General features: G+C 72.4%; 58 protein-coding genes and 2 pseudogenes (1 of these 60 only partly in view). 26 read left to right on the top strand and 34 right to left on the bottom strand.

Annotated elements, in window-relative coordinates:
* Window positions 1-81: 81 nt before the first annotated feature.
* From ACSNOG_RS03155 to ACSNOG_RS03175, 5 genes are all read right to left on the bottom strand, one after another.
* The gene (locus ACSNOG_RS03155) at window positions 82-789 is read right to left on the bottom strand and encodes a LysE family translocator (protein ID WP_436750954.1); all 708 of its coding nucleotides are present in this window, start codon (window positions 787-789) and stop codon (window positions 82-84) included.
* 89 nt (window positions 790-878) lie between these two features.
* Window positions 879-1,076 carry a DUF1272 domain-containing protein gene (locus ACSNOG_RS03160; RefSeq protein ID WP_436750955.1) on the bottom strand — a complete coding sequence of 66 codons (198 nt, stop codon included), beginning with the start codon at window positions 1,074-1,076 and terminating at the stop codon, window positions 879-881.
* A 171-nt stretch (window positions 1,077-1,247) separates the two neighbouring features.
* Window positions 1,248-1,580 (bottom strand): antibiotic biosynthesis monooxygenase family protein, encoded by a 333-nt coding sequence (locus ACSNOG_RS03165; protein WP_436750956.1) that lies wholly within the window; start codon window positions 1,578-1,580, stop codon window positions 1,248-1,250.
* Between the two features lie 33 nt (window positions 1,581-1,613).
* Complete coding sequence (locus tag ACSNOG_RS03170; protein WP_436750957.1) at window positions 1,614-2,885, bottom strand: outer membrane protein assembly factor BamB family protein; 1,272 nt, start codon at window positions 2,883-2,885, stop codon at window positions 1,614-1,616.
* Window positions 2,886-2,989: 104 nt separating this feature from the next.
* Window positions 2,990-3,448, bottom strand: coding sequence for a PaaI family thioesterase (locus tag ACSNOG_RS03175; RefSeq protein WP_436750958.1), 459 nt, complete (start codon window positions 3,446-3,448; stop codon window positions 2,990-2,992).
* Between the two features lie 76 nt (window positions 3,449-3,524).
* On the opposite strand from ACSNOG_RS03175, the gene ACSNOG_RS03180 reads away from it, so the two are divergent.
* Window positions 3,525-4,256 carry a winged helix-turn-helix transcriptional regulator gene (locus ACSNOG_RS03180; RefSeq protein WP_436750959.1) on the top strand — a complete coding sequence of 244 codons (732 nt, stop codon included), beginning with the start codon at window positions 3,525-3,527 and terminating at the stop codon, window positions 4,254-4,256.
* Here ACSNOG_RS03180 and ACSNOG_RS03185 read toward each other — a convergent pair.
* The 4 genes from ACSNOG_RS03185 to ACSNOG_RS03200 all read right to left on the bottom strand — a co-directional run bounded on the left by ACSNOG_RS03185 (window position 4,253) and on the right by ACSNOG_RS03200 (window position 6,130).
* On the bottom strand, window positions 4,253-4,663 hold the full coding sequence (locus tag ACSNOG_RS03185) for a PPOX class F420-dependent oxidoreductase (protein ID WP_436750960.1): 411 nt from the start codon (window positions 4,661-4,663) through the stop codon (window positions 4,253-4,255). The genes ACSNOG_RS03180 and ACSNOG_RS03185 overlap by 4 nt on opposite strands.
* Before the next feature lie 70 nt (window positions 4,664-4,733).
* On the bottom strand, window positions 4,734-5,210 hold the full coding sequence (locus tag ACSNOG_RS03190) for a hypothetical protein (RefSeq protein WP_436750961.1): 477 nt from the start codon (window positions 5,208-5,210) through the stop codon (window positions 4,734-4,736).
* 103 nt (window positions 5,211-5,313) lie between these two features.
* Window positions 5,314-5,472, bottom strand: a complete 159-nt coding sequence (locus tag ACSNOG_RS03195; RefSeq protein ID WP_436750962.1) for a hypothetical protein — start codon at window positions 5,470-5,472, stop codon at window positions 5,314-5,316.
* 55 nt (window positions 5,473-5,527) lie between these two features.
* Window positions 5,528-6,130, bottom strand: coding sequence for a carbonic anhydrase (locus ACSNOG_RS03200; protein ID WP_436750963.1), 603 nt, complete (start codon window positions 6,128-6,130; stop codon window positions 5,528-5,530).
* Between the two features lie 451 nt (window positions 6,131-6,581).
* On the opposite strand from ACSNOG_RS03200, the gene ACSNOG_RS03205 reads away from it, so the two are divergent.
* The 3 genes from ACSNOG_RS03205 (at window position 6,582) to ACSNOG_RS03215 (ending at window position 10,108) form a co-directional block, all read left to right on the top strand.
* On the top strand, window positions 6,582-7,520 hold the full coding sequence (locus ACSNOG_RS03205) for an amidohydrolase family protein (protein WP_436750964.1): 939 nt from the start codon (window positions 6,582-6,584) through the stop codon (window positions 7,518-7,520).
* 295 nt (window positions 7,521-7,815) lie between these two features.
* Window positions 7,816-9,120, top strand: a complete 1,305-nt coding sequence (locus ACSNOG_RS03210) for a family 2 encapsulin nanocompartment cargo protein terpene cyclase (protein ID WP_436750965.1) — start codon at window positions 7,816-7,818, stop codon at window positions 9,118-9,120.
* 133 nt (window positions 9,121-9,253) lie between these two features.
* Window positions 9,254-10,108 (top strand): geranyl diphosphate 2-C-methyltransferase, encoded by an 855-nt coding sequence (locus ACSNOG_RS03215; RefSeq protein ID WP_436750966.1) that lies wholly within the window; start codon window positions 9,254-9,256, stop codon window positions 10,106-10,108.
* 89 nt (window positions 10,109-10,197) lie between these two features.
* Here ACSNOG_RS03215 and ACSNOG_RS03220 read toward each other — a convergent pair whose 3' ends face one another.
* On the bottom strand, window positions 10,198-10,563 hold the full coding sequence (locus ACSNOG_RS03220; protein WP_436750967.1) for a DUF488 domain-containing protein: 366 nt from the start codon (window positions 10,561-10,563) through the stop codon (window positions 10,198-10,200).
* Window positions 10,564-10,765: 202 nt separating this feature from the next.
* Here ACSNOG_RS03220 and ACSNOG_RS03225 point away from each other — a divergent pair, with 202 nt between their 5' ends.
* Complete coding sequence (locus ACSNOG_RS03225; RefSeq protein WP_436750968.1) at window positions 10,766-11,347, top strand: hemerythrin domain-containing protein; 582 nt, start codon at window positions 10,766-10,768, stop codon at window positions 11,345-11,347.
* Window positions 11,348-11,488: 141 nt separating this feature from the next.
* On the top strand, window positions 11,489-12,406 hold the full coding sequence (gene ligD / locus ACSNOG_RS03230) for a non-homologous end-joining DNA ligase (RefSeq protein ID WP_436750969.1): 918 nt from the start codon (window positions 11,489-11,491) through the stop codon (window positions 12,404-12,406).
* Between the two features lie 117 nt (window positions 12,407-12,523).
* Here the strand turns inward: ligD and ACSNOG_RS03235 are convergent, their stop codons facing one another.
* Entirely contained in the window at window positions 12,524-13,204 is a 681-nt protein-coding gene (locus tag ACSNOG_RS03235; RefSeq protein ID WP_436750970.1) for an endonuclease, read from the bottom strand.
* A 466-nt stretch (window positions 13,205-13,670) separates the two neighbouring features.
* On the opposite strand from ACSNOG_RS03235, the gene ACSNOG_RS03240 reads away from it, so the two are divergent.
* The 5 genes from ACSNOG_RS03240 to ACSNOG_RS03260 all read left to right on the top strand — a co-directional run bounded on the left by ACSNOG_RS03240 (window position 13,671) and on the right by ACSNOG_RS03260 (window position 17,844).
* Complete coding sequence (locus tag ACSNOG_RS03240) at window positions 13,671-14,348, top strand: HAD family hydrolase (protein ID WP_436750971.1); 678 nt, start codon at window positions 13,671-13,673, stop codon at window positions 14,346-14,348.
* Between the two features lie 145 nt (window positions 14,349-14,493).
* Window positions 14,494-16,611, top strand: coding sequence for a catalase (locus tag ACSNOG_RS03245; RefSeq protein ID WP_436750972.1), 2,118 nt, complete (start codon window positions 14,494-14,496; stop codon window positions 16,609-16,611).
* Window positions 16,612-16,684: 73 nt separating this feature from the next.
* A complete protein-coding gene (locus ACSNOG_RS03250) occupies window positions 16,685-17,194 on the top strand; it encodes a metallophosphoesterase family protein (RefSeq protein WP_436751026.1) in 510 nt (169 codons plus the stop codon).
* Between the two features lie 123 nt (window positions 17,195-17,317).
* On the top strand, window positions 17,318-17,590 hold the full coding sequence (locus ACSNOG_RS03255) for a hypothetical protein (protein WP_436750973.1): 273 nt from the start codon (window positions 17,318-17,320) through the stop codon (window positions 17,588-17,590).
* Window positions 17,587-17,844, top strand: coding sequence for a hypothetical protein (locus tag ACSNOG_RS03260; protein ID WP_436750974.1), 258 nt, complete (start codon window positions 17,587-17,589; stop codon window positions 17,842-17,844). Before ACSNOG_RS03255 ends, ACSNOG_RS03260 begins: the two co-directional genes overlap by 4 nt.
* Window positions 17,845-17,901: 57 nt before the next feature.
* Here ACSNOG_RS03260 and nadE read toward each other — a convergent pair whose 3' ends face one another.
* Window positions 17,902-18,732, bottom strand: coding sequence for an ammonia-dependent NAD(+) synthetase (nadE, locus tag ACSNOG_RS03265; protein ID WP_436750975.1), 831 nt, complete (start codon window positions 18,730-18,732; stop codon window positions 17,902-17,904).
* A gap of 104 nt (window positions 18,733-18,836) precedes the next feature.
* A complete protein-coding gene (locus tag ACSNOG_RS03270) occupies window positions 18,837-19,460 on the bottom strand; it encodes a TetR/AcrR family transcriptional regulator (RefSeq protein ID WP_436750976.1) in 624 nt (207 codons plus the stop codon).
* 85 nt (window positions 19,461-19,545) lie between these two features.
* Here ACSNOG_RS03270 and ACSNOG_RS03275 point away from each other — a divergent pair, with 85 nt between their 5' ends.
* Window positions 19,546-20,496, top strand: coding sequence for a GNAT family N-acetyltransferase (locus ACSNOG_RS03275; RefSeq protein WP_436750977.1), 951 nt, complete (start codon window positions 19,546-19,548; stop codon window positions 20,494-20,496).
* A gap of 153 nt (window positions 20,497-20,649) precedes the next feature.
* Here the strand turns inward: ACSNOG_RS03275 and ACSNOG_RS03280 are convergent, their stop codons facing one another.
* Genes ACSNOG_RS03280 through ACSNOG_RS03295 form a run of 4 tightly spaced genes read right to left on the bottom strand, consistent with a single transcriptional unit; the run spans window position 20,650 to window position 25,619 of the window.
* Window positions 20,650-21,837 carry an XdhC family protein gene (locus ACSNOG_RS03280; protein ID WP_436750978.1) on the bottom strand — a complete coding sequence of 396 codons (1,188 nt, stop codon included), beginning with the start codon at window positions 21,835-21,837 and terminating at the stop codon, window positions 20,650-20,652.
* Window positions 21,830-23,971, bottom strand: coding sequence for a xanthine dehydrogenase family protein molybdopterin-binding subunit (locus ACSNOG_RS03285; RefSeq protein ID WP_436750979.1), 2,142 nt, complete (start codon window positions 23,969-23,971; stop codon window positions 21,830-21,832). The genes ACSNOG_RS03280 and ACSNOG_RS03285 overlap by 8 nt, the downstream gene beginning before the upstream one ends.
* Window positions 23,968-24,978 carry an FAD binding domain-containing protein gene (locus tag ACSNOG_RS03290; RefSeq protein WP_436750980.1) on the bottom strand — a complete coding sequence of 337 codons (1,011 nt, stop codon included), beginning with the start codon at window positions 24,976-24,978 and terminating at the stop codon, window positions 23,968-23,970. Before ACSNOG_RS03290 ends, ACSNOG_RS03285 begins: the two co-directional genes overlap by 4 nt.
* Window positions 24,975-25,619, bottom strand: coding sequence for a (2Fe-2S)-binding protein (locus ACSNOG_RS03295; protein ID WP_436750981.1), 645 nt, complete (start codon window positions 25,617-25,619; stop codon window positions 24,975-24,977). The genes ACSNOG_RS03290 and ACSNOG_RS03295 overlap by 4 nt, the downstream gene beginning before the upstream one ends.
* A 278-nt stretch (window positions 25,620-25,897) precedes the next feature.
* On the opposite strand from ACSNOG_RS03295, the gene ACSNOG_RS03300 reads away from it, so the two are divergent.
* Window positions 25,898-26,476: a TetR/AcrR family transcriptional regulator gene (locus ACSNOG_RS03300; protein WP_436750982.1), complete on the top strand. Its 579-nt coding sequence runs from the start codon at window positions 25,898-25,900 to the stop codon at window positions 26,474-26,476.
* 79 nt (window positions 26,477-26,555) lie between these two features.
* Window positions 26,556-27,116: an N-acetylmuramoyl-L-alanine amidase gene (locus ACSNOG_RS03305; RefSeq protein WP_436750983.1), complete on the top strand. Its 561-nt coding sequence runs from the start codon at window positions 26,556-26,558 to the stop codon at window positions 27,114-27,116.
* A gap of 59 nt (window positions 27,117-27,175) precedes the next feature.
* Here ACSNOG_RS03305 and ACSNOG_RS03310 read toward each other — a convergent pair whose 3' ends face one another.
* Window positions 27,176-27,346 (bottom strand): hypothetical protein, encoded by a 171-nt coding sequence (locus ACSNOG_RS03310; RefSeq protein WP_436750984.1) that lies wholly within the window; start codon window positions 27,344-27,346, stop codon window positions 27,176-27,178.
* A gap of 121 nt (window positions 27,347-27,467) precedes the next feature.
* A complete protein-coding gene (locus ACSNOG_RS03315; protein WP_436750985.1) occupies window positions 27,468-28,793 on the bottom strand; it encodes a YhgE/Pip domain-containing protein in 1,326 nt (441 codons plus the stop codon).
* Between the two features lie 127 nt (window positions 28,794-28,920).
* Here ACSNOG_RS03315 and ACSNOG_RS03320 point away from each other — a divergent pair, with 127 nt between their 5' ends.
* Both ACSNOG_RS03320 and ACSNOG_RS03325 read left to right on the top strand, forming a co-directional pair.
* Window positions 28,921-29,583, top strand: a complete 663-nt coding sequence (locus ACSNOG_RS03320) for a MerR family transcriptional regulator (RefSeq protein ID WP_436750986.1) — start codon at window positions 28,921-28,923, stop codon at window positions 29,581-29,583.
* A gap of 109 nt (window positions 29,584-29,692) precedes the next feature.
* The gene (locus tag ACSNOG_RS03325) at window positions 29,693-30,625 is read left to right on the top strand and encodes a DUF4232 domain-containing protein (RefSeq protein ID WP_436750987.1); all 933 of its coding nucleotides are present in this window, start codon (window positions 29,693-29,695) and stop codon (window positions 30,623-30,625) included.
* Here ACSNOG_RS03325 and ACSNOG_RS03330 read toward each other — a convergent pair.
* Window positions 30,624-31,496, bottom strand: a pseudogene (locus tag ACSNOG_RS03330) (esterase/lipase family protein); the annotation flags it as partial. The gene ACSNOG_RS03325 and the pseudogene ACSNOG_RS03330 overlap by 2 nt on opposite strands.
* Before the next feature lie 391 nt (window positions 31,497-31,887).
* Here ACSNOG_RS03330 and ACSNOG_RS03335 point away from each other — a divergent pair.
* Together ACSNOG_RS03335 and ACSNOG_RS03340 are read left to right on the top strand one after the other, a co-directional pair.
* Window positions 31,888-31,995 (top strand): hypothetical protein, encoded by a 108-nt coding sequence (locus ACSNOG_RS03335; RefSeq protein WP_436751027.1) that lies wholly within the window; start codon window positions 31,888-31,890, stop codon window positions 31,993-31,995.
* A 7-nt stretch (window positions 31,996-32,002) separates the two neighbouring features.
* A complete protein-coding gene (locus ACSNOG_RS03340; RefSeq protein ID WP_436750988.1) occupies window positions 32,003-32,494 on the top strand; it encodes a DUF899 family protein in 492 nt (163 codons plus the stop codon).
* A 76-nt stretch (window positions 32,495-32,570) separates the two neighbouring features.
* On the opposite strand, the gene ACSNOG_RS03345 is transcribed toward ACSNOG_RS03340, so the two are convergent.
* Complete coding sequence (locus ACSNOG_RS03345) at window positions 32,571-33,527, bottom strand: RNA polymerase sigma-70 factor (protein WP_436750989.1); 957 nt, start codon at window positions 33,525-33,527, stop codon at window positions 32,571-32,573.
* Between the two features lie 178 nt (window positions 33,528-33,705).
* Between ACSNOG_RS03345 and ACSNOG_RS03350 the strand changes: the two genes are divergently transcribed.
* Window positions 33,706-34,191 carry a carboxymuconolactone decarboxylase family protein gene (locus ACSNOG_RS03350; RefSeq protein WP_436750990.1) on the top strand — a complete coding sequence of 162 codons (486 nt, stop codon included), beginning with the start codon at window positions 33,706-33,708 and terminating at the stop codon, window positions 34,189-34,191.
* A gap of 96 nt (window positions 34,192-34,287) precedes the next feature.
* Window positions 34,288-34,719: a GNAT family N-acetyltransferase gene (locus ACSNOG_RS03355; RefSeq protein ID WP_436750991.1), complete on the top strand. Its 432-nt coding sequence runs from the start codon at window positions 34,288-34,290 to the stop codon at window positions 34,717-34,719.
* Between the two features lie 167 nt (window positions 34,720-34,886).
* Here ACSNOG_RS03355 and ACSNOG_RS03360 read toward each other — a convergent pair whose 3' ends face one another.
* The 6 genes and pseudogenes from ACSNOG_RS03360 to ACSNOG_RS03385 all read right to left on the bottom strand — a co-directional run bounded on the left by ACSNOG_RS03360 (window position 34,887) and on the right by ACSNOG_RS03385 (window position 41,946).
* Complete coding sequence (locus tag ACSNOG_RS03360; protein ID WP_436750992.1) at window positions 34,887-35,252, bottom strand: cupin domain-containing protein; 366 nt, start codon at window positions 35,250-35,252, stop codon at window positions 34,887-34,889.
* A gap of 167 nt (window positions 35,253-35,419) precedes the next feature.
* The gene (gene helR / locus ACSNOG_RS03365; RefSeq protein WP_436751028.1) at window positions 35,420-37,609 is read right to left on the bottom strand and encodes an RNA polymerase recycling motor ATPase HelR; all 2,190 of its coding nucleotides are present in this window, start codon (window positions 37,607-37,609) and stop codon (window positions 35,420-35,422) included.
* A gap of 181 nt (window positions 37,610-37,790) precedes the next feature.
* Window positions 37,791-39,086, bottom strand: a complete 1,296-nt coding sequence (locus tag ACSNOG_RS03370; protein WP_436750993.1) for a glycosyltransferase — start codon at window positions 39,084-39,086, stop codon at window positions 37,791-37,793.
* 222 nt (window positions 39,087-39,308) lie between these two features.
* Window positions 39,309-40,067: a hypothetical protein gene (locus tag ACSNOG_RS03375; RefSeq protein WP_436750994.1), complete on the bottom strand. Its 759-nt coding sequence runs from the start codon at window positions 40,065-40,067 to the stop codon at window positions 39,309-39,311.
* Window positions 40,068-40,192: 125 nt separating this feature from the next.
* A complete protein-coding gene (locus tag ACSNOG_RS03380; protein ID WP_436751029.1) occupies window positions 40,193-40,786 on the bottom strand; it encodes an HDIG domain-containing metalloprotein in 594 nt (197 codons plus the stop codon).
* 141 nt (window positions 40,787-40,927) lie between these two features.
* Window positions 40,928-41,946, bottom strand: a pseudogene (locus ACSNOG_RS03385) (alpha/beta hydrolase).
* A gap of 194 nt (window positions 41,947-42,140) precedes the next feature.
* Here ACSNOG_RS03385 and ACSNOG_RS03390 point away from each other — a divergent pair.
* Both ACSNOG_RS03390 and ACSNOG_RS03395 read left to right on the top strand, forming a co-directional pair.
* Window positions 42,141-42,659 (top strand): GNAT family N-acetyltransferase, encoded by a 519-nt coding sequence (locus tag ACSNOG_RS03390; RefSeq protein WP_436750995.1) that lies wholly within the window; start codon window positions 42,141-42,143, stop codon window positions 42,657-42,659.
* 74 nt (window positions 42,660-42,733) lie between these two features.
* Complete coding sequence (locus ACSNOG_RS03395) at window positions 42,734-43,357, top strand: histidine phosphatase family protein (RefSeq protein ID WP_436750996.1); 624 nt, start codon at window positions 42,734-42,736, stop codon at window positions 43,355-43,357.
* 60 nt (window positions 43,358-43,417) lie between these two features.
* On the opposite strand, the gene def is transcribed toward ACSNOG_RS03395, so the two are convergent.
* On the bottom strand, window positions 43,418-44,080 hold the full coding sequence (def, locus tag ACSNOG_RS03400) for a peptide deformylase (RefSeq protein ID WP_436750997.1): 663 nt from the start codon (window positions 44,078-44,080) through the stop codon (window positions 43,418-43,420).
* 73 nt (window positions 44,081-44,153) lie between these two features.
* On the opposite strand from def, the gene ACSNOG_RS03405 reads away from it, so the two are divergent.
* Window positions 44,154-44,738 (top strand): helix-turn-helix domain-containing protein, encoded by a 585-nt coding sequence (locus tag ACSNOG_RS03405; RefSeq protein WP_436750998.1) that lies wholly within the window; start codon window positions 44,154-44,156, stop codon window positions 44,736-44,738.
* A 42-nt stretch (window positions 44,739-44,780) separates the two neighbouring features.
* On the opposite strand, the gene ACSNOG_RS03410 is transcribed toward ACSNOG_RS03405, so the two are convergent.
* Genes ACSNOG_RS03410 through ACSNOG_RS03425 form a run of 4 tightly spaced genes read right to left on the bottom strand, consistent with a single transcriptional unit; the run spans window position 44,781 to window position 49,679 of the window.
* A complete protein-coding gene (locus ACSNOG_RS03410; RefSeq protein ID WP_436750999.1) occupies window positions 44,781-45,833 on the bottom strand; it encodes a 2-hydroxyacid dehydrogenase in 1,053 nt (350 codons plus the stop codon).
* A gap of 48 nt (window positions 45,834-45,881) precedes the next feature.
* Entirely contained in the window at window positions 45,882-46,529 is a 648-nt protein-coding gene (locus ACSNOG_RS03415; protein WP_436751000.1) for a histidine phosphatase family protein, read from the bottom strand.
* A complete protein-coding gene (locus ACSNOG_RS03420) occupies window positions 46,526-48,064 on the bottom strand; it encodes an FGGY-family carbohydrate kinase (RefSeq protein ID WP_436751001.1) in 1,539 nt (512 codons plus the stop codon). Before ACSNOG_RS03420 ends, ACSNOG_RS03415 begins: the two co-directional genes overlap by 4 nt.
* Window positions 48,057-49,679 (bottom strand): FGGY family carbohydrate kinase, encoded by a 1,623-nt coding sequence (locus tag ACSNOG_RS03425; RefSeq protein ID WP_436751002.1) that lies wholly within the window; start codon window positions 49,677-49,679, stop codon window positions 48,057-48,059. Before ACSNOG_RS03425 ends, ACSNOG_RS03420 begins: the two co-directional genes overlap by 8 nt.
* 243 nt (window positions 49,680-49,922) lie before the next feature.
* On the opposite strand from ACSNOG_RS03425, the gene ACSNOG_RS03430 reads away from it, so the two are divergent.
* The 3 genes from ACSNOG_RS03430 (at window position 49,923) to ACSNOG_RS03440 (ending at window position 53,105) form a co-directional block, all read left to right on the top strand.
* Window positions 49,923-50,735, top strand: coding sequence for a DeoR/GlpR family DNA-binding transcription regulator (locus ACSNOG_RS03430; protein WP_436751003.1), 813 nt, complete (start codon window positions 49,923-49,925; stop codon window positions 50,733-50,735).
* A gap of 394 nt (window positions 50,736-51,129) precedes the next feature.
* Entirely contained in the window at window positions 51,130-52,467 is a 1,338-nt protein-coding gene (locus ACSNOG_RS03435) for an MFS transporter (RefSeq protein ID WP_436751004.1), read from the top strand.
* A gap of 101 nt (window positions 52,468-52,568) precedes the next feature.
* Window positions 52,569-53,105 carry a GNAT family N-acetyltransferase gene (locus ACSNOG_RS03440; protein WP_436751005.1) on the top strand — a complete coding sequence of 179 codons (537 nt, stop codon included), beginning with the start codon at window positions 52,569-52,571 and terminating at the stop codon, window positions 53,103-53,105.
* 9 nt (window positions 53,106-53,114) lie between these two features.
* Here ACSNOG_RS03440 and ACSNOG_RS03445 read toward each other — a convergent pair whose 3' ends face one another.
* Both ACSNOG_RS03445 and ACSNOG_RS03450 read right to left on the bottom strand, forming a co-directional pair.
* A complete protein-coding gene (locus tag ACSNOG_RS03445) occupies window positions 53,115-53,582 on the bottom strand; it encodes a cytochrome P450 (RefSeq protein ID WP_436751006.1) in 468 nt (155 codons plus the stop codon).
* On the bottom strand, window positions 53,567-54,162 hold the 3' portion of the coding sequence (locus tag ACSNOG_RS03450; protein WP_436751007.1) for an ABC transporter ATP-binding protein. Its footprint extends 142 nt past the window's final position; only the last 596 of its 738 coding nucleotides appear in the window; its start codon lies beyond the right edge, outside the window; its stop codon occupies window positions 53,567-53,569. Before ACSNOG_RS03450 ends, ACSNOG_RS03445 begins: the two co-directional genes overlap by 16 nt.

Below are 54,162 nucleotides of genomic sequence, written 5' to 3' on the forward strand. Positions count from 1 at the left end.
CGACGCCGCGGACGCGCAGGACGGGCCCGGCACGACGGATACCCGGGACAGTTTCCGCGGTGGCCGGGGCCGGGGCGTTCTTCAGTCGCCGAGGGCGAGACGGACGCCGAAGGCGGCGATGACCGTGCCGCTGACGCGGTCGAGGAGCCGCCGTGCCGAGGGCCGCTGCAGCTTGGTGCGGAGCGCCCGTGCGAAGGCGATCAGTACGCCGGACCAGAGCGTCGCGAGCAGGACGTGCACGCCGGCCAGCATCGTGCCGGACAGGACGTGCGAGGCGCCGGCCGGGATGAACTGCGGCAGGACGGCCACGTAGAAGGCGCCCATCTTGGGGTTGAGCAGATTGGTCACGGTGCCCCGGCGCCAGCCACCGCGGAAACTGTCCCGGGTATCCGTCGTGCCGGGCCCGTCCTGCGCGTCCGCGGCGTCGGCCGGGGAGCCGGGGCCGCCGGATTCGGAACCGGAGCCGGAGCCGGAGCCGGAACTGGAGTCGGCCTGTCGGCGCAAGGCGGGTATGAGGATCCGGCCTCCCATCCACACCAGATACGCGGCTCCCACCCAGCGGAGTACTGCGTAGGCGAGGTCGGAAGCGGTCAGCACGGCGGTGATGCCGAGCGAGCTGAGCACTCCCCACAGGAGGGTCCCCGTCTGAATGCCGAGGACGACACCCCAGACGCGCCTGCGGTGCCCCAGGGCGGCGGTGCGCAGGATGAGGGCGGTGTCGAGGCCGGGGGTGAGGGTGAGGAGTCCGACGATCAGCGCGAAGGACCCCAGTGCGGAGACGGTGATCATGGGTGATCACTGTAATGCCGGAGCTGCCCATTCTGTCATTTCCTGCCCGAAATCGGGCAGGAATGGTCGAATGGAAAGCGTGGTCGGCATCAGTGAGCCGGGCGCGAGGACGGCACGCGCCGGGGACGCGCCACCAGTTCGCCGCCGCAGTTGGGGCAGACGTTCTGCATGGCGTCGCTGCAGGGCACGCAGAAGGTGCACTCGTGCGAGCAGATGCGGGCAGGTGAGTCCTGCGGCAGAACGGCGGTCTCGCAGCGTTCGCAGATGTTGCGCATTTCCAAGGACATGTCTCTCCTGGCAGGCTCGGGCATCCGCCGCTCGGTCGGCGGCGCCGGGTGGATCGGGATTTCCCCCATCCTCGGCGCCGTGATCTTGGCCTGAAAGCATCGACAGGGTCAGCTATGCGCAAGATCGGGCCAGCGGGCCCCAGCCCGCCGGCCCGCTGGGGCCCGCCGAGATCAGGCCTCCTTGGCCTTGGGCGCGGCCTGCTGGACGACCTCGAAGGACCACACCGTCGACCCCGTGGCGGCAGGCTTGTGCTTGGGGGCACCCTCGCCACCGCCCTGGTGCGCGGCCTTCATCGGTCCCTCCATCCACGACCGGAAGTCCTCCTCGCTGCGCCAGCGCGTGTAGACGAGGTAGTTGTCCGTGCCCTCCAGCGGTCGCAGCAGCTCGAACCACTCGAAACCGTCGGCACTCTCCACCGTGCCCGCACGCGACGCGAACCGCTGCTCCAGGACCTCGCGCTGCTCGGCCGGGACGGTGAGGGAATTGATCTTCACAACGCTCATGGCCCCATCCTGCCGCACGCCCGGAAGGCCGGTCTACGACCCCTGGGCCTGGTAGACGTCGATCGCCCGGGCCGCCGAGTCGTAGACCAGGCCGTAGCCGCCGTTGACCAGAGACGGGGAGACGGGGCCGATGTCCGTATGCAGGTCCCTGCCCGTGCGGGCGTCGAGGGTCATGGCCTGACCGGCCTCGGCGTAGACCACCCCGTGCCACGCCGAGGTGACCTCGGGGGCGATACGGCCGGCCGATGCGTCGGGCAGGCGCCACAGGACGCGTGCCGTACGCACGTCCACGGCCCAGGCAGCGCCGCCGCCCGTGCCGTCGGTTCCGGAGCAGACCGTCGTGGACAGGCCGTCGTAGTGGCACCTGTCGAGGGAGGTGTCACCCGAGTCCAGACGGGTCGCGCCGGTTGCGGGGTCGATGAGCAGGGTGCTGCCCGCCTCGACGCCGTCGGCCAGGGTCAGTCCGGGGCCCGGGTCCGAGGTGCGGGCCTCGCCGAGCCGAAGGTCCCGCTGCCACAGCTGGGTGCCGTCCGAGGTGGACTTGCCCACGAAGTCACCGTCACCGCGCACACCGACGGCCGCCGACCGTTCCAGGTCCACTCCCCGGAAGTCGGAGTCGGTCCAGAGGACTCGGCCGGTCCGCGTGTCGAGCAGGGCGGACAGGGGAGGCGTCTGTGCGTAACCCGGCTCGTACGAGGAGACGAGTACGTGCCGGGTGTCGGCGCCGACCACATGGGGAGCGGCCTCGGCCGCCGTGTCCGCGGCAACCGGCATCACGCGCGTCCACAGAGGCCTGCCGGTCCGGGCGTCCAGCGCGATGACGGTGGTGCCCCGCCGGTCGGCCGCCGTACCCCTGCCCGGTTCCGTCGTGGCGAAGGCGCCGATCACCTCGTCGCCGGCCGGACGCGGCGCCTGCGCCACCGCCACGGCGTTCGGTACGGCGGTGTGCCAGGCGACGTCACCGGAATCGAGTCGGTAGGCGGTGACACCCATGTCGTCCTGGTCATAGGCGTAGGCGAGGCGCGCGCCCAGCGACACCATGTCGGCCACGTCGACGGCACCGCTTTCGCCGACGGGGGAGGGCCACGCACCCTGGAACGTGGTGGTGGGGGATGCCGGGAAGGACTCGGCCGGTGCTGTCGGCGTCGTCGGTGCCGTCGCCCGGACGCCCTCGGAGTGCCCACCGCTGCCGCACGCGGCCACGGCCCACAGCAAGCCGACGACGGCCAGGACGGTACGCAGGCGAGGGCGTTCGGGCCTACGCCGGCTCTTACGCCGGTCCCTCCGCCGGTTCGCGGAATCCATGGAGCTCATGGACAACAGAGAGTGGCAGAAGACGGGCCCCGGCGAAGCCGCCTTCCGGGATCGCCCCGTCGGCCCGCCTCCGGGCGTTCACCCGCGAGCCGCTCTCACCGTATGGGGAAGATCGCGCACGTGGTGGTGGCGTGCGCGTACAGCTTCCCGTCGTCGACGCCGGTCACCTGCGCTTCGGCGGTGCCCAGGGTGCGGCCGACGTGGACGGCGGTACCCGTCGCCCGCAGCTTTCCCGTGCGGGCGGTCACCGGCCGGATGAGGTTCACGTTGAGCTGTGCGGTGGTGTATCCCAGGCCGGCGGGCAGGCGGCTGAGGACCGCGGAGCCGAGGGCCGAGTCCAGCAAGGTGGTCAGGTAGCCGCCGTGCACGGTGCCCATCGGGTTGTACAGGTGCTCGCCCGTTTCGCCTTCGAAGACCGCGTTGCCGGGGCCGGCGGCCACGAGCGTGAAGCCGAGCGTGTGGGAGATGGGGGCCTGCGGCGTACGTCCCTCGATGATCGAACGCAGGAAGTCCAGACCCGAAGGGGCGGTCGTTTGATGGTTGTCGCTGCTCATGGCCCCCACGCTAGATCGCTGTCGCGGCGTGGCAAGTACGGATTCCGGACCGCCCCGGGCCGCTACGGTGGGCCCCATGAGCGGATACGGGCAGTTCTGCGCGGTCGCCCGCGCGCTGGAAGTCCTGGGCGAGCGGTGGACGCTGCTGGTCGTGCGGGAGCTGATGATGGGGGAGCGGCACTTCAACGACATCCGCAGGGGGCTGCCGCGCATCTCGCGGACCGTGCTGTCGACGCGCCTCAAGACCCTCGAGAAGGCCGGGATCGTGGCCCGGGAAGACGGCGGGTACCAGCTCACCGAGGCGGGCGAGAACCTGGCGCCGGTGGTGCGGGAACTGGGCGGATGGGCCATGGAATGGGACCGGCGCGGCCTGCGGCCCGAGCACCTCGACCCGGACGCGCTCGTGTGGGACATCCGCCGCCGCACCGTGCCCGAGCGGCTGCCGGCCGAACGCACCGTTGTCGAACTGCGCTTCCGCGGAGCGGACCGCGGGCCGTACTTCCTGCACGTCCGGCGCCCGGACGTCGACCTGTGCACCGACGACGGCGGCTTCGAGGTGGCCCTGCGCGTCGACGCGGACCTGGAAGCCCTCACCGGCTACTGGCTCGGCCACACCCCGTGGGCCCCGCTCCTGCACTCGAAGGCCGTCGTCCTGACCGGCCCGAGCGCTCTACGCCGCGCGTTCCCCACCTGGTTCTCCGGCTACTTGCTCCGCGCCACGCCGCCGACACCGACCACGCCGGCCCCGCCCGCAACGCCCACCAGGCCCACCGTCCCCGCCCGGCAGGGTCCCGCCGGCAACTACTAGCCCGCGGCCCTTCCTCCCCTGAACCCGGTGACCTTCTGCGGCGTCACCCGGACGACCAGCCGGACCACGTCATCCGGCTCGGCCGGCGGGTCCTCGCCGCGGTACTTCTGGGAGAGCCTGCGCGGCAGTTCCTTGTCCGGGTCCTCGATGAGCTCGGCGGTACCGCGGATGTCCACGGAGTGGTACGGATTCTCGGTGTCGAACACGGTGAGGCTGATGCGCGGCTCCCGGGCCAGGTTCCGGGCCTTCAGGCGCCCCGCCGTGGTGGAGAACACCACCGTGTCCCCCTCTCTCCCGATCCAGACCACCGAGGTCTGCGGCCCGCCGTCACGGTTGATGGTGGCGACCGTCGCGTAGTTCTTCCCGTCCAGCAGCTGCCGAGTCTCCTCGGTGAATTCCACGGACACGGCGTCCCCTTCCTGTCGTTCCCCTGTTCACTGCACGCAGGGAACACACGCAGGGGCCGCTGTCTTCCCGTCAGGACCAGCGCTTGGTGATGTGCGGCTCGGCGTACGGCGCGGGCCAGGCCTGGAGTCTGAGGTGTTCGGTGGTCTCGGGCGTGTTGTCCGAGTCGATGTCCGCCTCGACGGCCGCGGCCAGGTTGCGTCGGGAAGCCCGTACGCGGGTCCATCCGGCGGGCATGTCGAAGCGCGCCGCGTCGGGGAAGTAGTCGGTGCAGCCCAGCACGACGAGGCGTCCCGAGGTCAGGTTGAGGCTCGCTTCGACGACGTGGTCGTGGTCGTCGCTGTCGTCGTCCGGCCGGGCCTCGAGTATGTGGACGCTGACGGCCACGTTGACGTTGACGGAGGTGCCGATGGCCAGGGCGTCCTCGGCGACGCCGAGCCCGTCCCGGACGGTCTGCTCGTTCCACACGTCGCTGAGGTCGCCGTCGGACTCGTCGTCCAGGATGTGGATCTGGAAGTAGTCCGCGAAGAGCCTGAGGTTCGTTGCCATGGGGGCATCATCGCTGCTGTCCCCGCAGGCCACGGCGGTGGGGGTGGGCGACCGCCCCGCCCCGACCGCTCACCCTGGCCGGTCGGGGCGGGGGACGTCGCGGTCAGCCGGCCGCAGCCGGTTCCCCGGGTGGGGGCGCCTCGTCCCCCGGGTCCTCGGCCGACGGTCCCCCGCTCTCCCCGCCGCGCTTCAGCCGGGCGAGGTCCGCAGCCAGCCTGTCCGAGAACAGGCGCATGTCTGCCTCTGCCTTGAGGTCGAACACGGTGATCTCCTTCCTGCTCCGCAACGCCCGCCGGGCACCGAGCCGTGCCCGGCGCTCACAGTGGCCGGAACCACTGGTGTCCGTTCGCGTCCGCCCGGTGCGCCCTGACGACGCCGGTGTGCACTTCGTAGTACCAGGCGTGGACGGACAGCGTGCCGTCCCCGATCCGCTCCGCGACGCACGGATGGGCGTGGAGCCGTTCCACCTGGGCCATGGCGTGGCGCTGGACGGCCTCCGCCAGGTCGGGGGAGTCGGGGACCGCCGGCCCGGGCGGCGGCGCGGCCCGTTCCAGCCAGCCGCGCACCGCCGGTGCGCCGGAGAGGTCGTCGCCGCGCACCAGGGCGCTGACGGCGCCGCAGTGGGAGTGCCCGCACACGACGATGTCGCTGACGCCCAGGACACGGACCGCGTACTCGATGGTGGCCGTCTCGCCGGTGGGATGGCCGCTGCGGTACTCGGGCACGATGTTGCCCGCCGTCCGCAGCTCGAACAACTCGCCCGGCCGTGCGCCCGTGATCAGGGCGGGCACGACGCGGGAGTCGGAGCAGGTGATGAACAGCGCCTGCGGGTACTGGCCGGCTTCGAGGGCGCGGAACTCGTCGGCGCGCTCCGCCACGTGCGTACTGAAGGACCGGGCGTTGTCTGCAAGGGACTTCATGGTGGCCTTTCTCCTGCGGCCGCGGGCGTGCCCGGGGCGCGGTGTTCAAGGTCAGCACTGGATGCCGGGTTCGGTGGTGGTGCGTCGGTGGTGGCACGAAGGGGCACGGCGGCCGGCGCGGCGCGCATCGCGGCCGCGCCGGTCCCGGAGCCGGAGAGGGCGGGCCCTTGTGGGGTTGCCGCTCGCGGTGAGAGCACCGGGGAACCGGGGCGTCCACGGCCGGGCCGGGCTCGGCGGGTACAGCCACCCCTTTGCCAACACATTACCTTACGGAGGCGAGTCAAAGGCAGCCCAAGCAATGCCCTTGGATGCGTAATTCAGGTATGGCCGCACGGCGAACTACCAGGGCGTACGCCCCTGGTGGTGGATGACCGGCGTGCGCCCCCTGAAGGCCTCTGAAAGCCGGTGTAGGCCGCAGGGGCAGGGCATTTCGATGAGGTGAGGAAGAGACATGACGGATCCCGTACGCATCGACGTCCACCAGCACCTGATCCCCCCGGAGCAGCAGCGTGCGATCGCCGGCCGCGCCGCCGCCTTCGGCTGGCCCGCGCCGGCCTGGGACGTACAGGGCGCGCTCGCCATGATGGACCGCCGGTCGATCGCCGCCGGCGTGCTGTCGTTCGCCGCCCCGACCGGTGCGCCGGACGACCCCGAAGGGGCCCGCGCCACGGCCCGGAGGGTCAACGAGTACACCGCGGAAGTGGTCAAGGACCGGCCCGACCGGTTCGGGCACTTCGCCGTCCTGCCCCTGCCCGACGTGGACGGTGCGCTCGCCGAGGCGGCGCACGCCCTCGACGAACTGAACGCCGACGGCGTGATGGTGCTCTCCAACGCCCACGGCCGCTACCTCGGCGACCCGCTCTTCGAGCCGCTCTGGGCCGAGCTCGACGCACGCGCCGCGGTCGTCCTCGTCCACCCCACCGCACCGCCCGGCGCCGTCCTGCCCGACCTGCCCGGCCCGCTCGTGGACTTCCCGTACGACACCACACGCACCGCCCTGCACCTGGTCGTCAACGGGGTCCCGCGCCGCCACCCGCGGATCAGGATGATCCTGCCGCACGCCGGCGGCTTCCTGCCGTACGCGGCCCACCGGTTCGCCAGTGCCGGACGGCTGCGCCCCGGCATTACCCCCGAGGACGTCCTGGCCGACCTGCGGCGGTTCTACTTCGACACCGCCTTCGCCGCCGGCCCGGCAACACTGCCCTCGCTCCTGGCCTTCGCGTCCCCCGAACGCATCCTCTACGGCAGCGACTTCCCCATGGTCCCCGAGGAATGGGGCACCGGCTACGACGCGGCACTGGACACCCACCGGCACTGGGCCCCCGGCCAACTCCACGCCGTCAACCGGGGCAACGCCGAAGCCCTCCTGCCCCGCCTCGCCCGAGCCTGACGCCGGGCCGGTTCCCGGCGGAGCCGCCCGGGACCGAAGGCCTTCCGTCGTATCTGTGTCACCAACCGACCGGATAAACATACACAGCTACATACGGATGAACTTGTGCTGCTTCTGCTGTGCGGTTGCCCGACGATCGGCCACTCTGCTGCTTGGCCCGGTCGGGTGGTGGAAGCGGTGACCGGCGGTGCCGGCGGGTACGGCCGTGCCTCGTCGGCCGGTTGCCGTGCCCGAGAACTCCGGTGTCACGAACCGCCGTTCACGATGCCTGCTCGCGTAGCGAAGGGAACCCCGGATGCCCCAGCTTGACGGCGCTTCTCCGCTCAAGGCGGGTGCGCCCAGTGCCCTCCGCCCGCACGATCTCGCGCCCGGTGCCGCGGCACCGGCCGTGGCGGGCGCGCTGCACGGCCTCCTCGCCGGGCCGACGGGGCTGGGTACGTCGGCGGCCCGCGTGTTCCGTACGGGCGTCACGCCGCCGGTGGCCGGCGCAGGGCACGCTTCCGCAGCCCCGGACGCCTCGGTGCTCCCGCACCCGGCACGGTCGGCCCCCTCCCGGTCCGCTGACGCCCAGGCCGGTGGAGCCCGGACCGGTGCAGCCGGTGAAGCCCGAGCAGCCGGCGACGGGGGCTCGGAGGGAGCCTCCGTTCGCGTACCACCGCTCTATTGCCCGGGCGCCGAGCGCGACGACCCCGCCCTCGGCGAAGAGGTGAACAACCGGCTCGTCGAATGGGCGGAGGAGATCGGGATCTTCCAGGGCCGCCTCGAACGGCTGCGGTCCCACAACTTCGGCAGGCTCTTCATGCTCGCCCACCCCGACACCGACGACCCCGAGCGCCTCCTCATCGCCGCCAAGTGCGGCCTCTCCGAATGGGCCGTGGACGACCACTGGGTCGACGAGGGGGAGGACACCACCCCCGAGCTGATCGGCTCACGCCTGGCCATGGCCCACGCCGTCGTCGACCCCGTCCGGCTCCCGGCCCGCTACCTGGCGGAGTTCGAGAACCTCGTCCGGAAGGAGCCGGTGCTGCGCGCCTTCCGCTCCTGTCTCGACCACCTGGCGGAGATCGCGAGTCCCACCCAGGTCGCCCGGCTGCGCCACGAACTGGCCGTGATGTTCGTGGGCTACAACCAGGAGGCGGAGTGGCGCAGTTCCGGACGGACGCCCGCCGTCTGGGAGTACATGCTGCACCGCTACGAGAACGCCTTCTACCCGTGCATGGTCCTGATCGACCCGGTCGGCGGCTACGAACTCCCCGCCGCGGAATTCGCCGACGCGCGCGTGCGCCGCACCTACCTCTACGCCGGTACGGCCAACGTGCTGCTCAACGACCTGTACTCGATGGGCAAGGAAGACCCCACCGACACCAACCTGCCCAACCTCATCGCCGCCGAGGACGACTGCTCGCTGCAGGAGGCCGTCGACCGCGCGGCATGCATCCACGACGAGCTCATGCACACCGTCGAAGCCGAGTGCGCCCTCCTGAGCGCGGCCGGCTCGCCCGAGCTGCGGCGCTACCTGGCCGGGCTGTGGGCCTGGATGGGCGGCAGCAAGGAGTGGCACGCCACCAGCCCCCGGTACCACGGCACAACCGCTCAGTGAACCGGTAACTCAGCGAGCCGGTAACTCGGCGAGCCGGTAACTCAGTGATCGAGCAACCCAGTGAGCCGGTCAGCGGCCCCAATGACCCAGTGAATCCATATCAGTTCATCAGCTATCGGAAAGAGAAGAAACGGTGACCCTTCAGACCCACGCCCCGGTTCTCGCCAGCGCTTATCAGCGTTCCGTCGCCGAGTACTGGAACCGGGAGAAGAACCCGGTCAACCTCCGCCTCGGCGAAGTGGACGGCATCTACCACCACCACTACGGAATCGGTGACGCCGACTGGTCGGTCCTGGAAGGGCCGGAGGAGACCCGCGACGAGCGGATCACCGCCGAACTGCACCGCCTGGAGTGCGCCCAGGCAGACCTGCTGCTGAGCCACCTGGGACCCGTCGGACCCGACGACCACCTGCTGGATTCCGGGTCGGGCCGCGGCGGCAGCAGCCTCGTCGCCAACCAGCGGTTCGGCTGCCACGTCGACGGCGTCTCCATCTCCGAGACCCAGGTGGCGTTCGCCAACGAGCAGGCCGAGAAGCACGGCGTGGCCGGCAAGGTGCGCTTCCACCTCAAGAACATGCTGGACACCGGCTTCGAGACCGGGCGCTTCCGGGCCATCTGGAACAACGAGAGCACCATGTACGTCGACCTCTCCCAGCTGTTCCCCGAGTACGCCCGGATGCTGAGCCACGGCGGCCGGTACGTGACCATCACCGGCTGCTACAACGACGCCTACGGACTGCCGTCCCGGGCCGTCAGCGAGATCAACGCCCACTACATCTGTGACATCCACCCGCGCAGCAGCTACTTCAAGGAGATGGCCAAGAACCGTCTCGTCCCCGCCGCCGTGGTGGACCTGACCGAGGCCACCATCCCGTACTGGGAGCTGCGCGCCCAGTCGCCTCTGGCCACCGGCATCGAGAAGGCCTTCCTCACCGCGTACAAGGACGGCAGCTTCCAGTACCTGCTCATCGCGGCCGACCGGGTCTGACGGACCGGGGCGAGCCCTTGCGGCCCGCTTAAGCTCTCTTCGGCCTCCTGCGGGCCCCGGCGGAAGCCGCCGGGGCCCGCAGGGCTGCCTCAGCCTCGTGTCAGCACTTCCCGAAGGACGGCGGCAGCGCTGATGTCACGGTCCCGGGTCGCGGTGAGAAGGGTCACGGTCCCGTGCCGGGCGAGCTCCTCGATGTGCCGGAGGGCGGTCGCGTGGGCGGGGTCCTCCAGCTCCGCGCGGTAGCGGCGGGTGAACTCCTCGAAGCGGGCCGGGTCGTGCCCGTACCACGTGCGCAGCGCGGTCGAGGGCGCGACGTCTTTGCACCACTCGTCGAGCGCGGCGGCCTCCTTGCTCAGGCCACGCGGCCAGATGCGGTCGACGAGCAACCGGCTCCCGTCGGCCTCCTCGGGCGGGTCGTAGACCCTGCGCATCCGCACCTGCCCTGATCGCTTCATGGGCCCATCGTTCCGCCCGGCCGCGGGGAACGCACCCGGAGCCGAACGCACCCGGAGCGGAGCCCGCCCGGAGCCGGTCGCCGGAGGGCCGGTCCGGCTGCTGCGGCCGGGACAGCGCCTTCCGGTCGTGTCAGGGACGCCTCGCGGGGTAACCGCAGGACCGTGCCGACGCATACGACCGACATCCCCGAGGAGGACACCCATGGGGTACCCGGACACCGCCGGCCAGCGGCCGGAAAGCAATGACGTCGTGGCCCTGCTGACGAGCCAGCACGAGGAGATCCGCACACTGCTCGACCAAGTGCTGGAGCGCACCGGAGAGGAGCGGCGGCACGCCTTCCGGCATCTCGTCCACCTCCTCGCGGTGCACGAAACCGCTGAGGAGGAGGTCGTCCACCCCTACGCCCGGCGGGCCGCGGAGGGCGGCGAGCACGTGGTGGCCGACCGGCTCAAGGAGGAGGAAGCCGCCAAGCGGACGCTGAAGCGGCTGGAGAGCCTGGACCCCGACGGGCCCGCCTTCGTCGAGGAGTTCACTTCCCTGCGCGAATCCGTGCGCGCCCACGCACGCGCCGAGGAGACGTACGAGTTCACCCGGCTGCTGGAGGCCGGCGACCCCGCCCGGCTGCAGGCCCTCGCCAAGGCCGTGCGCGCCGCGGAGGCCTTCGCGCCGACGCACCCGCACCCGGGGACGGAGTCCGCCGCCAAGAACGCCCTGCTCGGCCCGGCGGCCGCCGCGGCCGACCGTGCCCGTGACGCGATGCGCAAGGTGCTCGGCCGGAGCTGAGCGGTCGTGGGCCGCCCGATCGGCGGTCCACGTCCTGCGGCGCCCCGTCGTGCATGGCACGGTGACCGTGACGCGACGCGGGTGCCGGCCGAGCGGAAGGCGGCGTGAGCGGCCTCGACCGAGGGAGGGCGGACGAACGCCATGAGGATCCGTACCGGCCGTCATGTCGTGGAGATCAGCCGCCCCGAGAAGACTCTCTTCCCCGGCCTCACCAAGGGCGACCTCGCCGAGTACTACCGGACGGTCGCCGGGCGGATGCTGCCGCACCTGCGCGGGCGGCCCCTGATGCTGGAGCGGTGCCCCGACGGGGTACAGGGCGAGTGCTTCATGCAGAAGGACGTCCCCGGCCACTTCCCCGGCTGGGTGCACCGCGCGGAACTCCCCAAGGAGAGCGGTACGGTCACCCACGTCGTCTGCGACGACACCGCCACCCTCGTCTACCTCGCGGGCCAGGCCTGCATCACGCCGCACCGCTGGCTCTCCAGGGCCGACCGCCCGGACCGGCCCGACCGGCTGGTCATCGACCTGGACCCGCCGGGCGCTCCCGGGGGCGACTACGACTTCACCGTCGTACGGGAAACCGCCCTGCTGCTGCGGGAGCTGCTCAATGAGCTGCGCCTGCCGTCGATGGTCATGACGACCGGCTCGCGCGGGCTGCACGTCCTCGTTCCCCTCGACCGGCGCGCGCCGTTCGACGACGTCCGCGCGTTCGCCCGCGACCTCGCGGACGTGCTCGCCGCCCGTGACCCGGACCGGCTGACCACCGAGCCGCGCAAAGCGGCCCGCCGGGGCAGGCTCTACCTCGACGTCCAGCGCAACGCCTACGCCCAGACGGCCGTCGTGCCCTACGCCGTCCGGGCGCGCCCCGGTGCTCCCGTGGCCACCCCGCTGAGCTGGGACGAGGTCGGCGACCCCGGGCTGACGGCGGACCGCTGGACCCTCACCACGGTCGGCGGCCGGCTCGGCGACGACCCCTGGTCGGAGGGCGGGGCGGCACCGCGCGGCCGGTCGCTGGGGCCGGCCCGGCGCAGGCTCGACGCCCTGCGCGCCCGCACCTGAACGCCCCGCACCTGAACGCCCACCCGGCCGTTCCTCGTGCGCCTCGTGCGCCTCGTGCGCCTCGTGCGCCTCGTGCTGCCCCGCGCCATGGGCGATCAGTCGTTTCTCACCGGGCGGTCAGCCATCCCTCCGGGCGGCTTCCTTCACCTCGTCGGCGATCCCCTCGTCGAGTGCGGCCCGCACCAGCGCGGCCGCGAACGCCGGAGCGTCCTCGCGCGCGACCAGTTCTGCCAGCGCGGCGGACGCGCGCGGCAGACCCAGGCGGGCGGCTCCCTCGCCGGCCTTGCCGTCGAAGCAGGGGTGCACCTCCGGCCACACGCCCTGCACTTCCCGTAGGAAGATGTCGACGCCCGCCGGCCCGAGCCCGGGGAGCTCCTGCAGCAGCTTCCGCAGCCGCCCGCGGTCACCGCCCGCTTCCTCGCGCATCCGCCGCACATCTCCGCGATAGCGGTCGAGCAGCAGGTCCGCACCGTCACCGAGCTGGGTGGCCGTACGCTCGTCGTAGCGGCGGTAGCCGCCCTTGCCCAGCGCGTCCACACGCTGCTGCCAGGTCGCCGCGGCCATCCGCCGCGGATCCTTCATCCCGGCGTCCGCCAGAGAGCGTGCGGTCTCGACCGCGACGGACGCCCGGATCCGTGCGCTGAGCAGACAGGCCAGCACGACGAGCCGGTACAGCGGTTGCGGGGTGTCGCGCAGCCGGATGCCCGCCTCCTCGGCGTACGTCTGCCCGTGCGTCCGCAGCAGCGCGGCCGCGGTCCGCTGGTTCCTACCGGCTTGCCGGTGTCCACCGGTGCTCATGGAACGAGTGTGACCTGTCCGGGCGGCCGCCGCTCACGCGGCACGCCTGCCTCGGACATCCGCCGGCGGCCCGGCAGGCGATGCCCGGCCCGCAGATGGGGCCGGCTCCTGACGGGGGTGGGAGGCCGGCTCCTGGTGAGGGAGATCCGGTACGGCCTGCAGCGGGCGCTGGAGCGGCGTGTGGTGCTCGGGCACGGGGTGGCTCAGCAGGCGTTCCTCGTAGCGGCCCAGCGCGAGCACCGCGCACAACATCAAAGGGGGCAGGAGCAGAGCGACGGCGACCACGAGGGCCCCTTCCGCAGTAGCGGTGTCTTCCCCCGTCGCGTTGCCGTACATGCCCGGTACAAACACCCCGCCGTGACTCCCGCGCCGTTTGCACGCCTGTTTGCACGTTTTTCCCCGGGGAACCCGGAGCCCGGCATCCGCCCGCCGGCGAAGAAAGGCGGAGTGACACGAGGGAGACGGCATGCGGGTTCGGGCGGCGCTGTTCGACGTGGACGGCACCCTGGTGGACACCAACTATCTGCACACGGTCTGCTGGTGGGAGGCGTTCCACCAGGCCGGGCACCGGGTCGCGATGACGGACGTGCACCACACCGTCGGCATGGGATCGGGCCGGCTGCTGGACCGCCTGCTCGGCGAGGAGCGCGACCGGGACGGGGACGAGGCCCTCAGCGAGGCGCACAAGGCGGCCTACGCGACGTGGTTCGACCGGCTGCCGGTGCTGAACGGCGCGCCCGAGCTGTTGCGGACCCTTGCGAGCCGCGGCTGGCGGATCGTCCTCGCGACCTCCGCCCAGGGCTCCGAACTCGCAGCGCTGCGCCGGGCGATCGGCGCCGACGACGTCATCCACGCCGCCACCAGCGCCGACGACGTGGAATCCAGCAAACCCGCCCCGGACCCCGTCCACCAGGCGCTGGAGCAGGCCGGGACCGACGCCGGACACGCCCTCTTCGTCGGGGACACCGTGTGGGACGTCAAGGCCGCCCGCGCCGCCGGAGTGGACTGCGTGGCCCTCCTGTCGGGCGGCATCGCCCGCGCCGAGCTCGAGGCCGAGGGCGCCGTGGCCGTCTACCAGGACCCGGCCGACCTGCTGGCACGGCTCGACGACAGCCCTTTCGCCCGCCGCTCCGGCCACCCGTAGCCATCCCCGCGCAACCCTCCCGCCCGTTTCGGCTTGCCGCCCCCGGGCAGGCGGGTCAGCCTGAGGGGGCGAGCGGCGCCGCTTCCGACGCCGGCCCCGAGAGACCGCACCGACGAGGAAGACCGACGAGGAAGGACGTACGCGCGTGCCCGCTCATTCCGCGTCAGGCCGAGGCTCTTCGGACCCCGACGCCAAAGACCAGCAGCTGGACCGGTTCCGCGCCGCGCCCCGGCACGACGCGCTCACCACCGACCAGGGGGTGCGCGTCGACGACACCGACAATGCGCTGCGCGCCGGGCACCGCGGCCCCACCCTGCTGGAGGACTTCCACAACCGCGAGAAGATCACGCACTTCGACCACGAGCGCATCCCCGAGCGCGTCGTGCACGCCCGGGGCGCGGGCGCCTACGGCTACTTCGAAGCGTACGAGTCGCTCGGCGAATACACCTGTGCCGATTTCCTCGCCGAAGCGGGCCGCCGGACGCCGGTGTTCGTCCGCTTCTCCACCGTGCAGGGACCGCGCGGCTCCGCCGACACGGTCCGCGACGTCCGCGGCTTCGCCACCAAGTTCTACACCCGCGAGGGCAATTACGACCTCGTCGGCAACAACATGCCGGTGTTCTTCATCCAGGACGCGATCAAGTTCCCCGACTTCGTGCACGCGGTGAAGATGGAGCCGCACAACGAGATGCCCACGGGCGCCTCCGCGCACAACACCTTCTGGGACTTCTGCTCCCTCCAGCCCGAGTCCACCCACATGCTGATGTGGCTGATGTCGGACCGCGCCATCCCGCGCAGCTTCCGGATGATGCAGGGCTTCGGCGTGCACACCTTCCGCTTCGTCACCGCCGACGGGCGCGGCACGTTCGTGAAGTTCCACTGGAAGCCCAAGCTCGGCGTCCACTCCCTCGTGTGGGACGAAGCACAGATCACGGCCGGACGCGACCCGGACTTCAACCGCCGCGACCTGTGGGAGGCCATCGAGGCGGGCGAGTACCCCGAGTGGGAGCTCGGCGTCCAGCTCGTACCGGAGGACGACGAGTTCGCCTTCGACTTCGACCTGCTCGACGCCACGAAGATCATCCCCGAGGAGCAGGTGCCCGTACGCCCGGTCGGCCGTCTCGTCCTCGACCGCAACCCGCAGAACTTCTTCGCCGAGACCGAGCAGGTCGCCTTCCACACGGCGAACGTCGTCCCGGGCATCGACTTCACCAACGACCCGCTGCTCCAGGGGCGCAACTTCTCCTACCTCGACACCCAGCTGATCCGCCTGGGCGGCCCCAACTTCAGCCAGCTCCCCGTCAACCGGCCGATCGCGGACGTCCACCACAACCACCGCGACGGCTACGGCCAGCAGGTCATCCACCCGGGCACCAACTACTTCCCGAACTCCCTCGGCGGCGGCTGTCCCGCCCACGCGGGGGCCGGCGGCGGCGCCGGGGTCTTCCGGCACTACGCGGAGCGCGTGGACGGCGACAAGATCCGCCTGCGCAGCGAGAGCTTCAAGGACCACTACAGCCAGGCGGCGCTGTTCTGGAACAGCATGGCCGACTGGGAGCGGCGGCACATCGTCGAGGCCTTCCGCTTCGAGCTGGGCAAGGTCGACGCGGTCGAAGTGCGCGAGCGGATGACCGGCAACCTCGCCCACGTCAGCCAGGACCTGGCGGCCGAGGTCGCGAAGGGCCTCGGGCTGCCCGCCCCCGAACCGGTCACCGGTGTCAGCACTGCCGCGTCCCCGGCCCTGAGCCAGGAGAACCTGGCCGGCACGGGCATCCGCACCCGCAAGGTCGCCGTCCTCGCCGCCGACGGCACGGACGCCGGGCAGGTCACGGCGGTCAGGAGCCGGCTCGCCGCCCGGGGCGCGATCGTGGAGGTCCTGGCCGCCCGGGACGGCACCGTCCAGGGCGCCGGCGGCGAGTCCCTCGACGTGGACCGCGCCCTGCCGACCATGGGATCCGTGCTCTACGACGCGGTCCTCGTCCCGGACGGGGCGCAGGCGGTCTCGGCGCTCGCCGCCGACCCCGCGGCCGTGCGGTTCGTCGAGGAGGCGTACCGGCACGGCAAGGCGCTGGCGGTCCTCGGCGAAGGCACCCGGCTGCTGACGGCCGCGCGGCTGCCCGAGGACGTCGTGATGGGCGAGTCCGCACCGGACTACGGAGTGTTCACCGGCAACGGCACCGCCTCCGCGGAGGACCTCGCCGATGCCTTCGCCGAGGGCATCGGGCAACACCGGTTCCCCCGCCGTCCCGGCCTGCTCAACTGAGGCGGGGCGAGGACGAACGCCCGGGTGAGGGCGCGGGCCGGCTCGTGAGGGATGAGGATGTGGCGTGCGGTCCGTGCAACTGCTCCTGACCTCCGACACCCACGTGCCCACCCGGGCCCGGAACCTGCCCCCGCCGCTCCTGGCCGCGCTCGACCGGGCCGACGTCGTCCTCCACGCCGGCGACTGGACCGACATCGCCACCCTGGAGCTGTTCACCGCCCGTGCCCGCCGTCTCGTCGCCGTCCACGGCAACAACGACGGGCCCGGCCTGCGCGCCCGCCTGCCCGAGGTCGCCCACGCCGAGCTGGGCGGGCTGCGCTTCGCGGTCGTTCACGAGACCGGCCCGGCCCGGGGCCGCGAGGAACGCTGCGCCGAACGCTTCCCGGAGACCGACGTCCTCGTCTTCGGGCACAGCCACATTCCCTGGGACACCACCGCTCCCGGCGGTCTGCGCCTGCTGAACCCGGGCTCGCCCACGGACAGGCGCCGCCAGCCGTACCGCACGTACATGACCGCCTGTGCGGCCGGCGGGGAGCTCACCGGGGTGACCCTGCACCGCATCGAGGCGGCAGAGGCCCGGTAGGCCCGGCAGGCCTGTAGGTGCCGGGCGGGTCTGCGGGGCCGCCGTTGGCGCACCGCATGCGCCGTCGTTTTACGGGTACCCGGGGCGCGTTCCACCGCATCCGCGCGGCCGGGACGAACGCCCATGACCACGGAGGTGGCCGACATGGCACGGCAGCAGCCCAAGGAAACACCCCGGGACCGGAGGGGACCGGGAGCCCACTCCGGTCAGGAGAGCCAGGCGCGCGAGCGCTCCGTGCCGGGCACGGCGAGCGCACGCGAGGGCTATCAGACCGAGGGCGGAACCGCCCACGACGAGGCCCTGGAAGGGGTGAGGGCGCGCGGCAAGAGCGGGGAGCGGAACAAGGGGAAGGAACGGACGCGCGACGAGGGGCACGGCAAGAGGACGCAGCCGTGACCGAGCGGCGGGGCGAGAAGCCCCAGGGCCGTCGTGGCAAGGCCGTGCCCCGGGACATGCAGGACCAGCAGGCGGCCCCGCCGGAGCGGGGGCCGGCGGGCTCGGAGGCCTCTAGCCGCCCGGCGACCGCGAAGAACCGCGAGAACGCCGGGAACGCCGAGAACGCTGTGAACGCCGAGCGGGGCCGCAAACGAACCGGCACCGGCAGGGCGGGCGGCCCCGGTGAGCCGCAGGCGGACGAGCCGCCGGACTGATCGCCCGGCGGCTCCTGAAGATGCGGTGCCGTAAAGACGCGGCCCCGCGCCGCGGTGTCAGGGCGCGATCGGCAGCTGACGCTTGTGGTCGGTGAGGCGGTAGCGGCGGACGATCGTTTCGAAGGCCCGCTCGTCCACCGGCTTGCCCTCCAGGAAGTCGTCGATGTCGTCGTAGGTGACGCCGAGCGCGTCCTCGTCGGCCTTGCCCGGGTCGAGGGTCTCCAGGTCGGCCGTCGGGGTCTTCCACACCAGTTCGGCGGGCGCGCCCAGCGCGTCCGCGACGGCACGCACCCGGCGCTTGGTCAGGCCGGTCAGCGGGACCAGGTCGGCGGCGCCGTCGCCGAACTTGGTGAAGAAGCCGGAGACCGCCTCGGCGGCGTGGTCGGTGCCGACGACCAGTCCGTCGTGCGCGCCGGCCACCGCGTACTGGGCGATCATGCGCTGCCGGGCCTTGATGTTGCCGTGCACGAAGTCCTGGTGGTGCTCGTCGCGGAAGCTCACGCCGCCGGCCAGGGAGGCCTGGAGCGCGGCGTCGCTCGCGGGCTTGACGTCGACGGTCAGCACGTGGTCGGCCCGGATGAAGGAGAGCGCGAGCTGGGCGTCGTGCTCGTCGGCCTGGACGCCGTAGGGCAGCCGCATCGCGTAGAACCGGGCGTCGTGCCCCGTGGCCCTGGCGCGCTCGACGGCGAGCTGGCACAGCCGGCCGGCGGTGGTGGAGTCGACGCCGCCGCTGATGCCGAGCACGAGGGAGCGCAGACCGGTGGAGGTCAGCCGGCCGGCGAGGAAGGCCACCCGGCGCTCGATCTCCGCCTCGGCCTCGAAGGTGTCGGCGACCTGCAGTTCCCGGGCGATCTCCTGCTGCAGGGCGATGGACGCCGGCTCGCTCACTTCTGCTCCTTGATCCGCTACACGATGTGCTGTCGCGCCCACCCTAGCCGGGCCGCGTCCGAACGGGGGAGCCCGACGGCCGTGCGGTGCCTTTGCGCACCAGGTCACCCCGTGCCCGGCTCCGGGCCGGACGGGGGCACGCGTGCCATCGAGGCGAGGAAGTCGTCGACCATGGCGGTCTGCACGTCCTCGGGGAACCGGGCGGGGTCGAAGAGGGCCTGGACGACGAGGCCGTGGGCGAACGCGACGGAGGCGGCGGCGAGTTGCTCCGGGTCGGCGGAGGCGGGGAGCTCGCCGAGGTGGCGGGCGGCTTCGAGGTGCGGCCGGATGGCCGAGCGCATCCGTGCGTAGCGGTCGGCCTGGTCCGTGCCGAGGGCGTCGTCGGCGAGGGCCAGGTCCCAGGAGCTGACCCAGATGCGGTTGCGGGCGGTGTCGTCGGGGGTCAGCGGAAGGATGTCCAGCAGCACGGCCCGCAGCGCGGCCAGGCCCTCGGCCGGGCGCTCGCGCCGGGGACGCTCCGCCGTGCGCTTCTCCAGCAGGCCCAGGGCGTGCGCGATCAAGGCCCGTTTGGTCGGGAAGTAGTGCATGAGCATGCCGGTCGAGACGCCCATGGCGGTGGCGACGGCCCGTAGCGTCAGGCCGCCGAAGCCCTTGCCGGCGAGGACCTGCCACACCGCCTCGGACACGTCCTCGCGGCGGGCTTCGCGGTCTCCAGGTGCGGGAGGCATGCTGCTACCTTACATACCGAACGCTTGTTACGTACCTCTGGTCCCTGACTCCGGCCCTGACCCGGCCCTGCCTTGGAAGGTGTCCGTGTTCGCACTGCCGCTCGGCGACAACGCCCGGCTCCGCCCCCTCGAGCCCTGGCACGCGGAGGAGTTCTTCGCCCACATCGAACGTGCCCGGCCCCATGTCGACCCGTGGATACCCTGGGCGACCCTCAGCACCGACCTCGCCTCCGCCGTGGCCGTCCTCCAGCGGTACGCCCGGAACCAGGCCGAGGACACCGCCCGGATCTACGGGATCTGGCTCGACGGCACGCTGGTCGGCGGCGTCATGTTCACCAAGTTCGACACCGTCTCCGGGGTGTGCGAGGTCGGCTGCTGGCTGGAGGCGGCCGGGGCCGGCCGCGGGCTGGTGACCCGGGCCTGCCGGGCGCTGATCGACTGGGCCTTCGGGGAACGCGGCATGAGCCGCGTCGAATGGTGGGTCGCGTCGGGCAACACCCGCAGCATCGAGGCCGCGCGCCGCCTCGGCATGACCCGCGACGGCGTGCTGCGGCAGCGCTACCCGTACCGGGGAGTGCGGCAGGACAGCGAGGTCTGGGCGATCCTCGCCGACGAGTGGGGATCCCCCGGTTGCGGCGTCAAGTCCGAGCTCGACCAGCTGATGCGCGCCTTCCTCGGCGCGTTCACCAATGTCGGCGGCGCCCATCCGAACGTCGGTGCCGTCCGTGAGCTGTTCATTCCGCAGGGCACCATCATCAAGAACGCACGGGACGGCGGGCCCGTCGTCTACGACCTCGACGCGTTCGTCGAGCCCCGGCAGAAGATGCTCACCGACGGGACGCTGACGGAATTCTCGGAATGGGAGGTCGCCGAGCGCACCGAGATCTCCGGCTCGGTCGCCCACCGGTTCAGCGAGTACCGCAAGTCCGGCTTCCTCGACGGCGAGTGGTTCGAGGGCGCCGGCCACAAGACCACCCAGTTCGTCCGCACGCCCGCCGGCTGGAGGATGAGCTCGATGGCCTGGGAGGACGCGTAGGGGCCGGGCAGCCCCGGCGGTGCGCCGGGGCAGGCCGGCAGGAAGGGTTCCAAGGAAGGGTTCCAGGAAGGGTGGCCGGTCCGGTGCGTCGTGCCGCACGGGACACGCGGGCCCTCACCCGATGGACGGACACCGCTGCGGGCGAGGCCGGGTTCAGGCCGCCGCCTCGTTCCTCCTTTCTCCTTCGTCCCGGTGGATGGGCGCGTCCGAGCCGGTCAGGGGGACCCCCGTCCCACCCCGCCGGGCCGCGACGATCTCCGCCGCGATTGACAGCGCCGTCTCCTCGGGCGTGCGGGCGCCGAGGTCGAGGCCGATGGGTGACCGCAGGCGGTCCAGTTCCCGGTCGGTCACGCCGGCTTCGCGCAGCCGCCGGTTGCGGTCCGCGTGGGTGCGGCGCGAGCCCATGGCGCCGACGAACGCGACGGGCAGCCGCAGGGCCTCCTTCAGCAGGGGCACGTCGAACCTGGCGTCGTGGGTGAGCACGCACAGGACCGTGCGCCCGTCGACCGCGGTGCGCCGCAGGTACCGGTGCGGCCAGTCGACCACGACGTCGTCGGCTTCGGGGAAGCGGGCGCGGGTGGCGAAGACGGGGCGGGCGTCGCACACGGTCACGTGGTAGCCGAGGAACTTGCCGGTGCGTACGAGCGCCGCGGCGAAGTCGATCGCACCGAAGACGATCATGCGGGGCGCCGGCACGCTCGCTTCGACGAGCAGGGTGAGGCCACCGGGGCAGCGGGATCCGTCCTCGGAGAGTTCGACCGTCCCGGTGCGGCCGGAGTCCAGCGCGGCCCGGGCCTCGGCGGCTGCCGCCCGGTCCAGGCCCGCGTGGCCGCCGAGGGTGCCTTCGAGGGCCCCACCGGCCTCGTCCCCCTCGCTCGCCCCGCACGCCTCGTCCGACTCCGCGTCACGTACGAGCAGCAGCCCGCCGAGGAGTCCGGCCGGGCCGCGGACGACGCGCGCGGCCGCCACCGGCTCGTCCCGGGCGGCGGCAGACAACGCCGAGCGGAACACCGCTCGCCCCGGCGCGTCCGCCGCGACCGGCGTGACCATGACGTCGATGACCCCGCCGCAGGTGAGACCGACCGCGAAGGCGTCCTCGTCGCTGTAACCGAACCGTTCGACGACCGTCCGGCCGTCCGCAAGCGCCTGCCGGCACAGCTCGTACACCGCTCCCTCGACGCAGCCCCCGGACACCGAGCCGATGACCGTGCCCTCGCCGTCGACGGCGAGGGCGGCTCCGGGGCCGCGCGGGGCGCTGCCGGTGACGGCCACGACGGTCGCGACGGCGAAGTCCCGGCCCTGCTCGGCCCAGTGGTGCAACTCCTCGGCGATGTCAAGCATGCGGGTCCCTCGCGGGCGCACCGGCCCGGATGACGCGGTCCGGGCGGATGGGCAGGCTCCGGTGGCGTACGCCCGTCGCGTGCCAGACCGCGTTGGCGACGGCCGCCGCGGCACCCACGATGCCGATCTCGCCGATGCCTCTGATGCCGACCGGGTCGTCGGGGTCCGGGGCGGGGTCGTCGATCCAGTCCGCCTCGACGCGCGGTACGTCGGCGTGCGTGGCGACGTGGTACCCCGCGAGGTCGGCGCCGTAGTGGCCGCCGGAGGCGCCGTCGCGGACCGCCTCTTCGTGCAGGGCCATGGAAATGCCCCACGTCATGCCGCCGGTGAACTGGTTGCGGGCGGTGAGCGGGTTGACGATCCGGCCCGCCGCGAAGATGCCGAGCATGCGCCGCACGCGCACCTCGCCGGTGCCGGTGTCCACGGCGACCTCGGCGAACTGGGCCCCGAAGGAGTGCCGCTCCTTCGGGGGGAGCGCACCGACGGCTGCGGTGGTGTCCGACCGCACCGTGATCCCTTCCGGCGGGATGCCGGCGCCCGGGACGAGCCGCTCGCGCAGCCCGGCCGCCGCGGCCGTGATCGCCCACGCCCACGAGCGGGTGCCCATCGAACCCCCGGCGATCATCGCCGGACCGAAGTCGCTGTCCCCGATGCGCACCCGGACGCGGTCCGGGGCCGTCTCCAGCGCATCGGCGGCCACCTGGGTGAGCGCGGTCCGCGCGCCGGTCCCGATGTCCGCCGCCGAGATCCGTACGGTGAACGTTCCGTCCGCCTCCGCCGTCACGGCCGCAGTGGACGGCCGGGCCATCACCGGGAAGGTGGCCGCAGCCGTGCCGGTGCCGAGCAGCCAGCGGCCCTCACGGCGCAGGCCGGGACGGGGGTCCCGGTCCGCCCAGCCGAACCTGCGGGCGCCCTCCCGGAAGCAGTCGAGCAACTGGCGGCCGCTGAAGGGCAGGCCGGACACGGGCCCCAGCCCGGGTTCGTTGCGCACGCGCAGCTCGATCGGGTCGACGCCGCACTTCTCGGCCAGTTCGTCCAGCGCCGCCTCCAGCGCGAACGAGCCCGGAGCCTCGCCCGGCGCGCGCATCCACGACGGGGTCGGCACGTCGAGGCGCACCACGAGGTTGGCTGTGTGGTGGGCGTCCGCGTCGTACATCACCCGGGCCCCGCCGGCGCTCGGCTCGACGAACTCGCGCACGGTGGAGGTGAGGCTCAGCGAGCGGTGCTCCAGCGCGCGCAGCCGCCCGTCGGCGTCGGCGCCCAGCCTGATCCGCTGTGCCGTGGGGCTGCGGTAGCCGGCGAGCGAGAACATCTGGCGGCGGGTCAGCACGACCCGCACGGGGCGGCGCAGGGCGGTCGCGGCCATCACGGCGGCCACCTGGTGGACGCGGAGCCCCTTGCTGCCGAACCCGCCCCCGACGTGTTCGGACCGCACCCGCACCGAGGCCGGGTCGAGCGAGAACAGGCCCGCGAGCTCGCCCGCGACCCAGGTGGTGCCCTGGTTGGAGTCGACGACTTCGAGCCGGCCACCGTCCCAGCGGGCGGTGGCCGCGTGCGGCTCCATCGGATGGTGATGCTCTTCGGGGGTGGTGTACTCCGCGTCCACGACGGCGGCGGACGCCGCCAGCGAGGCCTCCAGGTCTCCCTTCCCGACGACGGCCGGCATGTGGCCGTCCAAGGGGTACGCGTCCGGGCGGTCACCGGCGAACGCGATGTCGAACGGCTCCTCCTCGTAGCGCACGACGAGCGCTTCGGCCGCCTCCCGGGCCTGCTCGGGCGTCTCGGCGACCACCAGCGCCACGGGCCACCCCACGTGCGGCACCCGGTCGTGCTGGAAGGCGGCACAGGAGGGGTCCGGCGGAACCCCCAGCAGCCCGATCTTTCCCGTGTCGACGCGCGGGGCGTTCCCGTGGTGGAGGACGGTGAGCACGCCCGGCATCGCGAGGACCCCGGCGGTCTCCACCGAGAGGATGCGGCCACGGGCGACGGTGGACAACACCAGCCAGCCGTGCGCGAGTTCGGTGAAGGGGATCTCTGCGGCGTAGCGGGCCGCTCCCGTGACCTTGTCGCGGCCTTCCACGCGGGTGTGCGCGGTGCCGACGGCGGCCTTGTGCGCCGCTGGGGCGGTGGTCATCGGACGGCCTCCTCGGTGAGTCCGGGCTCCTCGGCGAGTTCGGTCAGCACCGCCACCACGAGGTTGCGCATCAGCGTCACCTTGTATCCGTTGTCCGGCAGCGGCTCGGCGGCCGCCAGCTCGGCCTCAGCGGCGGCGGCGAACACCTCGCCGCCGGGGCGTGCTCCGGTCAGCACCCGTTCGGCCGCGACGGCCCGCCACGGCCGGGACGCGACCGCCCCGAGGGCCAGGCGCGCCTCGCGTATCACGCCGTCCCGGACGTCGAGCGCGGCGGCGACGGAGCCGATCGCGAAGGCGTACGAGGCGCGCTCGCGCACCTTCCGGTAGCGGGAGCGGGCGGCGGCCGGAACCGGTGGCAGGGTGACGCCGGTGATCAGTGCTCCCTGCGGCAGGGCGGTCTCCAGGTGCGGGGTGTCACCCACGGGCAGGTAGAACGCGGCGAGCGGCAACTCGCCCGGCCCGTCGGTCGTTTCGTACGAGACGACGGCGTCGAAGGCGCTCAGCGCCACGGCCATGTCCGAGGGGTGGACCGCCACGCAGTGGCCGGAAGCGCCCAGGATCGCGTGGTTGCGGTGTTCGCCCGTGACGGCGGGGCAGCCGCTGCCGGGGACCCGCTTGTTGCAGGGCCTGGTCACATCGGTGAAGTAGCCGCAGCGGGTGCGCTGGAGCAGGTTGCCGCCGACCGTGGCCATGTTGCGTAACTGCCCGGAGGCGCCGGCCAGCACCGCCTGCGCGAGCGCCGGGTAGTGGCGGCGGACGGCGGGGTGGGCGGCGAGGTCGCTGTTGGTGACGGTCGCGCCGATGTGCAGACCTCCGTCCGCAGTCGGCTCGATGCGGCCCAGGGGCAGTTCGCGCACGTCGACGAGGCGGGAGGGCCGCTCGACGCCGGCCTTCATCAGGTCGACGAGGTTGGTGCCGCCGCCGAGGAAGCGGGCGCCCGCATCGCCGTCGAGCAGCGCGAGGGCGCCGGAGACGTCGAACACGCGCTGGTATGCGAACTCCTTCACGCGGCAGGCCTCTCCGTCTTCGCGGTCTGCGGCGGCTGAGGCGATTGAGGCAATTGAGGCAATTGAGGTGCCTGAGGCGTCTGCGCTCTTGCCACGCCCTCGGCGTGGACGGCGGCCGCGCGGCCGACCGCCTGCACGATCGACGCGTAGGCGCCGCAGCGGCACAGGTTCCCGCTCATCCGCTCCCGGATCTCCTCGGCGGTCAGCGGGGGCGGTCCGGCCTCGGGGCGTATGTCGCCGGTGACGGCGCTCGGCCATCCCGCCGCATGCTCCTCGATCACGGCGATCGCCGAGCAGATCTGCCCCGGCGTGCAGTAGCCGCACTGGAAGCCGTCCAGGTCGAGGAACGCCTGCTGGACCGGGTGCAGTTGATCGTCTTCGGCGAGGCCCTCGACGGTGGTGACCGCGCGCCCCTCGGCCGCCACCGCGAGCTGCAGGCAGGCCACGGTCCGGCGGCCGTCGAGCAGGACGGTGCAGGCGCCGCACTGGCCTTGGTCGCAGCCCTTCTTGGTGCCGGTCATGTCGAGGCGCTCGCGTAACGCGTCGAGCAGGGTGGTGCGGTGATCTACGGTCAGCGTGTGCTTGTCGCCGTTGACGTCCAGGGTGACGGAGCTGTACGTGGACGAGGGGGGTGGGGCCATGATCAGCCTTCCTTCGCGTATCCGGAACATCGGGGGATGGCGCGCGGTACGTACGGGGAGACGCGGGTTCGGGGATATTCGGGGACACTGCACGCGGCGGAGGCCGCACGGCCGGGGGAAGATCACAAGGCCGAGGGGCCGCGACGGCCGTCAGCGGGCCGTATCCGCCGCTATGGTGAGCGTGAACACAAGCGGACAACTGTCCGCTCTTATCGGAGCGTAGTGGACAGTTGTCCGGTTAACAAGGGCGGGTTTCGGGCACGCCGCCGGGAGGACGAGTGCAGGACAAGAAGGACGCGGCTCAGCGGTCGGACGCGCGGCGCAACCGCGAGCGCATCCTGGAAGTGGCCGTGGCCGAGCTGACGCGCTGTCCGGACGCTCCGCTGAGTGCCATCGCCAAGAAGGCGGGCGTCGGGCAGGGCACGTTCTACCGCAACTTCCCCCACCGCGAGGCGCTCGTCCTGGAGATCTACCGCTACGAAATGCAGCACGTCGCCGACGCGGCGGCCCAGTTGCTCGAAACGAGGGAACCCGACAGGGCCCTGCGCGAGTGGATGGACCGGCTCGCCCGGTTCGCGATGACCAAGGCCGGCCTGGCCGACGCGATCCGCACGGCCACCAGCAGGCCCGGCGGACCGGCGAAGCCGGGGCACGCACCCGTGTCCTCCGCGGCCGGCCTCCTGCTCCGCGCCAACGAGCAGGCCGGCACCATCCGCCCGGGAGTCTCCCCGGACGACTTCCTCCTCGCCATCGCCGGCCTCTGGCAGCTCGACCCCGGCTCGGACTGGCAGCCGCGCGCCGCCCGGCTGCTCGACCTCGTCATGGACGGACTGCGCGCGGGAGCCCCCGGGAAGTGACCCGCATTCCGGGGCCGGGCCCCTGCCCTTCGTGGCACGCCTGCGGTCCGCCGCGAGGCCGGAGCGTAGAGTCGGGCTCATGGGACGCTACGGCAGCGAACGGCTCGTCAACTGGTACCACCTGTTGCCCGAGCGCCGCCTCGACGCCATCACCGCGGTCGTGCTGCACGCCACGGAACTGCCCGGTTTCGAAGAGGCGCGGCTGGAAGCCGACAAGACGGCGCGGGAGAGCGACAGCGGGCGCGGGATGTGCGGGCACCTGTACATCGACCGGGACGGCACGGTGCACCAACTGGTTCCTCTCGAACGTGTCGCCCAGCACGTCCAGGGGCACAACACCCCCTCCGTCGGCATCGAACTGATCAACCGCGGGCGCTACCCACGGTGGTTCGACACCGACCACCAGACCCCGGTGGAGCCGTTTCCGGCCGCACAGGTGCACGCACTCATGGAAGTGCTGAGGACGCTGCGCGGTGAGTGCCGGGCTCTGACCGACTTGTACCGGCACAGCGACCTCGACACCGCACTGGTCCCGGCATCGGACCGCCCCGAAGTGAAGGTGCGCCGCCGGATCGACCCCGGTCCGCTCTTCCCCTGGGCAGCCGTGTCCGCGTTCTGGGCGGAGCTCGGCGAAGAGTGAGGCCGGCAGGCGCCGCCGCGCCGCCGTACTGCGACCGCGCGAGCCTTTGGCCCCCCGGCTCAGTCCGCGGCCGTGCGACAGGCGGAGCCGTCCGTGCCGCCGGAGAGCTTCCGGCAGCCCGTGACGGACGCGTCCGACGCGTCGGACGCCGCGCTCGACGCCTTGCGCTCCCGGATCGGCGGCAGCAGCGGGTTCAACACCTTCGTGCGCGCCTCGATCCCCTCGGGCAACGGCTGGAAGGTCCGGGTGGAAGAGCAGCGTAAACGGCCGCCGGCCAGGGCGATCGAGGAGATCGTCCTGGCCGGCGTCGAGGTGAAGCCTCGGAGGCTGCTGGCTGCTGCTTGCTGCCTACTACGCGGAAGCGGTCGCCGGTGCGACGTCCGCGGCACCGGCCGGTTCCGCGGCGGCGTCGTCGGGGCGGGGGATGCGGTGCAGCCCCTTGCGGTCGTAGAGGCGGGTCACGCCGAAGCCGAAGAGGACGGACGCGACCAGGGCGATGCCCATGGAGATCCACGCGCGGCTCAGGCCGGCGTCGGCCTGGGCGTCGTAGTAGAGGATGGAGCGCATCCCGCCGGTGATCTGGCGCAGCGGCTCGAACTCCGAGAGCGTCCGGAAGAAGCCGGGCAGCGCCTCCAGCGGTACGGTCGCACCCGACGACGGGACGGCCATGGCGACGAAGACGATGGTCGAGACCAGCATGCCGGGGGTGCCGAAGACGGCGAGCAGGGCCAGCGCGCTGACGCCGACGGCCGCGATCGTGCCCACGGAGTAGAGCCACAGCAGGCCGAGGTGGGAGGCGTCCATGTCGAGGATGCCGACCGTGGCGAGCTCGACGAGGGAGCCCATCACCACGGAGAGGCCCAGCATGAGGACCGTGCCGACGGCCAGCGTGCGGACCCGGCTCGTGTGCCGGACGGGCATGCGCTGGCGGAAGGGGCCGAAGTCGGTGTGCAGGTAGCCGAGCGCGGTGTCGACCTGGGAGACGATCGCATTGGCGCCGAGCATGCCGCAGACGACGAGGACGAGCGCGTAGTAGAAGGCGCTCAGGCCCATGGCGCTGTGCGAGCCGAGCGGGTGGCCGTCCGCCACCTCGACGTTCACGGGGTCGGCGAGCATCAGCCGGGAGGCCGGGGCGAGTTGCGCCTTCTGCGCGGCGGCGCGGTTCAGGAGTTCCTTGCCGAGCTGGGCGGAGGCGGCGTGGGCCGCCTTCTGGTTGGCCTGGCTGGCCATGGAGGAGCCGATGCTGCCCGCCGACTGGTTGGTCAGCACCGTCAGGGTCGGCCGCTTGGCGTCCGCCGGCTTCGGGCTGCTCAGTGCGGCCACCGTGGCGGTGAAGTTCTCCGGCACGACGAGCGCGCCGTAGACCTTGCCCTGGCCGAGCCGCTTGTCGGCCTCCTCCCGGCTGACGACCTGCCAGGAGAAGCTGTCGTTGCTCGCGGCGGACTTCTCGATCCCGGAGACGACCTGGTCGCCGAGGTTGAGGTGTTTGCCGCCCGTGTCGGCGCCGCGGTCGCTGTTGACGAGCGCGATGGGAAGGTCGCGCAGGTTGCCCTTGGGGTTGACGTTGCCGCCCACGTAGAGCAGGGCGAACAGGATGGAGACCACCGCGACGATGAGGCCTGAACCGATCCACAGCTTTGGGCTGCGGAGTACGGAGGAGGGCTCGGGGGAAGGCATAGACGCTCCGAGTTATTACCGAGAGTAACTGGATACTGAAGGTATCCAGTAGCTAGATAGTGGCAGTATCTTCCAGGAGTGTCCAGTCGTCGCAGGGCGCCCGGCCGCACCACCAGCGAGGAACCGCATGAAGATCTCGGAGCTCAGCCGCACGACCGGCGTGCCGGTCGCCAGCATCAAGTACTTCCGGCGCCAAGGCCTGCTGCCCGCCGGGAAGGCGACGGCCGCGACCCTGGCCGAGTACGGGCAGGAGCACGTCCAGCGCCTGCGCCTGATCAAGGCGCTGACCACCCTGGGCGGGCTCTCCATCGCCGCCGCCCGCGACGTCCTGACCGCCGTCGACCAGGCCCACAGCACCGACGGCTCCCTGGGAGCCGTCAGCTACGCCCTGCCGGTGCCCGTCGCCGAGTCCCCCGTCGGCGACGCCGGCCGGGAGGCGGAGATCGGGGCGGCCGCGGAAGCGGAGGTCGCCGACCTGATCGCGGCCATGGACTGGCAGACGCCCGGCACGTCCCCCCACGTCGCGGGGCTGACGGCGGCGCTCAGGGAGCTCATGCGGCTCGACTCGGACTACCAGCCCGGCGAGCTCGTCGCCTACGCCGAGCTGGCCCGCTCCATCGCCCGCCTGGACCTCGACCGCGCCGCCGCCATCGACGACCCGGTCGCCCTGGCCGAGCGCGCCGTCATCGTCTTCGCCCTCTCCGCCCCCGTACTCGAACTCCTGCGCCGCCTCGCCCAGGAGGACCAGGTCCGCCGCCGCGTCGCCCAGGGCGGCACCGACCCCGAGTGAGACGCCGATCGGTGCCATGAGCAGTCCGGCCTTGTCTGTGGCACGACTGTGACACAGGAGTGTGGTGCGAGTTACGGCGCAGCGTGGTCCAGACCTGTTCACTCGGCGTATGCGCACCATCTTCCGTACCCTTCCCCTCGCCCTGTCCGGCGCCCTGCTCCTGACGGCGTGCGGGTCGGAGCAGGCCGCTTCGCGCCAGGACGGCCGGGCAGCCCCCGGGGCCTCCGGTTCCTCGGGCCCTGCCGGTGACTGCTCCTCCGCTCCTTCCGCGGGCGCGGGCGCGGTCACCGAGCCGGGCAAGGACGGGGTGCGGATCACGGGCGTCGGACGGGGCGCGCGCCCCTGCTTCGGGTTCGAGGTCACCAACCAGGAGAAGGAAGCCCTCGACTACACCGTCACCTTCACCGTCCTGTCGGACACCGGGGCGGCACTGGAGACGACGAAGGAGACGGTGCCGTCCGTCAAGCCGGGCCGGACGACGCGGCGCACCGTCGAGATGAGCGCGGCCCTTCCCGGTGCACGAGGCGGCGCGCGTGTGCGCATCGCGAAGGTGAGGAGCTTCCCCACCGCCGAAGCACCGTCCGTGAGCGGCACCTGCCCCTCTTCGGGAGTGCACGTGTACGCGGACGACGAGGGCAATGCCGCCATGGGACTGCGCGTCCTGGGAATCAACCTGCAGAACTGCGGGACCCGGCCCTACCGGCTCAACGGCCACCCGCAGGTGCAGGTCCTCGACGAAAAGCACCGGCCGGTCAGCGGCGTGGAGACCGTCCGCGGCAGCGAGGTCGCGCAGAGCACCGGGGCCGACGGGACGCCCCAGCCCCTCGTCCTCAAGCCGGGCGAGCGGGCCTACGCCGTTTTGGCCTGGCGCAACACGGTCGAGGGCGGCGCCGCTGTGAACGCCCCCTACGCCCGGGTACGGACCGAGCCCGGCGCCGCCCCGGTGATGGTGGCACCGGAGTTCGACCTGGGCACGACGGGGAAGCTCGGTGTCGGCCCCTGGAAGAAGGACGAGACGCGCCCGCCGGCAACCGACCGGTGACGGAGGCGCAGGAGGCCGGGGTGGCACGGTCGGGGTCGAGGGCGTTGGCCACGAGGTGGAAGGCGAGGGGATCGGCCACGGCAAGGCCCCAGTGCTCGGAGGGATCCGGCGGGCACACGTCCTGGATCAGGATGTTGTCGACGCCGGGGCCGTCGAGGAACGAGGAACGGCGGGGGTCGACGACCTCGTCGTGACGGGTGGCGATGACCGTGTAGTGCACGCCCGGGACCACGTCGCCGTCACGGTTGAGCGTGCGGAGGAAGTCCGATCCCGCGAGTTGCTCCCGGAGGGCGGGGAAGGGCAGCAACCGCCGGGTGGCGGGGACGTGCCGGACGAGCGCGTGGAGTCCCGGGACGGTGGCGCCGTGGTTGCTGGGCGCCAGGCCGACGAGGGAGTGGACCTTGGGTGCTCCGCCCAGGAAGCGCAGGTAGTAGCGGGGCATCATGCCGCCCTGGGAATGCCCGACGATGTCCACCTGCCAAGCGTGCGTCGCCGCGAGGATCCCATCGACGTACGACGCCAGTTCGTGGGCCGAGCGGGCGACCGGGCCGAGGCCGGCCAGGCCCGGGGCCTGCGGCACCCGCCCGTAGTCCGGCCGGAAGACGCAGTATCCGCGCGACGCGAGGTAGCCCGTGAGCGCGGGCCAGGTCGCGGCGGAGTCCAGTCCCGTTCCGTGCAGCAGGAGAACGGGGCGGGGGTGCGCGGGCGTTGGTCTGCATCCGTTTTCGTTTCGGTCGCCGCCCGCGGCCGGGACGCGGGGCGCGGCCGTCACGCCACTCGGCGGCGACAGCCAGGCGAGCCCCAGAAGGCCGAGGAGAGCCAGGAGCAGCAAGGAGAGGGCGGGGCGGCGCGTCGTGGGCGGAGCGGCCATTGCCGGGTCTCCTCTCTTCCGGCACCCGTAGGCGCCGGACGTCGGGCACCGGGCGCCGTACCCCGGGCCCGCAGCCCGGGCCCCGGAACCGTTCCGGTGGCGAGCCTGCCCGCGCCGTCACTCCACGGAACCCGGGCACGTCCCCGCTCATGCGTTCACGGTCACGGGGGAGTCCCGTGACACCTCCCCGGCTTTCCCCCTCCCCGTCGCGTGGCGGTCCCCCCTGCCCCGGCGGACAATGACGGCGAAAGTACGCGGGGGCGAGAGTGCATGGGCGAGAGCGCATGGGCGAGATCACGCGGAGGCGCGGATGCGGTTGACCAACCTCAGGGAGGAGCCGGCCGCATACGTCCGCGCTCGCGAGGAGCTGCGGCAGGCCGAGATCGAGCTGATGCGCCACCGCGAACGCGTCGCGGAGCAGCGCCGCCGGCTGCCGCCCGGGCCCCGTCGTCGACGACTACATCTTCGAGGAAGGCCCGGCGGACCTGCAGGCCGGTGACACCCCGGTGACGACCGTACGGCTGAGCGAACTGTTCACCGGGCCCGGCCGCGACCTGGTCGTCTACCACCTCATGTACGGCAAGCAGCAGACCGAACCCTGCCCCATGTGCACCATGTGGATCGACGGTTTCAACGGAGTCGCCCGCCACATCGCCCAGAACGCCGATTTCGTGGTGGTCGCCGCGGCCGGCCTGCCCGCTCTCCGCGAGCACGCCCGGAACCGGCAATGGACCAACCTGCGGCTGCTCAGCGCCGCGGCCGGGACGTTCAAGTACGACCTCGGCAGCGAGGACGCCGACGGCGTTCAGGACTCGACCGTGTCGGTGTTCACCCGTGACGACGAAGGGTTGGTGCGCCACTTCTACTCGGCGCACCCCCGGATGGCCGATGACATCGACCAGCGCGGCATCGACCTCCTCAGCCCCGTGTGGCACGTCCTCGACCTCACTCCCCGGGGCCGGGGCGAGTGGTTCGCCGCGCTCGACTACGAGACGTGAACGGCTCGTCAGGCCGTCAGCTCGTCGGCCGTCGGCCGGTCGGCTCGTCGGCCCGGCCGGTCCCCGGCGGCTCCCCTCAGCGGCGCAGAGCGGTTTCCTGCAGCATGTGCGACAGCTTCTCGGGGTTGCGCACGGCGTAGAGGCCGGTGATGAGGCCGTCGTCGATGCGCACCGCCACGACGGTGTCGAGCGCCCCGTCGATCCGGAGGACCAGCGCCGGGCAGCCGTTGACCTGCGCCGGCTCCATCGACGCCGCGCCCGGGACCTTGCCCATCCCCCCGATGAGCAGGCGGGCCACCTTGTCCGCGCCCATCACCGGCCGCAGGATCGCCTTCTTGACGCCGCCACCGTCACCCAGGAGGACGACATCCGGAGAGAGGACGTCGAGCAGGCTCTGCAGATCCCCCGTCTCGGTCGCCCGCCGGAACGCATCGAGCGCGTCCCGGGTCTCGGCCGGGGAAACGACCCCGCGCGGCCGGCGCGCCGCGACGTGCGCCCGCGCCCGGTGCGCGATCTGGCGGACCGCGGCAGGGGTCTTGTCGACGGCTTCGGCGATCTCGTCGTAGTCCAGGTCGAACACCTCGCGCAGGACGAACACCGCGCGCTCGGTCGGCGCGAGCGTCTCCAGCACCAGCAGCATCGCCATGGAGACGCTGTCGGCCAGCTCGGCGTCCTCGGCCACGTCCGGGGCGGTCAGCAGCGGCTCGGGAAGCCAGGAGCCGACGTAGGACTCCTTGCGCCGGCCGAGCGTGCGCAGCCGGCCCAGCGCCTGGCGGGTGGTGATCCGGACCAGGTACGCACGCCGGTCCCGCACCGCGCCGAGGTCGACGCCCGCCCACCGCAGCCAGGTCTCCTGCAGGACGTCCTCCGCGTCGGCGGCCGAGCCGAGCATCTCGTAGGCGACGGTGAACAACAGGTTGCGGTGGGCGATGAACGCCTCCGTGGCGAGGTCCGTACGTCCACCGCCGCCGGCGGCCACCCCGGCCGCCTCACCCGTGCCGCGCTCGCCGCGCTCGCTGACTTCGCTGTTCACCGACTGCTCCCGCCTGTTCTCTTCCCGATCCCGAGGTGTCACGCGCACAAGACGCCGGTCCCCGCGGCTTTGTGACACCCGGAAGCGGTGGCGCTCGTCACATCGCCGTCCCGTCACAAGGAGCGGGCGGCCGGCATCTCTTGTGCGTCAGAGCAACACCACGAGTGAGGACGATGTCATGAGCACCCGATTCGACCTGTTCGCCAACGAGCTCGCCGCCAAGTTCGCCAAGCGGTTCGCCAACGCCGGCATGGTGGTCGTGCAGTCGTCGCTGCCGAAGCCCACGCAGGAGCTGGTGGCGCTGCGCGTCAGCCAGATCAACGGCTGCGGTTGGTGCATCGACATGCACGTCAAGGAGGCCGCAGCCGCCGGTGAGAGCGCGGTCCGGCTCAGCCTGGTCGCCGCCTGGCGCGAGTCCACCGTGTTCACCGAGGCCGAGCAGGCCGCGCTGGCCTTCGCCGAGGAGGGCACCCGGCTCGCCGACGCCCACGAAGGCGTCTCCGACGCGACCTGGGAGGAGGTGCGCAAGCACTACGACGACGACCAGACCGCCGCGCTGATCTCCTTGGTCGCCCTGGTCAACGCGGCCAACCGGCTCGCCGTGATCGTGCACCAGCGGGGAGGCTCCTACGAGGCCGGCATGTTCGCCGCCGCGCACGCCTGACCGACGGGACGGATGGGGCCCGGCCGGGATCACCGTCGGCCGGGGCCCGGCCAACATCACACCCTTTTCCCGCCCGCGCCCGTCTAGAGTCCCCGTATGAAGATCATCGAGCTGGAGCCGGGCGACCCGCGGCTTATATCCGACCTGCTCCCCGTTCTCCGGGAACTGCGTCCCCACCTCACCGAGGAGACCTTCCGCGAGGTGTACGAGGAGGGGCACGGGCAGGGTCTGCGCTTCTCGGCCGCGTACACCGACGAGGGCCTGTGCGTCGGCGCAGCCGGATGGCGCGTCGTGGTCAACACGAGCACGCTGCGCTCGCTGTACGTCGACAACCTGGTGACCGCCGCCACCGCACGCTCCACCGGCGTCGGCCGCGAGCTCCTCACCCACCTGCAGGAGCTCGCTCGCGCAGCCGGTTGCCACCACTTCGTGCTGGACTCGGCCACGCACCGCACCGACGCCCACCGCTTCTACCTGCGGGAGAGGATGGCCATCGCGGCGTTCCACTTCATGAAGCCGCTGGGCTGACGAAAGCGGGCTGCCGGGCCGCGCGCCCGGAGGAAGCCGGCGGTGCCGGGAGCTGCACTGGCGCCGGCTCATCACCGCCCCACCAGGTCGCCCCCGGCGCTGCGGTCGCCCCCGACGACGAACGGCTCACCCTGCAGGGACATGGGGTGTGGTGCGAAGTGGTGTGCCTACCGGCGCTTGGCGTACTCGGCGAAGCCCTGCCAGTCGATCACGACGCACGGCTCGTCGCCGACGACCCACGCGTCGTGACCGGGCGGGCAGAGCATGCAGTCGCCCGGGGCGAACTCGTCCTCCTGCCCGTCGTCCATGACGACGCGCATCCGGCCCGAGACGACATAGGCCAGGTGGGGCGCCTGGCAGCTGTCGGTCCCGGCGATCGGCTTGACGTGCCGGGACCACCGCCAGCCGGGCTCGAACGTCGCCCGGCCCACGGGCCCGGCCCCCAGGTCCACCATCTCCAGCTGCCCCTTGCCGTCCTCGAAGGGGCGTACTTCCTCCGCGGAAGCGAAACTCTTGCGCACGAGACCGGCCATGGACGCTCTCTCCTCGGGCTCTCCTCGGAAGATCTGGATCTCCCGAACGTAGCCATGCCGCAGCCGCACTGCGACCGCTGTGGGCCGCGCGGGTGACGCGGCCACCGCGTGCAGGGGCGGGGGAGCACCCCTGCACGCGTTCACACGGCCATCCGGCGGCTATCCGGTCATGCGCTCGTGAGGATGACGAGTTGCCGGGTCGCCCGGGTCATGGCGACGTAGCGGTCGACGGCTCCCTCGACGCCCGTGCCGAACTCCTCCGGGTCGATGAGGACGACCAGGTCGAACTCGAGGCCCTTCGACAGCTCCGGGGTCAGCGACCGGACGCGCCCCGTCGCCCGGAAGGCGGGATCGCCGATGACGCAAGCGGTTCCGTCGGCATTGGCGGCGAGCCAGGTGTCGAGGACCGATTGCAGTTCGGAAGTGGATCCGTGGAGGACGGGGATGCCGCTGCTGCGGATGGAGGTGGGCACGTTGGCGTCCGGGAGCGCGGCCCGGATGACCGGTTCGGCTTCCGACATGATTTCTTCCGGCGTCCGGTAGTTGATGCTCAAGGAAGCCAGGTTGACCCGGTCGAGCCCGACCCGCCCGAGCCGTTCCTGCCACGACTCGGTGAACCCGTGCCGGGCCTGGGCGCGGTCCCCGACGATGGTGAAGCTTCGCGAGGGGCAGCGGAGCAGCAGCATCTGCCACTCCGCGTCGGTCAGTTCCTGGGCCTCGTCCACGACGACGTGCGCGAAGGGGCCGGCGAGCCGGTCCGGGTCGGTGCCGGGCAGGGCGCTCCGGTCGATCAGGCTCTCCTGCAGGTCCTGTCCGCGCAGCATCGTCACCGCGCCTTCGCCGTCGTCGTCGGCCGCGAGGACGTTGTCGATGACGTCGGCCATGCGGGCGCGTTCGGCGGCGACGGCGGCCTTGTGCCGGCGCTTCTGCAGCGCCGTCTCCGGGTCGCCGAGCCGCTGCCGCGCGCAGTCCAGGAGCGGCAGGTCGGAGACCGTCCAGGCCTGTGGGGCGTCCTTGCGCTGCAGCTTCCGCACCTCGTCGGGGCCGAGCCAAGGGGCGCACATCCGCAGGTAGGCGGGCACCGACCACAGGTCTCCCACCAGGTCGGCCGCTTCGATCATCGGCCAGGCCCGGTTGAGGGCGCCGAGCAGCTCCTTGTTGTGCTGCAGTGACGTGCGGAGCTGCTCGGACGAGAAGGTGTCGTCGCCATCACCATCGCCGTCGCCGTGCTTGTCCATGATGATCGTGAGCAGCTCCTCCCAGACCTGCTCGCGCGCTTCGTTGTGCGGAGTACCGGGCTCTGCCGCGTCGAAGGCCGCCGCCCAGTCGCGGGCGCCGATCCGGACGTCGGACCAGGGCGTCGTGACGGTCATCGTGTCGGTGGGCGGGTCCTCGTAGAACCGGACGGCCTTTTCGATCGCCTTCACCATGTCCGCGGACGACTTCAGGCGGGCCACGTCCGGGTCGGTCTCGACCGATGCCGTGGCTCCTTCGGCGACGAGGTCCCGCAGGGTGCAGGTCTGTACGCCCTCCTCTCCGAGGCTGGGGAGGACGTCGGCGACGTAGCCCAGGTAGGGCTGGTGCGGACCGACGAACAGCACGCCGCCGCGGCGGTGGCCGAGACGGGGGTCGGAGTAGAGGAGGTAGGCGGAACGGTGCAGGGCGACGACGGTCTTTCCCGTGCCCGGACCGCCGTCGACGACGAGGGCGCCGCCGGACCCCGCGCGGATGATGGCGTCCTGGTCGGCCTGGATGGTGCCGAGCACGTCCCGCATCCGCGGCGACCGGTTGCTGCCCAGGCTGGCGATGAAGGCGGACTGGTCGTCGAGCGCGGCGTGCCCGGCGTAGCCGTCCGAGGTGAACACCTCGTCCCAGTAGTCACTGACCCGGCCACGGGTCCAGCGGTACCTGCGGCGGCTCGCGAGGCCCATGGGGTTGGCATGGGTGGCTCCGAAGAACGGCTCGGCCGCGGGGGAGCGCCAGTCGAGCAGCAGCCGGCGCCCCGTGCTGTCGGTGAGGCCGAGCCGTCCGACGTACACGGGCCCGGAGTCGTCCGCACCGACCATGTGCCCGAGGCACAGGTCCAGCCCGAAGCGACGCAGGGTGCGCAGGCGCGCGGTCAGCCGGTGGACCTCGATGTCCCGGTCCATCGCCTGCCGGCCCATGCCGCCGGGCGCCTTGCGCGCGGCGTCGAGGCGGTCGGACACCTCGGCGATCGACTGCTCGAGGCACTCCGCGATCGCTGCGAAGTGCAGTTCGTCGCTGCCGATCAGGGCCGGGTCGGCCTTGGCGGAGAGGCGGTCGGGAAGGTCGAAAGCGCTGGTGGTCACGGGACTCGCGGGGGTCGCGGAGTCCACGTCGGTTACGTAGTGCACGTTGGTTATGGGGTTCCCGTCTGTTATGGGGTTCACGTTGGCTACGGGGTTTACGGGGTTCACGTTTGAGCTCCGACTCGGGGCCGCCGCTTGCGAGCATGGCGTGCGGCAGGGTGTTCTGGACCGGGTGTGACGAACCCGGAGGCCGTGGCGTGGCCGTGGTTCACGCGGACATGGACGCCCGTTCCCGGCGGACCGGGTCGAGCAGCAGGTGTGCGGCCACCGTCGCCCCGTCGGGGCGGATCGTGCCGGCCACGGCAGTGGCTCGTGCGCGCGTCTCGGGGGCCAGGGCCGTCGCGAGCGCGGCCGACAGGGACTCGACGGTCGGAACGGGACCGTCGTGCGCCACGCCGATGCCCAGGTCGGCCACCCGGCCCGCCCAGTACGGCTGGTCCGTCGCCTGAGCCACGACCACCTGCGCCGCACCGGCCCGGGTGGCGGTCGTCGTGGTGCCCGCCCCGCCGTGGTGGACGACGGCGGCCACCCGGGCGAACAGCGCGTGCTGGTTGACCTCGCCGACGATGAAACAGTCGTCCCGGCCGTCGAGCAGGGCCAGGCCGGCCCAGCCGCGGGCCACGACAGCGCGGCGGCCCTGCGCTCGGACCGCCTCCACGGCCACCTCGGCGACGTCCCTCGAAGCGTGCATGGGCATGCTGCCGAAGCCCACGTACACCGGTGGCGTGCCGGCGTCCAGGAACGCGATCAACTCGGCCGGGAGCGGATTGGCGTCCGACAGGATCCACGCGCCGGTCTGGACGACGTCGAGGTCCGGCGTTCCCGGCGTGCCCGGCGTGCCCGGCGTGCCCGGCGTGCCCGGTGTCCCCGGCGTCTTCTGCCACGGGTCCAGGACCGGGTCCGTCGCCAGCCACGGCCGGTCGCCGATGACGTAGTCACGGACGTCGTCCACCGGGGGCAGGCCGTGCGCCACCCGGTTCGTATTGAGCGCCTCGCCGAACAGCGCGTTGATGCTCTGCGCGTCCATGTCCCACAGCACCCGGTTGTCGGTCACCTCCGGCGGGAACGGCCGGCCCGGATACGCCAGCGGCCGGCGGTGCGGCGACGGCAGGGTGAGCTGCTGGAAGGTCACGGACACGGAGCGGATGCCCAGTTTCTCGGCCACCGACAGCGCACCGGCCGCGGCCGGCATCATGCCGGTCGCCACCAGTACGTCGCACCCCTCGGCCGCCGCGGTCACCACCTCGAACTGACCGGCGATCAACTCGGCCGCGCGCCGGGGCAGGTCCGACGCCGACGGCGGCGCCGCCGCGGTCGTCAGCGCCCGTGCCGACGGGCCGACCGGGACCATCGACACACCGACACCGGACAACCGCTGCGCGAAGTCCTCGTCCGGCGGCGCGCACACCCGCACCTCGGCACCGAGTGCCCGCAACTGCACCGCGAGGCCCGCCAGCGGCTCGACGTCCCCACGCGACCCGTACGTCGACAACAACACACGCACTCGGCGCCCCCCATTTCCGCAGGTCATTCCTGTTCAGGACGTTGATTCTGCGGTATGACCGGGGCCTTGCGGCAAGCCCCCCGATGCGCTATATGTTGAGAGTGGAAAGGAGCGGGTCGCCTCCTTTCCCTTTCTTTTTGCCACCTGACGGCGCGTGCCGCGTGCGGTGGCGTGCGCGTGCGCCCGGGCAGGACTGTGCCTGACCGAGGCGCGCGCCGTTGACTACGCCTTCTCGGACGGCTCGGCGGCCGCCTCCTGCTGCTGACCCACCACGCTGTAGGTGACCGACCGCGCCTGCTTGCGGCGTTGCACCTTGTCCTGGGCGACGAGCGCCTCGAGCGTGTTGCGCACCACGGCGGCCTGCACCGTACGCGCCGGGTGAGCGGTGCTCACGCCGTGGGTGATCTCGGCAACCGACTTCGGCTCCTGCTCCCCGGCCAGGTACGACAGGAGGAGCTCGCCCCAAGTGACCTCCCCGCGGCCTGCCTTCGCCCCGCGGCGCTCGACCCGCGCTCGCGCGGCCGGCTGCGACGAACGAGGCCGGGGCACCTTCGCGCCGGCGCCGGCCTTCTCGCCGGTCTTGCGCTCACCTGCCTTGGAGTCGCCGGTCTTGGAGTCGCCGGTCTTGGAGTCGCCGGTCTTGGAGTCGCCGGTCTTGGACTCGCCTGCCTTGGACTGGCCTGCCTTGGACTCGCCGGTCTTGCGCTCGTCAGCCCTGGGCTCCCCGGCCTTGGACGCACTGCTCTTCGGCTGGGCGGCCGCTCCTTCCGGCGCCGGCCGCTGCGCCGCCGCGGCCGGCTCACCGGTGAGCGTGGCCCGCAGCTGCAGCAGTTGCCGGTGGTCGGCCTCCAGCGTCTCCAGCCGCTGCTGCAGCGCCGAGATCTCCGTACGGACATGCTCCCGCTCCTGGGACACGCGCTCGATGTCCGCAGTGACCTGGGCCGTGTACTGGTCTTTGAGGGAAGTGGCGATGTCTGACATGAGGTGTCCTCGCTCCAGTTGGCGTGTGTGAGCCGCGATGTTACCCATGCCGACCCACTAGCGGCAGACGCAAACGGAGGAATCGTTGCGCATGACTTGGTGGTCGGGGGGAGGAAAGAGGACCGTCAGGTCCGTGCGTGTCCGTACCGCGCGCTGAGCGAGACGAGCTCCGGCTCGCCGAACCGGCCGCGCAGCGCGTGGAACGCGGCGACCTTCTCCGCGCCGAACCGTCCCACGTGCGTGGCATAGGTGTTGAAGGAGACGAAGACCGGGGGAGTGGTCTTGCTGTGGAACTTGTCCGCGTACATCACCAGCTGTTCTTCGCCGCTCTCCGCGACGTAGTCGGCCACCGGCAGAGGCAGCCCCTGCTTCTCGATGTCGTGCCGCGTGAGCCCGACGCCGGTGTGGCAGGAGCAGAAGCGACGCAGTCGTTCGGGGAAACCCTCCTGGCGGAGGATCTCGTGACCGAGCACCCCGTGGCGGATGTATTCGCCGGACGGGATCCGGCCCGTGTCGTCGTAAAGCCGGTAGACGCCGATGTCGTGGAGAAGGGCGCCCGCGCGGACGAGGCCGGCGTCGAGCCGGTGGCCGTCGGCGGCCAGCAGTTGTTCGGCGACCCGGCAGACGATCTCGCAGTGGGTGTACACGAGGTCGAACGCCTCGCGCGTCGGTGCGTACTTCGCGTGTAGCGCGCGTATGGCGTCGACCGTCGGCAGCATCACGGATGGAGCGTAGCCGAGGGCCGCGGAGCGGCGGGGATCAGCCGCACTCTCCGCCGCCCCAGGCGGCACCGGGTGTGCGGGCCGTGAGCAGGATCAGCAACTCGACCGGTCGTACCGGTGTCCGTCGAGGACCTGTGCTCAGGCCCCACCGGCTCGGTTCCCCTTACCGGACTGTGCGAGGAGGCGCCGGAGCCAGCGGGTGCGCGCGTTGCGGGCGTCCTGGCTGAGGGCCGCATGGGGGGCCAGGCCGTCGAAGCCGTGGTAGGCGCCGGGCCATACGTGCAGTTCGGCCTGGCCGCCGGCCTGCCAGATCGCGTTCGCGTAGGCGATGTCCTCGTCGCGGAACATCTCGGCCGACCCGACCTCGATGTAGGCCGGCGGGAGCCCGGAGAGGTCCGTGGCACGGGCGGGGGCGGCGTAGGCGGCAGGTCCGCAGCGCCGTAGCGGTCGCCCAGCAGTGCCTTCCAGGCGGTCGCGTTGGAGGTGAGGTCCCCTATGCCGAGGCCCGTCATCTGGTGACTGGAGAAGGTGTCGTTGCGGTCGTCGAGCATGGGGCACAGCAGCAGTTGCCCGATCGGTGCGGGCCCGCCTCGGTCGCGGGTGAGCAGGGTGAGTGCCGCAGCGAGCCCGCCGCCGGCGCTCTTGCCTCCGATGATGACGCGGTCGGGGTCGATGCCCAGTTCGGCCGCGTGCTCGGTAGCCCCGAGGAGCCCTGCGTAGCAGTCTTCCAGGGGCCCCGGGTACTGCGTCTGCGGCGCCAGCCGGTACTCGACCGAGATGACGGCCAACTCCAGAGGAAGGGCCCACTCGCGCAGGATCCGCGGAAGCACGGACCACGCGTTGCCCATGATCATGGCGCCTCCGTGCATGTAGTACAGCAGGGGCAGTCGCCCGGCGAGCCCGGCGGGCCGCGCGCTCACGAGCGTGACGTCCGGTCCGTCCGGCGGTCCCGGCACCCGGAGTTCCGTCACCTCGAACCGGCCGCCGGCGCGAAGCTCCTCGGCGGTCGGCCTGGGCCGGGACGCAGCATCCCGCTCCTGGTGCGCCGCAAGATTCTCCGGGGTGACCGGCTCCCTCGCCTCCTTGCTCAAAGCCGCCAGCACGACGCTCAGTTCGGGGTCGAAGGGAGGCGCTGCTGCCTGCGGCGGTACGCACATGTGCCCGGGGAACACTCGCCTGAGACTCATGCAGCGTAGCCAATCACACGGCCGGCGGAGACGAATTGACTGTTCTCCGCGCACGGGCACGACCTTGGTCGGACGTGCGGGTCCGGGCAGGTTGGGCCAGGATGTCGAGTCATGGTTCTGCAGGGCTTGTATGGGGAGTGGTCGAGATCGTGATGAGAGACGGCGTGAACGCCATGGAGATCGGAGAGATCGGGACCGGTAGGTTGAGCCTCGTGCCGCTCGGTGTCGAGCACGCGGTCGAGATGGCCGAGGTGCTCTCCGACCCGGCTCTGTACGTCTTCATAGGTGGCGCCCCGCAACCCTTGCCGGCTCTGCTGGCACGGTACGAGCGCTTGGTGGCCGGCTCCTCCGACCCCGCGGAGACCTGGTGGAACTGGGTGATTCGGGTCCGGGGAGAGGAGCGTCTGGCCGGCACGGTGCAGGCGACGGTCAAGACCACCGAGCGCGGGCGTGTGGCGGAGGTCGCCTGGGTGGTGGGGACTGCGTGGCAACGGCGGGGGATCGCCACGGAGGCGGCGCGGGGGCTGATCGCCTGGTTGCAGGAGAAAGGCATTCGGGTTGTCCGTGCCCACATCCACCCGGATCACCAGGCTTCCGCCGGCGTTGCCGCTGCGATCGGCCTGGCCCCCACGGGGTGTTGGCACGAAGGCGAGATGAGGTGGGAGACGCCGACGGCACGGTAGAGGCAACCGGCGGACCTTGAGCTTCGTCTGTTCGATCACTACGCGAGATCAGCACGTTGGCAGGGGCGACGAACATGACGGGGACGACCACTCGCTATCTCTACCTCACCCGGCACGGCGAGGCCACGCCGGACGAGAGCGGTCTGACGGAGAACGGCCGTCGGCAAGCCGTTCTTCTCGGCGAACGACTTCGGGGTGTCCCGCTGTCGGCTGTTCACCACGGCCCGTTGGCCCGGGCCGAGCAGACGGCTCGCCTCATCGGCGAACAGCTCGGGGACGTCCCCCTTCGTCGCTCCGAGGCGGCCGGAGACTATGTGCCCTACGTGCCGCGGAGGGAGGAACTGCCACCGGAAGCGGCAGACGCCGTGCTCGGTTTCCTCACGCAGTTTCCCACCGAGGAGCAGGTGGACGGTCAGGCACTGGCCCGTGAGGCTCTGGCGCGATTCACCGGCCCGGTGCAGGGCGACGAACCGGTGCATGAACTGGTCGTCACGCACAACTTCCTCATCGGCTGGTTCGTCCGGGCCTCCCAGGACGCCCCACGATGGCGCTGGATGGGCCTGAACCACTGCAACGCGGCCCTGACCGTCATCCGTTACCCGCCCGGCCGCCCCTCCTCGATGCTCTGCTACAACGACATGAGGCACCTCCCCGACGCCCTGCGCTGGACCGGCTTCCCGCCCGAGTTCTGCGTCTGACAGCCGATGCGCTCGGCGGCGACGAGAAGGCGACAGCAGAGGCGGTGACGTACAGGTCCTTCACCGGCTCATGTCGGCGGCCTTGCTCGCGCGGCGGGCGAAGACGGCCTCGCGGCGGTCTTCCATCTGACGGAGCGCGTCTTTGCGGTCGCGTCGGGAGAGCCGGTCGAGGTAGGTGTGACCGGAGAGATGGTCGGTCTCGTGCTGCAGGCAGCGGGCGAAGTAGCCCGTACCTTCGATGACGAGCGGGTTGCCGTCCTTGTCGGAACCGCGAACGACAGCGTGATCGGTACGGGAGACCACCATGGTGGCGCCGGGCACGGACAGGCAGCCTTCCGAGTCGTCGACGAGCCGGCGGCTGCCCGGGCCGGGCGTGTCCAGGACCGGGTTGACGATGTGGCCGACGTGCCGGATCCCGTTGTCGTCCGGGCAGTCGTACACGAACAGCCGCAGGTCCACGCCGACCTGATTGGCAGCCAGGCCGGCACCGTCGGCGACGTGCATCGTCAGGAACATGTCGTCGATCAGTGCCGACAACTCGGGGGAGCCGAACTCGGTCACTTCCCGGCACGGGCGGGCCAGGACCTCCTCACCCACGACCGTGATCCGGCGCACCGCACCACGTTCCACCTCCGGTGGCAGGACCGGATAGGAGTCGACGGGGCGGCCTTGCAGACGGACTCGCCGGTCGGCGGTACGGGTCCCTTCGTCACGGACAGGCATGACTCGGTTCTCTCCTCTTCGGTGCACTTCGCACTGCTTGCCAAGTGCTTTGCAAAGTAGCAGACTTTGCAAAGTGACTGAAGATGACCTCGACGCCGTGCCCGACCGGACCCGCGACCCCGACCCCGGCAACGGACTGCCCGCACATGAGGTCCGCACGGCCCTGCTGGGCCTGCTCGCCGAAGTCGGCACCCTCACGGCGACCGAAGCGGCCGCCCGGCTGGGCTACAGCTCCGGGCTCTGCTCGTTCCACCTGCGGCAGCTCGCACGCCACGGGCACATCGAAGAAGCCCCTCACCGCGGTGGCCGCGCCCGCCCCTGGCGTCTGAGGGAGCACACCCCCACCGCCGACGGGACCGTGGGGGAGGAGTTCGGTGCCCTGGCCCGGGGGCTGGAGGACGAGAGCTGGCGGCAATGGCTCGCCCAGCGCGACCGGGCACCGGCCGAATGGCGCCACGACGAAGCCTTCAGCGCCGTCGCCTATCTGACACCCGAGGAGATGAGCCGGGTCGCCGACGCCGTCCGGCGAGCGCTCGCTCCCTACCAGGACCGCGAACAGCGCCCCCTCGCCCGCCCGGACGGCGCCCGCCCGGTCGCCCTCATTACCCGGCTGTTCCCGTTGCTGCCCCACGCGACGGACGAGGCCGATCAGGCCTGAACGACTCCGTCAGGCCACCGTGCCATCAGGCCGCAAATGCCATCAGGCCACCAGCACCTCCGGATTGGCGCAGTGGGCCAGGGGCTCGCCGTCGAGGAAGCGGCGGACTTCCGAGGCGACGATCCGGGCCGCCTTGTGGGCGACCTGCCGGCTGCCGCCCGCGATGTGCGGGGTGAGGACCACGCCCGGGGCCGACAGCAGGCGTGCGGCGGTCGGCACCGGTTCGGTGGGGAAGACGTCGAACCCGGCGCCGGCCAGGTGCCCGGACTCCAGGGCGTCGCAGACGGCGTCGTAGTCGACGAGGGCGCCGCGCGCGCAGTTGACGAGGACCGAGCCGCGCGGCATGGCCGCGATCTGCGCGCGGCCGATCATGCCCCGGGTCTCGTCCGTGACGCGCGCGTGCAGGGAGACGATGCGGGAGCGGCGCAGCAGCTCCTCCAGGGTGACCTGCTCGGCCAGGCCGGCGAGCGCCTCCGCCGGCACGTACGGGTCGTGCACCAGGACGTGCGCGCCCATGGCGACCAGCACGCGGGCCACCCGCGAGCCGATGGCACCGTAGCCGACGAGGCCGACGACGCAGCCCTCGATCTCGATGCCGCAGGCGTCGTAATCGTAGTAGTCACCGCGCCACGTGCCCTGCTTGAGGTCGGTGTGGACGTCACCGATGCCCCGCGCGGAGGCCAGCAGCAGGGCCAGGGTGTGCTCGGCGGTGGCGGTGGCGTTGCGGCCGGGCGCGTAGCTGACGGCGACGCCGTGACGGGTGGCGGCGGCCAGGTTGGCGTTGACCGGGCCGCCCCGGCTTATGCAGAAGAGTTCCAGGTCGGGGCAGGCCTGCAGGACCCGTTCGGTCAGCGGCGCCATCTGGGTGACGCACACGCGTGCGCCGTGCAGTGCCTCGATCAGTTCGTCCTCCGTGCCCGACGCTTCGTCAACCTCGGCGACCGGCCCGAACGGAGTGTGCGGCCAGGGCAGGGTCAGTTCGCGTATGTCGAGGGAGGCCGCCGGCGCGGCGGCGCGGAGTTCCCCGGTCAGCAGGCGGGGGAGGACGAAGTGGTCGCCTGCGGCAAGGACGGTGGTGGTCACGGTGGTGGTCACGGTGGTGCTCCAGAAGGGGGCGGGAGAGGACAGGAGGAAGCGGGACGGTCAGACGTGGCTGGTGTCGGCGGCGGTGACCGGCACGTTGAGGCGCAGCAGGGACGCCCGTCCCTCGCGCAGCCGCAGCTCCGTCAGGGATCCGTTCTCCAGGGCCGGGAAGACGACGCGGTAGCGCGAGAGGGGAATGCCGAGCAGCTCGCACAGGGCGAGGCGCAGCAGGGTCGAGTGCGCCACTACGAGGACGCGGCCGCCGGGGAGGTCGCGCGCGGTCTCCGTCAGGCAGGCGACGGCCCGGGCGGCGGCCGCCGCGGGGTCTTCGCCGCCGGGCAGGTGATGGGCCACCGGGTCGTCGAGGAAGGCGGCCAGTTCGCCGGGGAACGCCTCGGCCATCTCCCCGCGCGTCAGCCCCTCGCCCCGCCCGAAGTCCACCTCGGTCAGCCGCTCGTCGACCCGCAGGGGCAGACCCAGCGCGGCCGCCGCGGGCCGCGCGGTGAGCCGGGCCCTCGACAGCGGCGAGCACATCACGGCGTCGAACTCCTGCCCGGCGCCCAGCTCCTGCCCGGCGGCCGCCCAGGATGCGAGCGCCTCGCCCTGCCGGAGGCCGCGCTCGGTGAGGGACACGTCGCTGCGGCCCGCGTAGCGGTTCTCGGCGTGCCACTCGGTCTCGCCGTGGCGGACGAGGAGGAAGTCGGTCACTGTTCGGCCTTTCTGCGGGCGTGCGCCGCCACGGCCGGGTCGAGCCAGCCGCGTCGGGTCAGTTCGTCGACGAAGTCGAGGTAGCGGGGAAGCAGGCGGGCGGTGCGCGCCGGGTCGGGGCGCACCTCCGCGCGCACCCGGACCATGGCGGCCGCCGCCTCCTCCAGCGTGGCGCCCGAGGCGGTCGCGGCGAGCACCGCCATGCCGGTGGCGCTCCCGGACCGCTCGGGCAGCCGGACCGTACGGCCCAGGGCATCGGCCCGCAGCCGGGACCAGTAGGCGTTGCGGGCCCCGCCGCCCGTGAAGGTGACCGGTCCCCGGACGGGCGCGCCGAGGTGGTCCACGTAATCGAAGCAGAGCCGCTCGACGTAGGCCACGCCGAGCAGGCAGGCGAGGAAGTGCTCGGCCTCGCCCGCGAGCTCGCCCAGGACGAAGGGGCTCGCTGCGGGGGCGCGGAAGGGGAAGCGTTCCCCGCCCGCACCGGTCAGCGGATAGGCCACGGCAGGCGAACCAAAGGCGGACGCGGCGGCCTGCCGGGTGAGGGCGTCGAGGTCGGCCCCGGGGAAATGCCGGGTGATCACCCCGGCACCGCTGCCGGACGCGCCGCCGGGCAGCCACGTACCGCCGGGTCCCCGGTGGCAGTAGACGACGCCTGCCGGGTCCCGCACCAGATGGGGGCTCACGCCCTTGAGGACGAGGGTGGTTCCCAGGACGGAGTTCCAGGCGCCCGGTGCGAGCGCCCCCGCCCCGATCTGCGCGGCGCAGCCGTCCGTCATCCCTGCGACGACCTGGGTGCCGACGGGGATGCCGGTGACGCGCGCCGCGTCGTCGCACACGGTGCCGAGGACGGTTCCGGGGCGTACGACGTCGGGCAGCAGCCGTTCCGGGACGCCGAGCGCGGCCAGTTCCGCCTCCGGCCAGCGTTCCTCGACGAGGTCGTAACCGGTCTTCAGGGCGTGACTGGCGTCGGTGGCCGTCTGCCGTCCGGTGAGCCGCCAGGTGATCAGGTCGGCCTGGTGCAGCAGCCTCGTTCCGGCGGGCAGTTGCCCTTGCCTCCCCCGCTGCCGTTGCTGCCCCTGGTTCAGCAGCCACAGCAGCTTCGGCAGTGCCCAGGACGGCTGCATGGAGCGGTAGCCCGACGCTTCCCACACCGCGGCGCCGGTGGTGTTGACGCGGTCGGTGTACGCGTGGGCCCGCCCGTCGTCGTACATCAGGCCGGGAGTGAGCGGCGTGCCCCGGCCGTCGGCCAGCAGGATCGTGCCAGAGGTGGCGTCGACCGCCAGACCGCGCACCCGCTCGGGGGCGATGCCGGCGAGGGCCTCGCGGCAGGCGGCGGCGAGGGCCGTCCACCACTGCTCGGGGTCCTGCTCGTGGCGTACGCCCTCGCGCCGGCCGGTCAGCGGCCGGGAGGCGGCACCGACGGTCCGTCCGGCGCCGTCCACGGCGACCGCCCGGACGCTCTGGGTGCCGAGGTCGAGACCGAGGTGGACGGCGTCGGGGTCGAGGGTGTGAGCGGAGCGCTGGGATTCAGCCATGAGCGGCCTTCGCTACGGGTGCGGGTGCGGGTGCGGGTGCGGGTGCGGGTGCGGGCACGGGTACGGGTGCCGGCGCCGGCTCGTGTGCGGGTGCGGGCGCGGCGGACGACCAGCCGAGGGAGCGGGCGGCGTCGCGCCAGATCAGGAAGGAGGCGTAGAGCTCGTCGTAGAAGGCGCTGCGCTGCGGGTCGGGCTCCCAGCCGGCGCGCATCCGTACGTACTTGGCGGCCGCGTCGCGCATGCTGCTCTCCGCCCCGGTGAGCACCAGGCCGGTCAGGAACGCGCCCTTGGCACCGAGCTCGGTGTCGGTGCTGCGGGCCGTGGGCACCCCGGTGACGTCGGCGATCAGCCGGCACCAGTCGTCGCTGGCCGATCCGCCGCCGCACAGGCGCAGTTCGCGGACCTCGGTGCGGGAGGCGTGCAGGCAGTCGCGCACCACGAGGGACAGGCCCTCGAAGACGGCGCGGGCCAGATGGGCGGGCGTGTGTTCCAGCGACAGGCCCCAGAACGTGCCGCGGGCGCGCGGGTCGAGGAAGGGGGCGCGTTCCCCGGCGGGGGAGAGGTACGGCAGGAAGGCCAGCCCCGCGGCGCCCGGTCCGGCACCTGCTCCGGAGCCCCGCCCGGCACCCGACCCGGTGCCGAACGCCAGCTCCCCCAGCGCGGCGGGCCCCCCGACGCCGAGGGTCCGCGCCGCCCAGTCCAGGACCTCCGTACCCGACAGCGTGGGGAAGGCGCGCAGGAGGCGCTCGCGGGCCCCGTAGGCGATGTTGATCCCGCAGGGCTCGCCCGCGGTGTCGACGCGCGAGGTGACGATTTCGGTGCACAAGGTGGTGCCGAGGATGCCGCAGGCCTGGCCGGGGTCGACCACGCCGGCGCCACGGGCGGTCGCGGCGATGTCGTAGGGGGCCATGACCACGGGCAGCCCGGCGGGCAGGCCCAGTTCGCCGGCCGTGCGCGCGGTGATCTCGGCGATGCGCTCGTGCTCGCCCAGGACGCGCGGCAGGAGGCGGCGCGCCCAGGTCAAGCCGAACAGCTCCAGGATCCGCGGGTCGTAGTCGCCGGTGGCGTGGTCGAGGAAGGGCGCGGAGGCGTCGGACTCGTCGATCGCGGTGACGCCGGTGAGCTTCAGGAACAGCCAGCCGGCCGCCGTCAGCGCCGTCGCGGAGCGCTCCAGCCGCTCCGGGTCGTGCTCCGCCAGCCAGCTGATCACCGCGTTGGGCATGCCGCCGCACGTGAGGGAGCCGTTGCGGCGGTAGGCCTCCTCCAGGACGCCCTCGGACTCCCAGCGCCGCAGCAGCCCGCCCGCGCGGCCGTCGGACCACAGGACCGCCGGCCCGGTGGGGCGGCCGCGGTCGTCGACCAGCCAGCAGCCGTCCCCCTGCGCCGTGAGGCTCACGAGCCACACGGGGCCGGCGTCCGGGCCGAGCCCGGACAGGGCGCTGCGCACGGTGAAGACGACGCCGTTCCACACCGCGTCCATGTCCTGCTCCGCCCGGCCGGGGTGGGGCCGCAGTACTTCGGTGGCGATGCGCGAGACCGCGATCTCCTGCCCCTGGTCGTCGAAGACGACCGACTTGATCACCGACGTGCCGACGTCGATGGTGAGAACCGACATGACTTCGGGTACCTGCCTCTTCGCAGTGGCCGCGCCTCCAGGGACGGCGGCCGGTTCGCCGACGTAGCGAAACCCGCCGCCGGGGAGGGCGTCAATCGGCCACGGTTCATTTCCCGCGCCGCAGGGCGCGTGCGATGTGAGGTCGTCCCGGGACCGGTACGGGCGGGGCCGGACGGCCCGGGCACACCGTGTTAGGTTCATGTGAGATTCACATGACGCGTCGGACCGGGGAGGAGGAGCGGCATGAGCGGCGGTGGCACGGGCGGCCCGGGCGGTGTGACGCGCGGGGACGGTCAGGAGGAGCGCCGCCGGCAGCTGCGCGACCTGGTCGCGGCCAGGGGATTCGTCCGGACGTCCGCCCTGGCCGAGGAGTTCGGCGTCAGCGTGATGACCGTGCACCGCGACCTCGACGCGCTGCAGGCCCAGGGGTGGCTGCGCAAGGTGCGCGGCGGGGCGAGCTGTCAGCCGTCGACGCAGTTCCACGGCAGCGTCGGCGAGCGCATGACGACGATGACGCGGACCAAGCAGCGGTTGGCGCGCGCGGCGGCCGAGCTGCTGGCACCGGGCCGGGTCGTGATGATCGACGACTCCACGACGTGCCTGGGCCTGACCGCGCAGATGGCCGGCCGCACACCGCTGACCGTCATCACCAACGCCCTGCCCGTCGTCTCCGCGCTGAGCCGGGAACCGGGCATCTCGCTGATCGCGCTCGGCGGCACGTACTTCCCGGCCTATGACGCCTTCATGGGCCTGCACGCCGCGCAGAGCGCACAGGCGTACCGGGCCGACGTGCTGTTCATGTCGACGACTGCCGTCACCGGTGGCCGCTGCTACCACATGTCACCGGAAACGGTGCAGGTCAAGCAGGCCATGATGGCGTCCGCGAGCCGGCGCGTGCTGCTCGTAGACCACACCAAGTTCGCCAATCAGGGGCTGTACGCGCTGGCCCCCCTCACCGACTTCGACCTGGTCCTCGTGGACGACGCCGCCCCCGCCTCGGAAGTGCGGAGGCTGCGCGAGCAGGGCGTCGAGGTCCGCGTCGTCCCCGCGCGCTGACGCCACGGCCCCCGCTCCCCGGGCCCGTGTGAACTTCACGCGCACTTCACGCACCGCAGTCGGCTCACGGCCTCGGCCGTTCCCCTCCTGAGCAGGGCCGACGCCCCGCCGTCGGACCCGCATGACGCGCACCGGACAGCGATTTCACGCCACCGCCCGGAGCTGCCGCGGGGGCTTTCCCACACCGCGTTGACGCCCGCACCGCCCCGTTTCATCGTGGCGCTCCCGCCCCGCTTCGTCGTGGCGCTGCGCCGCGGTGCACCGACGCACCCCTCGCCTCCCGGTCGCCGCGCGCTCCACCCTCCCCTCTCCAACCTCTCCGCTCCATCCCTCCCCTCTCCACCCTTCCCGCTCCATCCCTCCCGTTCCGCACAGCCCCCGGAAGGTGGTTGCCGTGACTGTTGTCATGGACCCCGCATCGTCGGCCGACCGCGCCCCCCGAAGACACCGGCTGGACCGCGTCGGCCTCCCCCCGGCCCTCGCCTGGGGCTACCTCGGCGTCCTCATCTTCATGATCGGAGACGGCGTCGAGTCCGGTTATCTGTCGCCCTACCTCCTGGACGAAGGACTCACCAAGCAGCAGGTGGCCCTGCTCTTCAGCGTCTACGGCGCGACCGCCAGCATCGCCGCCTGGTGCTCCGGCGCCCTGTGCGACCTCTGGGGACCGCGCCGCGTCATGACGCTCGGCCTCGGCATCTGGGTCGCCTTCCAGACCGCCCTGCTCCTCCTCGCCCTTCCCACGACCGACTTCTCCCTCCTGCTCGTCAGCTACGGACTGCGGGGCCTGGGCTACCCCCTCTTCGCCTACGGCTTCCTCATCTGGGTCACCGCCGTCACGCCGCGGCGGCGGCTCGGTTCCGCCGTCGGCTGGTTCTGGTTCGCCTTCACCGGCGGCCTGCCCACCCTCGGCTCGCTCGTCGCCAGCTTCGCCGTTCCCCGCATCGGCGCCTACAGCACACTGTGGCTCGCCCTGGGGCTGGTCGCCGCGGGCGGCGCACTCGCCCTGCTCCTCGTCCGCGAACCCACCGGCCGCCGTCGCCTCGCCCCCGCCGGCGAACGCCCCCTGGCCACCCTCGTCGGTTCGCTCGCCATCATCTGGCGCAGGCCCCGCATCGGCGCCGGAGCAGTCGTACGGGCCATCAACACCGCGCCTCAGTTCGGCTTCCTCGTCTTCCTGCCGGTGTTCTTCACCGAGACGCTCGGTTTCACCCTCAGCGAGTGGCTGCGCCTGCTTTCCGCGATGTTCGCCACCAACATCTTCTTCAACCTCGTCTTCGGCGTGGTCGGCGACCGCATCGGCTGGCAGCGCACCGTCGCCTGGTGCGGCGGCGTCGGCTGCGCGGTGACCACCCTGCTGCTGCACTACGGCACCGTGGCGGCCGGCGACAACTTCCCCTTGGCCGTGGTGCTCGTGAGCCTCTTCGGCGCCACGCTCGCCGGCTACGTACCGCTGTCCGCCCTGATGCCGTCCCTGGCCCCCGACCACAAGGGCCAGGCGATGTCGGCCCTGAACCTCGGCGCCGGCGCCAGCACCTTCCTCGGCCCCGCCCTGGTGGGCCTCCTCCTCGGCCCCCTGGGCGTCGAGGTACTCATGTGGGTCTTCGCCGCCCTCTACCTCACCAGCGCCTTCCTGACGGCGTTCCTGCGCCTGCCGCCCCCGGAGGAGACGGACGGGGAAACGGGCACGACCGCGTGTGTGGCCCCGGGTGCGGCCGCAGTCAGGGACGCCTGAACCCAGCAGGCGATCGCCCCCAGCATTCCAGCGGTGGCGGCCGGTGGCCGAGCCGGGAAATCCGCATGCGGCCCGGCCGCCCCGCGTGATACCCCACCGCCATGGACGATCTTGAGACAGCGCGGCTCACACTCCATCCGATGAGCCCCGCCGAGGCGGAACGCCTGTTGGCGGGCGAGCCGGACGACAGCACGCGATGGGCGCCCGGATACCCCGCCGACGGGGACGTGGCCGGAGCCGAGCGCTTCCTGAGCGTCTGCGCGAGCAGCGGTGACCCCCAGCCGTTCGGCGCCTACGAAATCCGGCGGCGCGAGGACGGGCTCGCGATCGGCGGGCTGGGCTTCCACGGCCCTGCGGACCCCGACGGCAGGGTCACCATCGGCTACGGCCTGATCCCGTCGGCGCAAGGCCAGGGATACGCTTCCGAGTCGCTCCGCGCACTGCTGGAGTTCGCCCGTGCACGCGGCATCACCTGCGTGCACGGCGACACCGACCACGACAACGTCGCCTCCCAGCACGTCATGACCGCGGTCGGCATGCAACTGGTCGCAGAAGACGAACGACTGAAGTACTACGCGATCACCTGGAGCGAGCCGTCCGCGGCGACCGACCGTCCCACCCACCAATCCACCGACTGACCCGCGTTCCTAGCCGGCAGGACCCAGGACGACGGGGAGCCGGCGAAGGCCGTGGAGGGTGACCACGGCCCGCCGCCGCAAGGGTTCCCCGGTGGCGAGGCGGAGTTGCGGGTGGCGGCGGATGAGCGTGCCGACGGCCGTCTCGGCCTCCACGCGGGCGAGCGCCGCTCCCGTGCACCGGTGGCGGCCTCGCCCGAAGGCGATGTGCCCGGCCACGTCCCTGCGGTCCGGGTCGAGGCTGTCGGCGTCGGCGTACCTGGCCGGATCGCGGTTGGCCGCGGCCGGCGAGACGATCACCAGGCTGCCGGCCGGTATCCGCCGGCCGGCCAGCTCGATGTCCTCCGCCGCGAACCGCCACACTCCCATCCGCGCCGACCCGTCGAACCTCAAGAACTCCTCGACGGCGTCGGGCAGGTGCTCCGGGTGCTCGCGCAGCGAAGCCATGAGCCGGGGCCGGTCGATCAGTCCCCGCACCATGTTGCCGATGAACGCTGGTGTGCGAGGGCGGCCATGAGCTGCTCGCCGTCCCCCTCGCCGACCTCGGCGGTCACCGCGTCCCCGCTGATGCCGCGCTTGAGCTCGGCCGGGGCACCGGACGCCACGATGCGACTCTGGTGGATGATCGCCACCCGGTCGCAGAGGGCGTCGGCCTCCTCCAGGTAGTGCGTGGTGAGGAAGACGGTGGTGCCCGCCTCGCGCAGCGCCCGGATCTGCTCCCACAGTGCGGCGCGGGCCGCCGGATCCAGGCCGAGGGCCAGTGCCACGCGGCGCCGTTGTCCTCCGGAAAGGCTGCGGGGCAGACGGCCGGCGAGGTCCGCCAGACCGAGCGCGGCCAGCGTCCGCCGCGACCGCTCGTGCGCCGCCGTGCGTCCGAGCCCGTTCAGCCGCGCCTGGAGCACGAGGTTGTCCAGGACCGGCATGCCGTCGTCGGTACCGCCGGCCTGGCCCACGTATCCGATCAGGCGGCGAGCGCGCCGCGTCTCCTCGGGCACGGCGCACCCGGCGACGCGGACGCGGCCGGAATCGGGGGCGAGGAGGGTCGCGAGCATGCGCACCG

Source organism: Streptomyces sp. URMC 124, from assembly GCF_051386455.1.
GTDB lineage: Bacteria > Actinomycetota > Actinomycetes > Streptomycetales > Streptomycetaceae > Streptomyces.

Coding starts and splice junctions, on each gene's coding strand:
- ACSNOG_RS03320 (WP_436750986.1), top strand. CDS start 28,921: ATGAAGATCTCGGAGCTCAGCCGCACGACCGGCGTGCCGGTCGCCAGC.
- ACSNOG_RS03325 (WP_436750987.1), top strand. CDS start 29,693: ATGCGCACCATCTTCCGTACCCTTCCCCTCGCCCTGTCCGGCGCCCTG.
- ACSNOG_RS03165 (WP_436750956.1), bottom strand. CDS start 1,580: ATGAGCGTTGTGAAGATCAATTCCCTCACCGTCCCGGCCGAGCAGCGC.
- ACSNOG_RS03280 (WP_436750978.1), bottom strand. CDS start 21,837: ATGCTTGACATCGCCGAGGAGTTGCACCACTGGGCCGAGCAGGGCCGG.
- ACSNOG_RS03355 (WP_436750991.1), top strand. CDS start 34,288: ATGAAGATCATCGAGCTGGAGCCGGGCGACCCGCGGCTTATATCCGAC.
- ACSNOG_RS03315 (WP_436750985.1), bottom strand. CDS start 28,793: ATGCCTTCCCCCGAGCCCTCCTCCGTACTCCGCAGCCCAAAGCTGTGG.
- ACSNOG_RS03210 (WP_436750965.1), top strand. CDS start 7,816: ATGCCCCAGCTTGACGGCGCTTCTCCGCTCAAGGCGGGTGCGCCCAGT.
- ACSNOG_RS03360 (WP_436750992.1), bottom strand. CDS start 35,252: ATGGCCGGTCTCGTGCGCAAGAGTTTCGCTTCCGCGGAGGAAGTACGC.
- ACSNOG_RS03285 (WP_436750979.1), bottom strand. CDS start 23,971: ATGACCACCGCCCCAGCGGCGCACAAGGCCGCCGTCGGCACCGCGCAC.
- ACSNOG_RS03180 (WP_436750959.1), top strand. CDS start 3,525: ATGAGCGGATACGGGCAGTTCTGCGCGGTCGCCCGCGCGCTGGAAGTC.
- ACSNOG_RS03425 (WP_436751002.1), bottom strand. CDS start 49,679: ATGTCGGTTCTCACCATCGACGTCGGCACGTCGGTGATCAAGTCGGTC.
- ACSNOG_RS03430 (WP_436751003.1), top strand. CDS start 49,923: ATGAGCGGCGGTGGCACGGGCGGCCCGGGCGGTGTGACGCGCGGGGAC.
- ACSNOG_RS03175 (WP_436750958.1), bottom strand. CDS start 3,448: ATGAGCAGCGACAACCATCAAACGACCGCCCCTTCGGGTCTGGACTTC.
- ACSNOG_RS03200 (WP_436750963.1), bottom strand. CDS start 6,130: ATGAAGTCCCTTGCAGACAACGCCCGGTCCTTCAGTACGCACGTGGCG.
- ACSNOG_RS03160 (WP_436750955.1), bottom strand. CDS start 1,076: ATGTCCTTGGAAATGCGCAACATCTGCGAACGCTGCGAGACCGCCGTT.
- ACSNOG_RS03235 (WP_436750970.1), bottom strand. CDS start 13,204: ATGAGCACCGGTGGACACCGGCAAGCCGGTAGGAACCAGCGGACCGCG.
- ACSNOG_RS03420 (WP_436751001.1), bottom strand. CDS start 48,064: ATGGCTGAATCCCAGCGCTCCGCTCACACCCTCGACCCCGACGCCGTC.
- ACSNOG_RS03205 (WP_436750964.1), top strand. CDS start 6,582: ATGACGGATCCCGTACGCATCGACGTCCACCAGCACCTGATCCCCCCG.
- ACSNOG_RS03375 (WP_436750994.1), bottom strand. CDS start 40,067: ATGTCAGACATCGCCACTTCCCTCAAAGACCAGTACACGGCCCAGGTC.
- ACSNOG_RS03220 (WP_436750967.1), bottom strand. CDS start 10,563: ATGAAGCGATCAGGGCAGGTGCGGATGCGCAGGGTCTACGACCCGCCC.
- ACSNOG_RS03380 (WP_436751029.1), bottom strand. CDS start 40,786: ATGCTGCCGACGGTCGACGCCATACGCGCGCTACACGCGAAGTACGCA.
- ACSNOG_RS03240 (WP_436750971.1), top strand. CDS start 13,671: ATGCGGGTTCGGGCGGCGCTGTTCGACGTGGACGGCACCCTGGTGGAC.
- ACSNOG_RS03445 (WP_436751006.1), bottom strand. CDS start 53,582: ATGGTGCGGGGACTGATCGACCGGCCCCGGCTCATGGCTTCGCTGCGC.
- ligD (WP_436750969.1), top strand. CDS start 11,489: ATGAGGATCCGTACCGGCCGTCATGTCGTGGAGATCAGCCGCCCCGAG.
- ACSNOG_RS03295 (WP_436750981.1), bottom strand. CDS start 25,619: ATGGCCCCACCCCCCTCGTCCACGTACAGCTCCGTCACCCTGGACGTC.
- ACSNOG_RS03270 (WP_436750976.1), bottom strand. CDS start 19,460: ATGCCTCCCGCACCTGGAGACCGCGAAGCCCGCCGCGAGGACGTGTCC.
- ACSNOG_RS03335 (WP_436751027.1), top strand. CDS start 31,888: ATGCGCCACCGCGAACGCGTCGCGGAGCAGCGCCGCCGGCTGCCGCCC.
- def (WP_436750997.1), bottom strand. CDS start 44,080: ATGCCTGTCCGTGACGAAGGGACCCGTACCGCCGACCGGCGAGTCCGT.
- ACSNOG_RS03170 (WP_436750957.1), bottom strand. CDS start 2,885: ATGGATTCCGCGAACCGGCGGAGGGACCGGCGTAAGAGCCGGCGTAGG.
- ACSNOG_RS03255 (WP_436750973.1), top strand. CDS start 17,318: ATGACCACGGAGGTGGCCGACATGGCACGGCAGCAGCCCAAGGAAACA.
- ACSNOG_RS03190 (WP_436750961.1), bottom strand. CDS start 5,210: ATGGCAACGAACCTCAGGCTCTTCGCGGACTACTTCCAGATCCACATC.
- ACSNOG_RS03305 (WP_436750983.1), top strand. CDS start 26,556: ATGGGACGCTACGGCAGCGAACGGCTCGTCAACTGGTACCACCTGTTG.
- ACSNOG_RS03395 (WP_436750996.1), top strand. CDS start 42,734: ATGACGGGGACGACCACTCGCTATCTCTACCTCACCCGGCACGGCGAG.
- ACSNOG_RS03440 (WP_436751005.1), top strand. CDS start 52,569: ATGGACGATCTTGAGACAGCGCGGCTCACACTCCATCCGATGAGCCCC.
- ACSNOG_RS03155 (WP_436750954.1), bottom strand. CDS start 789: ATGATCACCGTCTCCGCACTGGGGTCCTTCGCGCTGATCGTCGGACTC.
- ACSNOG_RS03350 (WP_436750990.1), top strand. CDS start 33,706: ATGAGCACCCGATTCGACCTGTTCGCCAACGAGCTCGCCGCCAAGTTC.
- ACSNOG_RS03225 (WP_436750968.1), top strand. CDS start 10,766: ATGGGGTACCCGGACACCGCCGGCCAGCGGCCGGAAAGCAATGACGTC.